Annotated in this window: 58 protein-coding genes (1 of these 58 cut by a window edge); 18 read left to right on the top strand and 40 right to left on the bottom strand. The window is 68.2% G+C overall.

What is annotated here, in order from left to right; genetic code table 11:
* The 3 genes from A5696_RS27425 to A5696_RS24655 all read right to left on the bottom strand — a co-directional run.
* Positions 1 to 149, bottom strand: partial view of a potassium channel family protein gene (locus A5696_RS27425; protein WP_082969128.1) — the 5' end (the start) only. It extends 829 nt beyond the left edge of the window; 149 of the gene's 978 nt are visible here — the first part of the coding sequence; it begins with the start codon at positions 147 to 149; the stop codon falls past the left edge of the window.
* A 387-nt stretch (positions 150 to 536) separates the two neighbouring features.
* Positions 537 to 701 carry a DUF3761 domain-containing protein gene (locus A5696_RS28570; RefSeq protein WP_231964587.1) on the bottom strand — a complete coding sequence of 55 codons (165 nt, stop codon included), beginning with the start codon at positions 699 to 701 and terminating at the stop codon, positions 537 to 539.
* A gap of 934 nt (positions 702 to 1,635) precedes the next feature.
* Positions 1,636 to 1,866: a deoxyribodipyrimidine photolyase gene (locus A5696_RS24655; protein WP_067883605.1), complete on the bottom strand. Its 231-nt coding sequence runs from the start codon at positions 1,864 to 1,866 to the stop codon at positions 1,636 to 1,638.
* 161 nt (positions 1,867 to 2,027) lie between these two features.
* Between A5696_RS24655 and A5696_RS24650 the strand changes: the two genes are divergently transcribed.
* A complete protein-coding gene (locus A5696_RS24650) occupies positions 2,028 to 2,825 on the top strand; it encodes a DUF4383 domain-containing protein (protein ID WP_082969127.1) in 798 nt (265 codons plus the stop codon).
* A gap of 328 nt (positions 2,826 to 3,153) precedes the next feature.
* Here the strand turns inward: A5696_RS24650 and A5696_RS24645 are convergent, their stop codons facing one another.
* From A5696_RS24645 to A5696_RS24590, 12 genes are all read right to left on the bottom strand, one after another.
* Entirely contained in the window at positions 3,154 to 3,915 is a 762-nt protein-coding gene (locus A5696_RS24645) for a DUF732 domain-containing protein (protein WP_067883603.1), read from the bottom strand.
* Positions 3,916 to 3,962: 47 nt separating this feature from the next.
* Entirely contained in the window at positions 3,963 to 4,949 is a 987-nt protein-coding gene (locus A5696_RS24640; protein WP_369803390.1) for an alpha/beta hydrolase, read from the bottom strand.
* Between the two features lie 30 nt (positions 4,950 to 4,979).
* The gene (locus tag A5696_RS24635; RefSeq protein WP_067883712.1) at positions 4,980 to 6,320 is read right to left on the bottom strand and encodes a PE domain-containing protein; all 1,341 of its coding nucleotides are present in this window, start codon (positions 6,318 to 6,320) and stop codon (positions 4,980 to 4,982) included.
* 141 nt (positions 6,321 to 6,461) lie between these two features.
* Complete coding sequence (locus A5696_RS24630; RefSeq protein WP_067883602.1) at positions 6,462 to 8,795, bottom strand: hypothetical protein; 2,334 nt, start codon at positions 8,793 to 8,795, stop codon at positions 6,462 to 6,464.
* Between the two features lie 154 nt (positions 8,796 to 8,949).
* The gene (locus A5696_RS24625) at positions 8,950 to 9,729 is read right to left on the bottom strand and encodes an enoyl-CoA hydratase (protein ID WP_067883601.1); all 780 of its coding nucleotides are present in this window, start codon (positions 9,727 to 9,729) and stop codon (positions 8,950 to 8,952) included.
* A gap of 93 nt (positions 9,730 to 9,822) precedes the next feature.
* Positions 9,823 to 10,728, bottom strand: a complete 906-nt coding sequence (locus A5696_RS28120; RefSeq protein WP_067883600.1) for an MAP_0585 family protein — start codon at positions 10,726 to 10,728, stop codon at positions 9,823 to 9,825.
* A 49-nt stretch (positions 10,729 to 10,777) separates the two neighbouring features.
* On the bottom strand, positions 10,778 to 11,248 hold the full coding sequence (locus A5696_RS24615) for a lipoprotein LpqH (protein WP_067883599.1): 471 nt from the start codon (positions 11,246 to 11,248) through the stop codon (positions 10,778 to 10,780).
* A gap of 132 nt (positions 11,249 to 11,380) precedes the next feature.
* Positions 11,381 to 12,022, bottom strand: coding sequence for a S1 family peptidase (locus A5696_RS24610; protein ID WP_067883598.1), 642 nt, complete (start codon positions 12,020 to 12,022; stop codon positions 11,381 to 11,383).
* A 152-nt stretch (positions 12,023 to 12,174) separates the two neighbouring features.
* On the bottom strand, positions 12,175 to 12,855 hold the full coding sequence (locus A5696_RS24605; protein WP_067883597.1) for a rhomboid family intramembrane serine protease: 681 nt from the start codon (positions 12,853 to 12,855) through the stop codon (positions 12,175 to 12,177).
* A 67-nt stretch (positions 12,856 to 12,922) separates the two neighbouring features.
* Positions 12,923 to 13,174 (bottom strand): hypothetical protein, encoded by a 252-nt coding sequence (locus tag A5696_RS24600; protein ID WP_067883596.1) that lies wholly within the window; start codon positions 13,172 to 13,174, stop codon positions 12,923 to 12,925.
* A 61-nt stretch (positions 13,175 to 13,235) separates the two neighbouring features.
* Complete coding sequence (locus A5696_RS24595) at positions 13,236 to 13,829, bottom strand: HdeD family acid-resistance protein (protein WP_067883595.1); 594 nt, start codon at positions 13,827 to 13,829, stop codon at positions 13,236 to 13,238.
* Positions 13,830 to 13,831: 2 nt separating this feature from the next.
* Positions 13,832 to 14,236, bottom strand: a complete 405-nt coding sequence (locus A5696_RS24590) for a hypothetical protein (RefSeq protein WP_067883594.1) — start codon at positions 14,234 to 14,236, stop codon at positions 13,832 to 13,834.
* 388 nt (positions 14,237 to 14,624) lie between these two features.
* Between A5696_RS24590 and A5696_RS24585 the strand changes: the two genes are divergently transcribed.
* On the top strand, positions 14,625 to 15,806 hold the full coding sequence (locus tag A5696_RS24585) for an AI-2E family transporter (RefSeq protein WP_067883593.1): 1,182 nt from the start codon (positions 14,625 to 14,627) through the stop codon (positions 15,804 to 15,806).
* Positions 15,807 to 15,843: 37 nt separating this feature from the next.
* Here the strand turns inward: A5696_RS24585 and dmpG are convergent, their stop codons facing one another.
* From dmpG to A5696_RS24565, 4 genes are read right to left on the bottom strand one after another with little or no spacing between them, the layout of a single operon-like run.
* A complete protein-coding gene (dmpG, locus tag A5696_RS24580; RefSeq protein WP_067883592.1) occupies positions 15,844 to 16,869 on the bottom strand; it encodes a 4-hydroxy-2-oxovalerate aldolase in 1,026 nt (341 codons plus the stop codon).
* A gap of 1 nt (position 16,870) precedes the next feature.
* Positions 16,871 to 17,818, bottom strand: coding sequence for an acetaldehyde dehydrogenase (acetylating) (locus tag A5696_RS24575; RefSeq protein WP_197517072.1), 948 nt, complete (start codon positions 17,816 to 17,818; stop codon positions 16,871 to 16,873).
* Between the two features lie 15 nt (positions 17,819 to 17,833).
* Positions 17,834 to 18,643 (bottom strand): 2-keto-4-pentenoate hydratase, encoded by an 810-nt coding sequence (locus A5696_RS24570; RefSeq protein WP_067883591.1) that lies wholly within the window; start codon positions 18,641 to 18,643, stop codon positions 17,834 to 17,836.
* On the bottom strand, positions 18,640 to 19,293 hold the full coding sequence (locus A5696_RS24565) for a TetR/AcrR family transcriptional regulator (RefSeq protein WP_231964581.1): 654 nt from the start codon (positions 19,291 to 19,293) through the stop codon (positions 18,640 to 18,642). The genes A5696_RS24570 and A5696_RS24565 overlap by 4 nt, the downstream gene beginning before the upstream one ends.
* Before the next feature lie 89 nt (positions 19,294 to 19,382).
* On the opposite strand from A5696_RS24565, the gene A5696_RS24560 reads away from it, so the two are divergent.
* The 4 genes from A5696_RS24560 to A5696_RS24545 all read left to right on the top strand — a co-directional run bounded on the left by A5696_RS24560 (position 19,383) and on the right by A5696_RS24545 (position 24,500).
* Entirely contained in the window at positions 19,383 to 20,930 is a 1,548-nt protein-coding gene (locus A5696_RS24560; protein ID WP_067883590.1) for a bifunctional 3-(3-hydroxy-phenyl)propionate/3-hydroxycinnamic acid hydroxylase, read from the top strand.
* Positions 20,931 to 20,941: 11 nt separating this feature from the next.
* Positions 20,942 to 21,787 carry an alpha/beta fold hydrolase gene (locus A5696_RS24555; RefSeq protein ID WP_067883589.1) on the top strand — a complete coding sequence of 282 codons (846 nt, stop codon included), beginning with the start codon at positions 20,942 to 20,944 and terminating at the stop codon, positions 21,785 to 21,787.
* A 27-nt stretch (positions 21,788 to 21,814) separates the two neighbouring features.
* Positions 21,815 to 22,828: a VOC family protein gene (locus A5696_RS24550; RefSeq protein ID WP_067883588.1), complete on the top strand. Its 1,014-nt coding sequence runs from the start codon at positions 21,815 to 21,817 to the stop codon at positions 22,826 to 22,828.
* A 121-nt stretch (positions 22,829 to 22,949) separates the two neighbouring features.
* Entirely contained in the window at positions 22,950 to 24,500 is a 1,551-nt protein-coding gene (locus tag A5696_RS24545; protein WP_082969126.1) for a bifunctional phosphatase PAP2/diacylglycerol kinase family protein, read from the top strand.
* On the opposite strand, the gene A5696_RS24540 is transcribed toward A5696_RS24545, so the two are convergent.
* The 4 genes from A5696_RS24540 to A5696_RS24535 all read right to left on the bottom strand — a co-directional run bounded on the left by A5696_RS24540 (position 24,465) and on the right by A5696_RS24535 (position 26,935).
* On the bottom strand, positions 24,465 to 25,340 hold the full coding sequence (locus A5696_RS24540; RefSeq protein ID WP_197517071.1) for an alpha/beta fold hydrolase: 876 nt from the start codon (positions 25,338 to 25,340) through the stop codon (positions 24,465 to 24,467). The genes A5696_RS24545 and A5696_RS24540 overlap by 36 nt on opposite strands.
* 49 nt (positions 25,341 to 25,389) lie before the next feature.
* On the bottom strand, positions 25,390 to 25,536 hold the full coding sequence (locus tag A5696_RS28115; RefSeq protein ID WP_197517070.1) for a hypothetical protein: 147 nt from the start codon (positions 25,534 to 25,536) through the stop codon (positions 25,390 to 25,392).
* Positions 25,537 to 25,553: 17 nt separating this feature from the next.
* Positions 25,554 to 25,694: a hypothetical protein gene (locus A5696_RS28110; protein ID WP_197517069.1), complete on the bottom strand. Its 141-nt coding sequence runs from the start codon at positions 25,692 to 25,694 to the stop codon at positions 25,554 to 25,556.
* Between the two features lie 95 nt (positions 25,695 to 25,789).
* Positions 25,790 to 26,935, bottom strand: coding sequence for a TDT family transporter (locus A5696_RS24535; protein ID WP_067883587.1), 1,146 nt, complete (start codon positions 26,933 to 26,935; stop codon positions 25,790 to 25,792).
* 95 nt (positions 26,936 to 27,030) lie between these two features.
* Here A5696_RS24535 and A5696_RS24530 point away from each other — a divergent pair, with 95 nt between their 5' ends.
* From A5696_RS24530 to A5696_RS24520, 3 genes are all read left to right on the top strand, one after another.
* A complete protein-coding gene (locus tag A5696_RS24530) occupies positions 27,031 to 27,273 on the top strand; it encodes a hypothetical protein (RefSeq protein ID WP_067883708.1) in 243 nt (80 codons plus the stop codon).
* A gap of 61 nt (positions 27,274 to 27,334) precedes the next feature.
* On the top strand, positions 27,335 to 27,664 hold the full coding sequence (locus A5696_RS24525; RefSeq protein WP_231964580.1) for an integrase: 330 nt from the start codon (positions 27,335 to 27,337) through the stop codon (positions 27,662 to 27,664).
* Between the two features lie 319 nt (positions 27,665 to 27,983).
* A complete protein-coding gene (locus A5696_RS24520) occupies positions 27,984 to 29,546 on the top strand; it encodes an LCP family protein (protein ID WP_082969125.1) in 1,563 nt (520 codons plus the stop codon).
* A 38-nt stretch (positions 29,547 to 29,584) separates the two neighbouring features.
* On the opposite strand, the gene A5696_RS24515 is transcribed toward A5696_RS24520, so the two are convergent.
* Complete coding sequence (locus A5696_RS24515; protein WP_067883585.1) at positions 29,585 to 30,376, bottom strand: SDR family NAD(P)-dependent oxidoreductase; 792 nt, start codon at positions 30,374 to 30,376, stop codon at positions 29,585 to 29,587.
* Positions 30,377 to 30,423: 47 nt separating this feature from the next.
* On the opposite strand from A5696_RS24515, the gene A5696_RS24510 reads away from it, so the two are divergent.
* Entirely contained in the window at positions 30,424 to 31,314 is an 891-nt protein-coding gene (locus A5696_RS24510) for an NAD(P)-dependent oxidoreductase (RefSeq protein WP_067883584.1), read from the top strand.
* Here the strand turns inward: A5696_RS24510 and A5696_RS24505 are convergent.
* From A5696_RS24505 to A5696_RS24490, 4 genes are all read right to left on the bottom strand, one after another.
* Positions 31,297 to 32,127, bottom strand: coding sequence for an SDR family oxidoreductase (locus A5696_RS24505; RefSeq protein WP_067883707.1), 831 nt, complete (start codon positions 32,125 to 32,127; stop codon positions 31,297 to 31,299). The two genes, A5696_RS24510 and A5696_RS24505, sit on opposite strands and share 18 nt — an antisense overlap.
* A gap of 74 nt (positions 32,128 to 32,201) precedes the next feature.
* Complete coding sequence (locus A5696_RS24500) at positions 32,202 to 33,125, bottom strand: enoyl-CoA hydratase (RefSeq protein ID WP_067883583.1); 924 nt, start codon at positions 33,123 to 33,125, stop codon at positions 32,202 to 32,204.
* 57 nt (positions 33,126 to 33,182) lie between these two features.
* A complete protein-coding gene (fetB, locus tag A5696_RS24495; RefSeq protein WP_067883582.1) occupies positions 33,183 to 34,001 on the bottom strand; it encodes an iron export ABC transporter permease subunit FetB in 819 nt (272 codons plus the stop codon).
* Positions 34,002 to 34,006: 5 nt separating this feature from the next.
* The gene (locus A5696_RS24490) at positions 34,007 to 34,666 is read right to left on the bottom strand and encodes a phosphate ABC transporter ATP-binding protein (RefSeq protein WP_067883706.1); all 660 of its coding nucleotides are present in this window, start codon (positions 34,664 to 34,666) and stop codon (positions 34,007 to 34,009) included.
* A 121-nt stretch (positions 34,667 to 34,787) separates the two neighbouring features.
* Here A5696_RS24490 and A5696_RS27850 point away from each other — a divergent pair, with 121 nt between their 5' ends.
* From A5696_RS27850 to A5696_RS24480, 3 genes are read left to right on the top strand one after another with little or no spacing between them, the layout of a single operon-like run.
* On the top strand, positions 34,788 to 34,952 hold the full coding sequence (locus A5696_RS27850; RefSeq protein ID WP_156738578.1) for a hypothetical protein: 165 nt from the start codon (positions 34,788 to 34,790) through the stop codon (positions 34,950 to 34,952).
* Positions 34,953 to 36,470 (top strand): trehalose-6-phosphate synthase, encoded by a 1,518-nt coding sequence (locus tag A5696_RS24485; protein ID WP_067883581.1) that lies wholly within the window; start codon positions 34,953 to 34,955, stop codon positions 36,468 to 36,470. It abuts the gene before it with no gap.
* Positions 36,471 to 36,500: 30 nt separating this feature from the next.
* Entirely contained in the window at positions 36,501 to 37,079 is a 579-nt protein-coding gene (locus A5696_RS24480; RefSeq protein WP_067883580.1) for a hypothetical protein, read from the top strand.
* A gap of 1 nt (position 37,080) precedes the next feature.
* Here A5696_RS24480 and A5696_RS24475 read toward each other — a convergent pair whose 3' ends face one another.
* The 12 genes from A5696_RS24475 to A5696_RS24420 all read right to left on the bottom strand — a co-directional run bounded on the left by A5696_RS24475 (position 37,081) and on the right by A5696_RS24420 (position 48,966).
* Positions 37,081 to 37,581, bottom strand: coding sequence for a mammalian cell entry protein (locus tag A5696_RS24475; protein ID WP_067883579.1), 501 nt, complete (start codon positions 37,579 to 37,581; stop codon positions 37,081 to 37,083).
* A complete protein-coding gene (locus A5696_RS24470; protein ID WP_067883578.1) occupies positions 37,581 to 38,309 on the bottom strand; it encodes a mammalian cell entry protein in 729 nt (242 codons plus the stop codon). The genes A5696_RS24475 and A5696_RS24470 overlap by 1 nt, the downstream gene beginning before the upstream one ends.
* An 11-nt stretch (positions 38,310 to 38,320) precedes the next feature.
* Complete coding sequence (locus A5696_RS24465) at positions 38,321 to 40,045, bottom strand: virulence factor Mce family protein (RefSeq protein ID WP_067883577.1); 1,725 nt, start codon at positions 40,043 to 40,045, stop codon at positions 38,321 to 38,323.
* Positions 40,046 to 40,054: 9 nt separating this feature from the next.
* Positions 40,055 to 41,221: a virulence factor Mce family protein gene (locus tag A5696_RS24460; RefSeq protein ID WP_067883576.1), complete on the bottom strand. Its 1,167-nt coding sequence runs from the start codon at positions 41,219 to 41,221 to the stop codon at positions 40,055 to 40,057.
* On the bottom strand, positions 41,218 to 42,663 hold the full coding sequence (locus A5696_RS24455; RefSeq protein ID WP_067883575.1) for a virulence factor Mce family protein: 1,446 nt from the start codon (positions 42,661 to 42,663) through the stop codon (positions 41,218 to 41,220). Before A5696_RS24455 ends, A5696_RS24460 begins: the two co-directional genes overlap by 4 nt.
* Positions 42,660 to 43,724 carry a virulence factor Mce family protein gene (locus A5696_RS24450; protein WP_067883574.1) on the bottom strand — a complete coding sequence of 355 codons (1,065 nt, stop codon included), beginning with the start codon at positions 43,722 to 43,724 and terminating at the stop codon, positions 42,660 to 42,662. Before A5696_RS24450 ends, A5696_RS24455 begins: the two co-directional genes overlap by 4 nt.
* A complete protein-coding gene (locus A5696_RS24445; RefSeq protein WP_067883573.1) occupies positions 43,714 to 44,766 on the bottom strand; it encodes an MCE family protein in 1,053 nt (350 codons plus the stop codon). Before A5696_RS24445 ends, A5696_RS24450 begins: the two co-directional genes overlap by 11 nt.
* Positions 44,766 to 45,968, bottom strand: a complete 1,203-nt coding sequence (locus A5696_RS24440; protein ID WP_067883572.1) for an MCE family protein — start codon at positions 45,966 to 45,968, stop codon at positions 44,766 to 44,768. The genes A5696_RS24445 and A5696_RS24440 overlap by 1 nt, the downstream gene beginning before the upstream one ends.
* A gap of 19 nt (positions 45,969 to 45,987) precedes the next feature.
* Entirely contained in the window at positions 45,988 to 46,830 is an 843-nt protein-coding gene (locus A5696_RS24435) for an ABC transporter permease (RefSeq protein WP_067883571.1), read from the bottom strand.
* Positions 46,831 to 46,846: 16 nt separating this feature from the next.
* The gene (locus A5696_RS24430; protein WP_067012245.1) at positions 46,847 to 47,611 is read right to left on the bottom strand and encodes an ABC transporter permease; all 765 of its coding nucleotides are present in this window, start codon (positions 47,609 to 47,611) and stop codon (positions 46,847 to 46,849) included.
* A gap of 238 nt (positions 47,612 to 47,849) precedes the next feature.
* The gene (locus A5696_RS24425) at positions 47,850 to 48,761 is read right to left on the bottom strand and encodes a 3-oxoacyl-ACP reductase (RefSeq protein ID WP_067883570.1); all 912 of its coding nucleotides are present in this window, start codon (positions 48,759 to 48,761) and stop codon (positions 47,850 to 47,852) included.
* 13 nt (positions 48,762 to 48,774) lie between these two features.
* Positions 48,775 to 48,966 carry a ferredoxin gene (locus A5696_RS24420; protein WP_067883705.1) on the bottom strand — a complete coding sequence of 64 codons (192 nt, stop codon included), beginning with the start codon at positions 48,964 to 48,966 and terminating at the stop codon, positions 48,775 to 48,777.
* Positions 48,967 to 49,202: 236 nt separating this feature from the next.
* Here A5696_RS24420 and A5696_RS24415 point away from each other — a divergent pair, with 236 nt between their 5' ends.
* From A5696_RS24415 to A5696_RS28750, 5 genes are all read left to right on the top strand, one after another.
* Complete coding sequence (locus A5696_RS24415; RefSeq protein WP_067883569.1) at positions 49,203 to 50,384, top strand: acyl-CoA dehydrogenase; 1,182 nt, start codon at positions 49,203 to 49,205, stop codon at positions 50,382 to 50,384.
* 49 nt (positions 50,385 to 50,433) lie between these two features.
* Positions 50,434 to 51,531 (top strand): acyl-CoA dehydrogenase family protein, encoded by a 1,098-nt coding sequence (locus A5696_RS24410; RefSeq protein WP_067883568.1) that lies wholly within the window; start codon positions 50,434 to 50,436, stop codon positions 51,529 to 51,531.
* A 4-nt stretch (positions 51,532 to 51,535) separates the two neighbouring features.
* Positions 51,536 to 53,053, top strand: coding sequence for a long-chain-fatty-acid--CoA ligase FadD17 (fadD17, locus tag A5696_RS24405; RefSeq protein ID WP_067883567.1), 1,518 nt, complete (start codon positions 51,536 to 51,538; stop codon positions 53,051 to 53,053).
* Positions 53,054 to 53,065: 12 nt separating this feature from the next.
* Positions 53,066 to 53,776 (top strand): serine hydrolase, encoded by a 711-nt coding sequence (locus A5696_RS24400; RefSeq protein ID WP_067883566.1) that lies wholly within the window; start codon positions 53,066 to 53,068, stop codon positions 53,774 to 53,776.
* 146 nt (positions 53,777 to 53,922) lie between these two features.
* The coding region (locus A5696_RS28750) for a PE family protein (protein ID WP_156738577.1) at positions 53,923 to 56,401 on the top strand (2,479 nt) is incomplete at its 3' end.

The following is a 56,401-nucleotide window of genomic DNA, read 5'->3' as shown; positions in this document are numbered from 1 at the left end:
AACATCAATAGCAGGAATATTGACACCCACACCCTAGGTCGCTGCTCGGCCCAACGCCACCCCTTATGCCCGCGTTCATTTAACGAACAGAAGATCACAAGCGCGATTGTGAAGACGATAAACACAATTGCCCAGTCAGTATCGGCCATACCCGGGAAACCCCCTTCGTTCTTGGCATGTCAACGCGCACCGTAGTGGCGATTATGTGCCCTAGGTTATTTTTGTGGAACTACTTACACTGTTCCGTTCGTCGCCGAGCGGCAAACAACGAGCGTTGAGGCTATCGGTGGCAACCCCATCATGTCCCGACGGGCACATCATGAATAGGTCCGAATGAGCCATCGGTGCTGTAGGTACCGAAAACCATAGCGCCACAGTGTTACCCAGCAGCATCGTCGCTACTGGGCTTGATCTTTATTGCTCCTGACCTCCAATCTTGCTGTGTTGCAAGCCTGTTGGCCCGACTCGAACACTCCCGAGAATGATTTAGGAAGCCGGATCCCGCTAACTCGGGGCGGCAACGGGCTGATCGGTCATCAGTTGTCTGGTGAGCGGTGGGCGCTCCTGCCGCCGCTCGAAATGAGGCTGGATTGACCAGCGGCGATATTGCACGGACACCACTGGGCCACGCCGTGGTGGCCAGAGCAGGTGCCGCTGTGCGTTTGACTGTGCGAGTAGGTGCCGTCGCGACACCGGGCCATCGCGCCCGAAGCGTTCGGGTCGGGCTTTTCGACGCAGCCGGGGCTTTCCCGATCCTGGTCTGGTGGGCACAGCGGGAAGGGCACCGGCGAACCCGCTATCCCGCTCAACGATGTGATGGACGGCTCAGCGGCAGGCGACGTCCAACCTACCGGCGCTGTAGTGATCGCTGCTGCAATGACGGCGGTACGGAACAACATGCTCCCCAACCTCCCTGTTGGGTGACCCTGGTGTCTGGTGACGTCGCCCGACTCGTCGAGGGGAGCATATGCGTCTGCGATGTTACTTACGTCGGGAATTGTGAAAATTGCCCGTAGAGGTTTTGGGACAAGTTCTTAGCGAACGGCGCCTGTCCACCAGCGCAACTTGCTTCCATAGCGAAAAGGACCAGTTTCAGGCCGGCAACGCCGGTTTTATCTTAGTGATATGTTCAGGCGATCGGTGACATTGCAGTGTCGTTGATTCTCCCAAGGCATGACGAGAAACAATTCCCACCTGCGGCGACTGGTTGGTCACCGCTGCGGGTCAGTGGTGTTGCGAACAACCGCCAACGCGTTGTCAAACACCCGCTCGGTGGAGATTACCTCTTTCCTGGTCAAAACCGCCTGTGCACAATCCGCCGTCGTGCCCTTCACCTCCACTTTGACGAGCCTCTTGGCCTTTCGCCGCGTGCACATCGTAGGACTCAATACTTTCACCGACTCGACTGCAGCGATTGCATCGCTCACGTCTGGAGACCTGTTGCTGCCGAGGCCGTGAGGTGGCTAGACCACAGCTCCTCCAAGTGGTCAGCCTGCTCATAGGGGATGAGCACTCCGCTGGCCTGCCAGTGGATCACGGGAAGCTTCCGCTTCAGTTCGTCTGTCACAAGGATGTCCTCGACCGGGAGGACACATTCCCACTCGATGCCGACGGCTGGGGGCTCCGAGCGTCCGGTCAAGACTTTTTCGATGGAATGACGATGACGACGATCAGCGTCAGGATCGAGAAGAACAGCCCGAGAATGCCCCAGCCGAGGGCGCTGCGGCCCTTCATGCCGGCGATGACGGCGCACACGATGGCGGCGATGATGCTGCCGATCGCGACGAAGATGCCCTTGATCCCCCTGAGAATGAGGCCCGCGGCCTCGGGTTGTTGCGCCGCTGCCAGGACAACGTTGTGCAACATGATGCCTCCTCGGTGAACGACACAGTCGCGGTGTGCGCCGGTGTGATCGCTTAGATACCCAAACTGGCAAACCGCCAAGCCACGCGCAAGCACCCTGTGCATAGTCCCGCCGCCAGCGGGTAGCCAATCCGCCACAGGGATGCTGGGCTGGAGGTTGCGCGATGCCGGTTACGGCGGGGCATGTTCCCGGGATGACGTCGGGCTTGCGCAGGGTCGCCATGGACCCGGGGCGATTCCACAGCGGACGCTGGTTCGTGCTGGCGGAGGGCGCGCTGGTGAGCGCGTTCGGCATCGTCGGCCTGGTGTCGGCGGCCCTGCATCCGCACGCCGGGCCCACCGGTGCACCCGTTTTCGGCCTGACGGCGACCCCCTGGTACAGCGGGATGCTGCTGGCGTTCGGCCTGGCGGCCATGGCGTGTTCTGCGAATCGCCGCGCCGCGATCAGCGTCACCGCGCTGAGCGCCGTCGCCTACACCCTCTTGCTGTTCATCAGCGCCGTCGCCACGGCGCGGGACAAACCGACGCCGTTGGGGTTTCACGCCGCCGAGGTTCTGCTGCACGGTGTGCTGGGGGTGGTCAACCTCGCGCTGCTGATGTGGATGATTCCCGACGAGTTGGGAGACGAGGTATGGGCGCCGCGCCGGCGCCGCCGCGATCGGCGAGATCCCCCGGCCCCCGAGGCGGCCACCGAGCCGGTGACTGCGCCGCGGCCGATGGTCTCGCCGGCGCCCCCGCACGCCGCTGCTCCCGGCCCGCCCCCACAAAACCCGGCCACCACGAACCCGGCCACGACAGCACCGCCGGCCCACTTCGTCGAGACGGCACCGGAGGCGAAGAACCCCGCCGCGCGGACGAGCGATCCGGTGCTGCGGCGCGGGGCGCTCGTGACCATGGCGGTGCCGGCGGCTGCCGCCGTCGGCATCGTCATCTGGCTTCGCCGTCGCCGAGACCCGATTTAACAGGAACTTTCAAGGTTCCACGGACGGGCATCCGCCTAGCATTGATCTTGGTTGGTCGTAGCACTCGCCGGGCCTCGGATGCGGACGTTAGCAACGGTATCGCTTGCCGTTGGGGCTTTGATCCTCAGCGGCATCGTTGCGCATGCCGACACGGAATCGCCGACGCCCAGACCGCCGCCGGGGGCGCCGAAGTGCCTCACTTTCGACGGGCAGCCCCCGCAGCTCAACTACCTGCCGTGCGGATGGACGACGGATGGCAAGCGATGGACTCCGCCGCCACCGCCGCCGCCCGCCCCGTGACGGAACCCCCTGCCGGGTGGCCCCGGAACTACGGCTGGCCGGGGAGGGCGGGCAGACCGTCTCGGATGTTTTTCAGGTCGCCCTGAACGCCCTGCAGGTCGCCCTGCACGGCTTGCAGGTCAGACAGAGTCTTCTCGAGGCCCGGCTGCAGCTCCCCCGGGCTTGCCTGTTCGTACTGAGGGCAGTACGAGACGACAGCGCCGGCCACGAAGTTCGCGCTTTGGTTGGCGTCCCATATCGTCGATCCCTGGACATAGCGGATGGCCTCTGCGAAATCAGGCTGGTGGCTTAGGAAGTCGCACACCGCGTGCCCATGGGAAGTCACGTATTCGGGGCTGGGAACCGGCAGGCCGTCGTGCTTCAACGCGCCGATGAACGCCCTGTCGGCGATGTCGAGCTGCGGAACGAGTGCCGCCGGCGCGGCCGGGCTGGGTCGCACACTCGACGGCGGCGGGACCGGAGCCTGCTCTGCCGCCGGCTCGGGGTTGTGGGCTCCCGACATCACCACCACCGCGGCGACACCGGCGATCAGGGACAGTGGCAAGGCCGCGAGGAGACCGAACCGGCGCAACACGCGCGCGCGGCTGAAAGGCGAGTTGGCCTGGGTTGTGCGCCGCGGCGTGGTGTCTGCGACAACCTCGGTCGGGGTGGCCTGCGGGCGGTGGCCCAGGCGCTCGTCCAGCAGGTCGTCGACCTCTCGGATCGACGGCCGACCGCCCCGCTCGCCCATCGACCGGCGCTCGAGGGCGATGCGCCGCAACTCTGAGTCGATCGTCTCGCGATCGCGCATATCAATCAGTCTGCTGCCGCCAGGGCGTTCTCACAAGCCGCGGCGGGTTACCGGGCCAGCGCCCGGCGCAGCACCGCGATCGCCTCGGCATGCTCACGCTGCGAGATCGCCGCATCCTGGATCAGGGCCGAACCGTGGAAAGTCCCCGGGAACAAATGCAATTCGACGGAGACGCCGGCGGCCAGCAAGGCCTGGGCGTAGGCGATGCCCTCGTCCCGCAGTGGGTCGAAGTGCATCACCGAGACGTAAGCGGGCGGCAAGCCCGCGAGATCGGTCGCGCGTGCCGGTGCGGCGTAAACGGGAACGTCGTCGGAGCCGGCCCGCCCGGCGCCGAGGTAACAGTCCCAACTGGCCACGGCCTTCCGGCGATCCCACAGCGGGGTGTCGATGAACGCGGTCATGCTTCCGGTGGCCAGCCGGTCGTCGAGTTCGGGGACTCCGAGGAACTGAAACGCGATGTGCGGGCCGCCGCGATCCCGGGCCAGCAGCGCCAAGCCGGCGCACAGCCCGCCCCCGGCGCTGGTGCCGTGGATCGCGATGCGGTTCGGATCCACGCCGAGCTCTTCGGCGTGCTCCGCCACCCACACCAGCCCCGCGTAGACGTCTTCAAGCGGACCGGGAAACGGTGTCTCCGGGGCAAGCCGGTAGTCGACGGCAACCACCACGACGCCGAGCTCGCGCGCCAGCCGGATGTTCCCGGCGTGCTCGGTCTCGAGGTCACCCGCGACGAACCCACCGCCGTGCACGCTGTAGACGGCCGCGGGCGCGCTGCGCTCGGCCGGCCGGTAGATCCGGATCGGAACCTCCGGATCGCCGGGCCCGCCGGGGATCCGGCGATCCTCGCACTCCACGCCGGTCAGGTCCGGGGCGGGTAGCTGGGCGATCATCGCCGACAGGGATTCCCGCATCGCCACCGGATCGGCGCCGTCGATGTCGGGGAGCAGCGGCAGCATTGCGGCGATCTCGGGGTCGAACGCGTATGTCACCTTGGCCTCCCTGTTGGCCGCGGGCTTGGCCCGGAGATTCGGTGTCAACGATGGTAGTCAGGACGCGTCGGTCTCGATCTAGATCAGGCCGGTCACTTCCGTCGACAGCCCGCTGACGCTGGTGTGGGTGACCGCGTGGACCAGGTCACGGGTCACCGCGAAGGGGAAGTGGACGGTGGCCGCGGCCACCTGATCGACACCGTTTTGAACCGCGTCCACGATCGTGGTCGGATCGCCGGTGCCCAGCGCCGCCCACCCGTTCCAGGCCGCGAATTGCGGTGCCGTGATCAGGTCGCGCACGTCGACGAACAGCTTGGTCGGCAAGGTCGGGGGTCCGACGGGTATGCCGTTCCAACTGGTCATCGTCCAGCCGCCCTGCGGACTGCCCTGCACCACGACGATGCCGGTGTTGGGCAGCGGATGGGTGAGCATCAGCAAGGGATCGGGATTGTTGACGTTCATCAGCGTCCCCACCTCGATCGCGAACTCGCTGGAGAACGCGACGTCGGTGACGTGGCCGTTCGCAGGGTTGACCACGGCGTTCGTCATGGCGGTGCCGTACATCGTCTGCATCGCGTTGGTGAACCCCTGATCGAAGACGACCCCGTTGATGTGGGCGGAGCCGGGCGCGAGCATCGGCACGATCGGGAATCCGAGCGTCCACGCGAGCGGGGCGACCAGGTACATGAGGCCCTGGGGACTGATGTCCGGTGCCCCGTCGAATACGCCGGCGCTGATCTCGTTGAGCCCGGGCAATATCGGCACGTTGGTCATGCCGGCGTAGAAGGCGGTCTGCTGCACCCTGGTCAGCTGCGACATGAAGACGCCCGCGAAGTTGCCTTGCCCCCCGAGCACGGTCCCGATTGCCGTCGCCTGTTGCTGGCCCAGCGCGGTGAGTGGCAGCCCGGGCACGCCCGTGTCGATCAGGTTGGCCGCGTTGCCGATTGACTGCCCGTGCCGCACGAACTCGATGACGATCGACTGCTGGTTACCGCCGGTGCCGCCGGTCGCCGCGTTGATGATCGGGGCGAGCGCCTGGCCGAGCGGGCTGTTGTCCCAGGCCTGTTCGATCGCGCGGACCGGACCGGCCAGGGGCGCGGCGGTGGCCGCGGCCAGCGGCCCCTGCATCGACGTTGCGATGCTCGCTTCGGTTGCCGCATAGGACGACGTCGCCGCGGTCAGGGCCCGCACGAATTGCTCGGAATACGCCGCCGCCCGCGCGGCCGCCGCCTGATACTCCTCGGCATGCGCGCCGAACAGCGCCGCGATGGCCTCCGACACTTCGTCCGCTCCCGCCGCCGCCAGCTCGGTCGTCGGAACGGCCGCGGCCAGATGACCGGCGGTCAGCGCCGAACCGATCTGCGTAACGTCCGCCGCGGCCGTCTCCAAGACGTCCGGCGCCACGACCAGAAATGACATCGCCCACCCCCCGGTGCTCATGCGTACCTGACATGATGAAGCTCAGCCCCCGGAAAAATACGCGTATCGACAAAAATCAGAACGAGCATCGCCGTTTGCGGTTCGGGCGGCGCGCCCAGCTCAGCGCGCGGTCACTTCGTCTCACTTCTTCCAGGGCTGCGGGTTGTGCACGATGTTGTTGTAGTACGTCGCGATGTCGTCGTCGACCCGCGTCACGGTGTCGTTGCCGAGCGTCCGGCTGAGCGCGCTCGAGAGGGCACCGTCATAGCTTTCGATGGGATTGGCATCCCGCCACGCCTGCGGCATTTCGGCGTAGGTGGCTATTCGCATGGGGCCGTTGGGATGCTGCGGATCGACGGGCCGGTAGAACTCCGGTCCCAGGCCGTTCAGGGGTTGCCCGGATGCCAGGAAGCCGTCGAGCACGAGCCGCGGCGGCATGGTGTGCGGCATGTCCGCGATCGACGGCGTGGTGGGTTGGGCGCCCACGATGTCGTGCTCCATGGCCGCACCGATGAGACCCGCTCCGCCGCCGACGATTCCGGCTCCGGGCACCGGAAGGGCACCCACTCCGAAGCTGCCGCCCTTGGTGAGAACCTCATAGGCCGATTTCTTCAGGTTGTACGCCGCCATGGCGTCGGAGTTCGACGCGTTCAACGTGCCGACGTCGACGAGACCTTTCAACCGGGCCGCGTACTTGAGACCTTCGTCGTGGTTGATCACGTCGGGAACGTGATTGCCCGCGTCGCGGGCGAATCGCCCGTCGGCTTCGATGATGTCGCGGTCGGCGGCGCCGTTGAAATAGTCCGAGGCCGTCTTGTCGGTGCTCAACACCGAGAAGATGCCCTTGGCCACCGGCCAGGTATCGTTCTCCTGGTTCTCGGCGGAATCGGGGGTGCCGAAGAATCGCGACAAGTCGTTGTGTTCGCCCGCGATGTTCGGGATGTACGGCGCCAGCCCGTGCGCGAAGGACTGCACGAGTTCCGGATTGGCCGCGCCCAAAGAGGTGGTGCCGAATCCGTTTGGCAACTCGAGCAGCTCGCCGGCGTGCCGGCCCAGATACGTCGCGTAGGAGTGCGCCGTCCTGCCCGCGATCTCCGCCTCCCCCGCGCTCGGATTCTCCGTCCAGCTGAACAACGAACCGACCGCCTTGCCGCCGTCGTCCCATCGGTTCTGCGTGACGTCGGACAAGAACTGATCGTGACCGCCACCGGTGATCAGGTCGGTCACCCGTAGGTGATCGCGCCCGGCGGAGCGGAACACGTCGCCCAGGACGGCGCGCTCGTCACCGTGCAGCAGGCTGTGGTCGACCAGCTGCCCGTGCGGAAGCTCCTCGTGCAGTTCCCGCGCGCCCCAGTCCAGCATCGCCTTGTCCAGTTCGGTTCCGTGCTGCAGCGCCGGGTTTCCGTCGCCGACGATCTTTGCGATCGACTCCATGTCGCCGGGGGACCAGCGCGACGACTCGTTGCCGGTGAGCGTGTCCTGCACGCTCTGCGGCAGCTGGGAAAACCCGCCTTTGCGCGTGTCCGACCCCTGTTTGGCTCCCACTTTCAACGGCGTCCCGGGAAAGGTGAGGCTTGGGTTGCTCATGAGCTGCAGGGAGTCGCCGACCATGTTCTTTTCGACTCCGAGGCGTTGTTCGGCGGTTTCTAGCTGGGGGACCGTCATTCCATGTTCCTGGGCCTGCAGCTGACTCAAAACCGCTGCCTGCTCAGGGTTTAACGGCGCATTCCCGGAAAGCTGCTCGGGGGTGAGGGTGGCCAGCACCCCGTTGACCCGGGCGGCCGCGCCCTTGTCTCCGCCGAGCGCGTTGTGGACGTCTCGTTCGGCCGTGTCGGGTGTCTCGGCCTCGTGGCCGTCGGCACCCCGAACGCGGGAGGGGTCGAATCCCTCCGTGGCCAGGTTGGACTGCCCGCTTCGCAGAATCTGCGAATAGCCGTCGCGGATCGAATGCATGCCTCCCACAGCCCTTTTGGTGACGTCTACCGCGCCGTTCTCACAGGAGTCGATGAATTCGTCCAGCGCTCGGCGGTCCTCGTCGGTCTTCACGTGTTGTTTCATGTCCACGGCTTGGGCGATCAAGTCGTCGAGCTCGTGCAACGAAGTTTCCAGCGCCGAGATCGTTGCCTTGCCGCCTTTTTGGGCCTCGGCGAGTGCCGCGGCGACCTCTTCGAGATGCGCCCCGATCTCGGGCAGCCGCTCGGACTGCGCCCCCAGGGCCTGCGCGGTGCGCTGCACCTCGGCGGAGTCGTTGATTGGATTGTCGCCATTTTCGTGGGTCCAGGCCGCCTCGAACCGGCGGCGCGCTTGCCCGAACGTCGCGTCGGCCTCGGCGGTGGATTTGCCCGCGCTGTGAAAGGCGCCGGCCAGCGCGGAGATCTGCGCCGGACGCCCAACTTGCAGGGTTTGATTGATCGCCCAGGGATCACCTCCCGCCGCGGCGACCAACCCGGGGATGCTTATGTACCGCAGCTGCATACCATTTGCGCCGGCGATCCTCGCGACATCGCCGCCCCCTTTCGAACTCGAGATCAGACTACTGCCGCGGAATTGCCGGTCAATTCATCCTGCGGCCGGCGCCGGCATGATCGGCGACGCCCGAATGCGAGGTGGACGGCCGTTTCGCCGCGATTCAGCTCTTGCCGGTCTTACGCGAGAGGAATGCCTGCATGTGTTGCTGCGGTTCTCCGGTCAGGAACGCCAGGCCGAACTGCTCGATGCTGTCCTCGATCGCGCCGTGCACGGTCATGTCGAACCAGCTGTTGAGTAGGCGCTTCTGTTGCCGGACCGCTTGCGGGCCGAATCCCCTGAGTTTCGCGGCGAGGTCGGCAATGTGCGCGTCCAGGGCGTCGGCCGCCACGACCTCATGGACCAAACCCCAGGAGGCGGCCGTGTCGGCGTCGATCGTCTCCCCGGTGAGCAACAGCCACGCCGCGTGCGAGGCCCCGATCAGCGCCGGCATCAACGCCGAATGGATCACCGACGGGATGCCGACCGCCACTTCGGGCATCCCGAATTTGGCGCCCGACTCGGCGATCCGTAGATCGCAGGACATCGCGACCTCCAGGCCGCCGCCCAGGCACCAGCCGGCGAGGCGGGCGATCACCGGGACCGGGCAATCGCGAATCGCTTCGCACAGGCCCGCGAGCCGGCGGATGAACACCTCTGCGCTGGACCGGTCGAGGGCGACCATCTCGTTGATGTCGGCGCCGCCGATGAACGCCTTGTCGCCGGCTCCGCGCAACACGACGACCCGCACGCCGCCGTCCTGCCCCACGTCGCCGAATGCCTCTGTCAATTCCCCGATCGCACCGGTGCCGACGATGTTCAGCGGTTTGGAGTTGACCAACTCGATGGTGACCGAACCGCCGTCGCGTCCGAGCCTGACAAACCGTCCATCCGTCGCGTTCATGAGCTACTTCTACGCCTACTCCGACCGCGGATGAAAGGCCGAAAACCGCCCCGGGGCATGCCCGGGGCGGTTTTCACAGCGGGTTGGTGGCCGTCAGTAGAGCGGAACCCAGACACCGAAGAACCAGTAACCCCATCCGCCGTACTGCCAGTTGAAGACCGGGAAAACGGTGAAGGTGTCGTAGTTGAACGGGCTGAAATCCCTACGGCCGTAGTCGATGTCGCGCGGGGGGCCGTCCCACGGGCGGTTCCAGCCGCCGGGAGGCGGCGGACCGTCCCAACCTCCGGGAGGCGGCGGCCCATACCAACCGGGCGGTGGGTGGTGCGGCGGCGGTCCGTCGTTCCAGCCCCAGCCGCGCTCCCGCGGCGGCGGCGGCGCGCCACGGCCCACGATGCTGAATTGGACGTCGCCGCCCGGGCCGCCGATCTCCGCGCTGGCGGTGACCACGTCCCGGCGCGGGATGTAAGCGGGATGGGGAGGCTGGGTGCTCGGCGGATTCAGCGCCGGACGCTCGTCCGGCCGGGGCGACGGGTTGTTCGGTTGTTGCGCCGGGGCGGTGGTCTGTCCGCCCGGGGACGGGGTCTGCCCGCCGGGTTGGGTGGTTTCATTCCTGGGCGGCTCGTTGCCCCGCGTCCACGACGGTTGCGGATTCTGGCTGGCCGGCGGCTCGTTGCCGCCGTGCGTCGCCGGCGGCTGGGTCTGGGTGGCCGGCGGCGCGGTTTGCGTGGCCGGCGGCGCGGTTTGCGTGGCCGGCGGCGCGGTTTGCGTGGCCGGCGGCTCGTTGTGCGGGCTCGGCGCTTGAGTCTGTGGCGGGTTCTGCGGAGCCGGCGGCGCGCCGCCGGGGTTGCCGCCACCACCGCCGCCGCCACCACCGCCGTGGCAGTTCGGGCACGGCGGCGGCGGGTCCAGCGGCGCGGCGTTGGCCAACACCGGGTTCAGCGTCATCGCTGAGAAGCCCAGACCCGCGGCCACCGCCGCCGCGCTGACGGCGCGTTTCACAGAGTTAGCTGACATAGCTGCGTCCCCTCTCGGGTATCGGTCGCCTCCGCTACGGGCAGGTGACGTCCATCTCGAATGGCTTGGTCACCTGCTGCGGCTGGTTCGGGTTGCTCATATCGGTGCCCGTCGCAGTTCCCTTGATCGCGTAGGACTTGCCGTTGACCGCGGCCCCGGCGTTGCTGGCCTGGTTGGGGGCGGCGTCGGAAAAACCGAGCGCGATGCCGTTGACGCTGCCCAGCCCGACGGAATGGACGATGGGCGGATTGTCGGTGCTGAGCACCGCCCCGAGCCCGGCGGTCGGGTCGCCGACGCCGATGGTTAGGACGCCGTTGGCCGTGTTACAGGTGACCTGGCCGGTGACATTCTGATTCTGACCGTCCACGATCACCTGGGTGCCAGTCGGCGCCGGCGTGGAAGTCGACGATGACGCTCCCGTGCTGGACTTGTTGCTGGAACAGCCGGCACACGCCGCGACCGCCACGGCCACGCCCGCGATGCCGACCACGATCCCACGCTTCACTACCGCTCTCCTTCGTGTCGCTGGTTCGCTAGCTTTCGACTACCGGCTCCCCATGGAGGCACATTCACGACGCCGGAACGGCGGATACCCGTTCCCGCCGTTCACAAACAACGGTTCTCGCGCGGTGGGCGCTCAGGGCAGGACGTGCAGGCCCCACCTGCCGAGCAGCGGGTTCACCAGCGCGAAGTACGTCGTGTAATCGTCACCGTCGGGTGACGACATCAACAGGCCCACGGCGCTGACGGTGCCGTCCGGGTTCTTCACGAAGCCGGGACTGCCGCTGTCGCCGTTGAGGCTGTACACGCTGGCCTCGACGACGTCGTTGGCCACGTCCTTGACGGCGCCACACGTCTCACCGGTGACAGCACCGATCTTGCAGAACGGCATGCCCACCTGAATCTGCGTGGCACTCAACACATCCCGGACCACATACTTGCCGCCGACGTGGCCGGTGGGCGCGCCGACGCTCGGGTCAAGACGGATGATCGCGGCGTCCCGGGTGTCGCCGTCGTGCTCGCTGGCGGTGATCCTCCCGAGCGGGGCCTCACCCCCGTGGGTCCATGTCGAGCCGTCGTGTTGGTCGCAATGCCCACTGGTCATCAGGTAATAGCTGCCGTCGTCGCCTTGCGCTGCGAATCCCGCTGTGCACGAGCTGTTTTCATCCTCGACCTTGATGCCCGGCGCAACGCCCGGATCGGCCAGCACGGGGTTCGCCACCGCGGTCGCGGCAATGACCGCGGCGCCGACCAGCCCCAACCCTCGCAACCAAGGCATGGTTACGCCGCCTCTCTTCTTGTGTAGGGCAGCATGCTAACAGCGCGACCATTTACCGGCATGTCGACGTCATCTGCCGTATGCCTATCCGATTCGGCGGTGGTCCCTCCGGCCGGGAGCGACGGCGATCGCGCCATCCACCGCCGCAGATGTCACGTCAACGCCCTGACCCGCCCGGCCCCCAGGAAAACCCTGCCGACCAGCGCGCCGAAGACGAAGCCACCCACATGCGCGAAGAACGCGACACCGCTGCCACCCGTCTTCGCGGACACCAGCGCGTAATTGCCCTCGAAGAACTGCAGCAAGAACCAACCGCCGAGGTAGATCCACGCCGGGACGCTGATCGGGAACCACAGCACGTAGGTGAGGACACGCGAGTCGGGAAAGAAGACGAAATATGCGCCCAGTACGGCGGCGATCGCGCCGCTGGCGCCCAACGTTGGCACGCGCGCGTCGGACGCCGCGCCGAAAAGCAGGGTCATTGCGGTCTGTGCCATCGTCGCCGCGAATCCGCCGGCGAAGTAGAACACCAGGTAGCCGAGCCGTCCGAGAGCGTTCTCGACGTTTTTGCCGAAGATCGCCAGGAAGAGCATGTTGCCGAGAATGTGATCCCAGCCGGCGTGCAAGAACATCGCGGTGATCCAGCTGAAGCCCCATGGTTCGGCTGTGGGGCAGGCGTTTTCGACGCTGCACGGATAGAACGCCGCGCGCAGGACCGCTGGGTCGCCGTTCGGCAACTCGTAGAACAAGAAGACCGCGAAGTTCGCGACAATCAGTAGGACGTTGACGATCGGAAACCGGCTGGCCCGGATGTTGTCGCCCAGGGGAATCATGCGACCCGCTTCCCTAGCGGCCGGTCACGATGCCAGGCCTACCGGCTTGCCGAGCCGCAAAAGCCGACTAGCATTGCGCGCCTTCCATCTTCGTCAGCTCCCAGTCGAGCCACGCCGTCGCATAGCGAATCCGCTTCTTTGCGCCGTCGACGGCTTCGGGCTTGAGCCCCAGCCGATCGAGGATCTGCTCGGCGACATGCCCGGAATGGTCGGACAACCCGTCCGCTCCGCAGCTGCATGACTCCTGCAAGGCACCGGAACGCCGAACAGCGCGGTGGCCCTCGATGATCTCGCGCAGCGGTCCGGTCAGATCGGGCACGGCATATCTCCATCCGGGAAAGCTACTGAGAAAAATCCCTACGGCGCAACACCTTCGGCGATCAGTGGGCACCCGCCAAGCGCCCGACCACTTGCGCGGTCTGCCCGACGGTCCTGCGCGCCTGCAACGCCCAGACGATCTGGCAGATCCCGATGACGACCAGCCACGCCCCGGCGACGATCGCCAGCATGGCTATGCTGTCGAACGGCCAGGCGAGCACGATCATCCCGGCGATCGCCGTGAGGACGCCCAAGAAGATGTGCCACCCTCGGCTCGGCAGCTCAGGGTGGCTTATCGCCAGCGCGGCTTCGGCCACGCCCTGGAAGATGAAGCCCACACCTATCCAGATCGCCAACAACAGCACGGCGTAGCCGCCACCGAAGTGGCGGAAGGCCAGCACGCCCAGCACCACCGACAGCGCCCCGCTGATGAACATCAGCACACGGCTGCTGACCGAAACACCGAGCGTCAGTGCGAAAGCGACCTGTGCGATGCCCGACACCACCAGGTATGCGCCGAACAAAACCGCCGCGACCAGGATCGACTTTCCGGGCCAGATCAAGATCACGACGCCAAGGACCAAGGCCATCAAGCCGGACGCGAGGACGGTCTTCCAGAGGTCGCGGAACAATTCGGGTGCTTGCAAGGTGGTCATGTTCAGCTCCTCACGGATTGTTTTTCGGCTTCGGCGCGAGCCAGTTCCGCTCGCACGGCGGCCCACTCGGCCGCGTCTACGCAGTAGCTCGCCAGGTTGGCGGCCACCGCCGCGTCCTCCTCGGCACTGGCCGCGGCCCGTTCGGCGTTCTTGTGTTCGAAATCGGCTTTGCGCTTCTCGAAGTCGGCACGCATCGCGGCGATCTGCCGTTCGATGGCGCCCTTGGTGTCCGACCACCAGCCCCGTGCGGCGTCTTCCGCCTCACCCGTGGTCTTCTTGAGCTCCTCGACCTCATGCTCGATGGCGGTTTCGAGCTCCCGGCGGCGCTGCACCAATGCGGCCTCGTTCCGCTCCTTGACGGCAACGGCGGAATCCTCGAGCCTTTTGACCCGGGCAGCGAGGTCCATCAGAGACTCAGACAGTGGTTTCATATCGAGACGCTCCTCTGTGCGGCTCTGTTATCCCGACACGAGAAAGCGTGCGCTCCCGCCGACCGCGGACCTAGGGCACAAAGTCCCCTGATCCGCCGAGAACGGGGCTCACGCCTCACCCGACGGTCGAGGGCGGGGACCATCGGGGACGGCGCCGAAGCATCTCTGCCGCAAGCACTTTGATCGGCCGGACGGGTGGCCTCACGAGCAGGCAGGCGGTCGGATCTGTCGGCGCAGGGGCTGGGCCGCCGCCACCTGCCCCGCCGGAAATCGCGTGTTTTGCCACCGCATGCCCGGCGCGCACGTCACCCTGTAAAGACGCCGGGCAAAAGAGCCCGGCCGGGTCGAGGAATGGGGCACGCACGTGGTCGACGACGCAGCGCCACACCACCACCTCCCCGATCGTGGCCATCATCCCCTGGTAGGGCAACCGCACGGCGACGATGAAGGGCCGATCGCCGACGCCGAGCGGCGGGCCGCGAAACTGCGGTCCGACGAGCATCACCTCGGCCGACGAGGGCAACCGTTCAACCGGCGTTCCCCGTTCATGGTGGGGTTGACGGCCTCGGCCGGCGTGGCCGTGACGTACGGCGTGGTGCTCGTGCTGGGGTCCATGTCGTCCGTACTGGTGTTGATCGGTGTGGCGATGTTTTTCGCGCTGGGCCTCGAGACCGCGGTGTCATGGCTGGTCAACCACAGGTTGCCCCGCTGGGCGGCGGTCACGATCGTGGTGACGGTGGTGTTCGCGCTCGTCGCCGGGACGCTCGCCGCAACCATTCCTCCGCTGGTGCAGGAGGCTCGCCAGCTCGTCGAGCAGCTGCCGCATTACGTGCAGCACGCCCAGGACCGCTCGTCGCTCATCGGCAGGATCAACGAGCGCGTCCACCTGCAACAGCGGATCACCGATCTGGTCAGCGGGTCCGGCCGCTTCACCGCCGCGGGGATCGTGCGGACCGGCTCGCAGGTGTTCGGCGTCGTGTCCCACGTCGGCGTCGTGGCCATGCTCACCATCTACTTCCTCGCCGACATGCGCCGCATCCGCGCCGGTTTCTACCGGCTGATGCCCAGTTCCCGGCGGCCCCGCGCCATCCTGATCGGCGACGAGGTGGTGGCAAAGTTCGGTGCCTACCTGATCGGGAACGTGCTGACTTCCGTCATCGCCGGGCTGGCCACCTTCGTCTGGTGCGCCCTGCTGCACGTCCCGTACGCGGTCCTGCTCGGTGTCGTGGTGGCCGTGTTGGACCTGTTCCCCTACGGTTCCACCGTCGGCGGATTCATCGTGGCCGCGGTTTCGCTCAGCGTTTCGATCGCCGTCGCCGTCGCGACGGTCGTCTTCTACATGGGGTTCCGGCTGGGCGAGGATTATCTGCTGACGCCCAGGATCATCGGCCGGGCGGTGCGGGTGCCGGCCGGCGTCACGGTGGTCGCTGTGCTCCTCGGTGCCGCGTGGTTGGGCGTGGTCGGGGCGCTGGTGGCGATCCCGCTCGCGGCGGCCGTGCAGCTGCTCATGCAGGAACTGCTGTTCCCGGTGCTGGACGAGGCGTGAACCGTGCGAAAGCCGTTGCGCGCGTTGGGGTGGTGAATTACGCCCGCGCTGCCTCGCGGCCGCCGGTGAGGTCAAGAGCGATGTCGACGAGCATGTCCTCCTGCCCGCCCACCATGCCGCGACGTCCCGCCTCGACGAGCAGCGTGCGCGCGTCGACGCCGAACCGCTCGGCCGCCGCCTCCGCGTGGCGCAGGAAGCTCGAGTACACGCCGGCGTAGCCGAGCGTCAGCGTTTCGCGATCGACACGCACCGGACGCTCCTGTAGCGGGCGGACGAGGTCGTCGGCGGCGTCCTCGAGGGCGTTGAGATCGCAGCCGTGCTTCCAGCCCATCCGGGTGGCGGCCGCGACGAAGACCTCCAGCGGGGCGTTGCCGGCACCGGCGCCCATGCCGGCCAGCGACGCGTCGACCCGCCGACACCCGTGCTCGACCGCGACCATCGAGTTGGCCACCCCAAGCGAGAGATTGTGGTGCGCGTGGATGCCGACTTCGGTTTCCGGAGAAAGCTTTTGGCGCACCGCGTCGACGCGCTCGGCGACGTCGCGCATGGTCATCGCGCCGCCGGAGTCGACGACGTAGACGCACCCGGCTCCATATCCCTCCATCAACCTGGCCTGGTCGGCTAGGCCCTGCGGAGTGGTCATGTGGCTCATCATCAGGAAGCCGACGGTGTCCATGCCCAGCTCGCGGGCGGCGGCGATGTGGTGCGCGGAGATGTCGGCCTCCGTGCAGTGGGTGGCTACCCGCACCACGCCGGCCCCCGCCCGATGGGCCGCGGTGAGGTCTCGGATCGTGCCGATTCCCGGCAGGATCAGCGTCGCGATCTTGGCACGGCGGATGACGCCGGCGACCGCCTCGATCCACTCCAGGTCGGTATGGCCGCCGAAGCCGTAGACGCAGCTGGAGCCGCCCAGCCCGTCGCCGTGGGCGACCTCGATGGAGTCGACCCCAGCGGCGTCCAGCGCCGCGGCGATGTCGGCTGCCTGCCGCAGGGTGTACTGGTGGCGCACCGCGTGCATCCCGTCACGCAAGGTGACGTCGCTGATGTAGAGCTGCTCGGTCATGTCATACTCCTGCGTTCGTCATCGAATGTGCGGCAATGCTTTTGGCGGTGGTCAGCGCCGCGGAGGTCATGATGTCGAGGTTTCCGGCGTAGGCGGGCAGGTAGTCCGCGGCGCCGGTCACCTGCAGCAGGGTGGTGACCCTGGTGCCGATGAATTTCCCGGTCTCGGGGATGTGCAGCGGGTTGTCGGGACCGAAGATCTCGAACTGCACCGGCTGCTTGAGCCGGTACCCGGGTACGTAGCCCTGGACTCGCTCGATCATCGCCGCGATGGACGCGTGGATCGCGGCGTGGTCGCAGTCGCCTTCCACGAGGCAGTAGACGGTGTTGCGCATCAGGATCGGGGGATCGGCCGGGTTGAGAACGATCACGGCCTTGCCCCGCTGCGCCCCGCCGACGACCCTCAGTGCTGTGGCGGTGGTCTCGGTGAACTCGTCGATATTGGCGCGGGTGCCCGGGCCGGCGGACTTCGACGACATCGACGCCACGATCTCGGCATAGGACACCGGCGCCACCCGATTCACCGCGGCCACGATCGGCACGGTGGCCTGCCCGCCACAGGTGACCATGTTGAGGTTGGGCGCGTCGATGTGTTCCTCCAGGTTCACCACCGGCACGCAGAACGGGCCGATGGCCGCCGGGGTGAGGTCGAGGACGCGTACACCGGTGTGGCGCAACGCCTCCCAGTGCTTGACGTGGGCCTCGGCGGACGTGGCGTCGAACACCAGGCGGATCTGGTCGAGGCCCGGCATGGCCAGCAGCCCGGCGACGCCCTCCGACGACGTCGGCACGCCGAGGCTCTTCGCGCGGGCCAGGCCGTCGGACTTCGGGTCGATGCCGATCATCGCGGCCATCGTCAGCGGTCCACCGTTGCGCAGGATCTTGAGCATCAGGTCGGTGCCGATGTTGCCCGACCCGATGATCGCCACGGGGAATTGTTGACTGGTCATGGGTTTCCTTTCGGTTTACTCGAAGCTCAGGCCGACCGCGCCGAGGCCGGTGATGGTGGCAGCCGCGCGGTCGCCGGCACCGACGAACGCGGCCGTGGTGTAGGAGCCGGACATCACGAACTGCCCGGCCTCGATCTCGGTGCCGTACTCGGCCAGGGCGTTGGCCAGCCAGGCGACGGCCGCGGCCGGATCACCCATCACGGCCGTACCCTGCCCGGTCTCGACGAGCGTGTCGTTGAGGTAGAGCGCCGCGGTGGTGTCGGGCAGTTGCGGCGCGTCCGAGATCGGCACCCACTCGCCCAGCACCACCGCACCGGAGCTGGCGTTGTCGGCGACGGTGTCCGCCAACGTGATTCGCCAGTCGGCGATGCGGCTGTCCACGATCTCCAGCGCCGCGGCCACCGCTTCGGTGGCCGCCATCACCTCGGCGACGGTCACCCCGGGCCCGCGCAGCGGCGCGCGCAGCAGGAAAGCCACCTCGGGTTCCACCCGCGGGGCACAGAACGCGGCGCGCGGCGCCGTCGTCCCGTCGCCCAGCACCATGCTGTCCAGGACGTAGCCGAAGTCGGGCTCGTCGACGCCCAGCAGCTTTTGCATCGGCGCGGAGGTCAGCCCGATCTTGTGGCCACGCAGCCGGGCGCCCGCGGCGAGGCGGCGCGCGAGGTTGCGGCGCTGCACCGAATATGCTTGGGCTACGTCGAGATTCGGGTAGGTCTCGGTCAGCGGCGGGATGGGTGTGCTGCTCGCCTGCGCCGCGTACAAGCGCTGCGCTGCTTCGGTCAGCCGCGGGTTGAGTTGCGGCTCTTGGGCGCCCACGTCGATCATGCGATTTCTCCGGATTCCAGTAACTCGGTCGCCGCCTGGAACACCAGGCGGACGTGCAGGTCGAACAGCTTGAGCAGATCCACCGAGTCGCCGCTCGTCTCCTTGGCGATGAAGAGTCCGTCGGCGCCGGCTATCGCATAGGTGGTCAGCAACCGCACGCTCTCCTCATTCAGCCCCGGCGCGATGTCGCGCACGATCGCCTCGAACCGGTGGAAGGCCCTGTCACGCACCTCCAGGAACATCTCCCGCGCCCGGGGTTCGACCGGGCGGTGCTCGAGCGCCAGCATCAGGCCCAGCCGCAGGAAGTCGGGCGCGTCCACGAGCGCCTTGGCCACCTGAGCCCCGAGCTCGGTCACCCGGTCGGCGGACATCGCGCCCCCGGGCAGGTCCAGCACTTCCAGCCACCGGGCGAAACTGCGCTCGATGACGGCGGCGATCAGGTCGTCCTTGTCGGCAAAGTGCCAGTAGATGGAGGTCGGCGGCAGGCCGCTCTTCTTGCTGACCAGCGAAATCGTGGTGCCGTCGTAGCCGCGTTCGGTGGCGACCTCGGTCGCGGCGTCGAGGATCCGCTCCCGCGACTGCTCACCGTTGGCCCGGGTGCGCCTGCGCCCGCGGGGTGCGGCGGAGCCCACGTTGTCGGTGTCTGCCACGGTGCCTCCTTTTTGGGTGTTGACGGTCACGCTACAAAAGCTTACTGTATGGATCACTACATTAACAAGCCGTGGCGGAAGGGCCAAAAATGAGTGACCAGAAAACCTATGACGTGGCGATCGTCGGCTATGGCCCGGTCGGCTGCACCGCGGCGAACCTGTTGGGCCAGATGGGCCTCAGCGTCGTCGTGGTGGAACGTGACCCCGACATCTATGCGCGGGCCCGGGCCATCTCGACCGACGAGGAGGTCGTCCGCATCTGGCAGCAGGTGGGCTTGGCCGACCGGCTCAACGCCGACATGCAGCCCGGGCGTGGGGCGAACTTCGTCGACGCCAACGGCGTGCCGTTCGTGAAGCTGCTGCCCACCCCGCGAGGCAACGGGCACCCGCCGCAGCAGTTCATCTACCAGCCCGCGCTGGAGAAGGTGCTGCGCGAAGGCGTCGACCGCTTCCCGAACGTGACCGTTCTGCTCAAGCACGAATGCCTGCGGCTGGTGCAGAAGGACGACTTCGTCGAGTTGATGCTCGCCGACCTCGAGGCCGACGAGTTCCGGCGGATCAAGGCCTCCTACGTGATCGCCGCCGACGGCGGGTCGAGCGCGACCCGCGCCCAGCTGGGCGTCGGCTTCGGCGGCCGCACGTATGGCGAGCGCTGGATCGTGATCGACACCAAGGTGCTCAACGAATGGCCCGGCCACGACCGGCTCCGGTTTCACTGCAATCCCGAGCGGCCCACCGTCGACTGCCCCACCCCGCTGGGGCACCACCGCTGGGAGTTCCCGGTGCGCGACGAGGAGGACGAGAAAGACCTGCTGCACGAGGACGCGATCTGGAAGGTGCTGCGCGGCCAGGGAATATCGCCGGAGAACGTGAAGATCCTCGGCTTCGCCTGCTACAGCCACCACGTCCGCTTCGCCGACCGGTGGCGGGTGGGCCGGGTCTTCCTGGCCGGCGACGCCGCGCACGCGATGCCGCCATGGATCGGACAGGGCATGTGTGCGGGCGTGCGCGACGTGGCGAACCTGTGCTGGAAGCTGAACGCCGTGCTGAACGGCGCGCTGCCGGAGTCGGTGCTCGACACCTATCAAGCGGAGCGGCTGCCGCACGTCAAAGAGGTGACCAACCGCGCGGTCAAGACCGGCAAGCTCATCATCCAGCGCAACAAGTTCCGCGCGGCGGCCCGCAACCACATCTTCCGCGCGGCGAGCAAGGTGCCCTACTTCCTCACCTGGCTGCGTGACCACCGCTGGATACCCGACGCGCACTACACCGAGGGCCTGCTGGCACGCAACGGCAACGGGGCCGTCGGCTGGCTGATCCCGCAGCCGAGGGTCCTCGACGAGAAGGGCGACTCGGTGCGTCTGGACGATGTGATCGGCAACCGGTGGACCGTGCTGCAGACCGGGCGCGCGTCCGAACACCCGGACTGGCGGGCCGCGGGCGTACCCGTCATGGAGGTCGCGCAGGCGGGAAGCACTCCGCGCGCCGACACCATCGTCGACAGTGAGGGAACCCTCAACGCCTGGCTGACCACGAAGGGCGCCTCGGCGGTGGTCGTTCGACCCGACGGCTTCGTCTACGCCGGCGCCGCCGACGGCCAACCGCTCCCGCCGCCGCCGGCCGGCTTCAAGTCGTAAGGAAAGAATCAGTGACCACGAACACGATCACCGAACGCACCGTCAGCGTCAGAGGAAAAGACATCTTCGTCGCCGAGACCGGCACCGGCCCGGCCGTGGTGTTGCTGCACGGCGGCGGGCCGGGCGCGTCGGGCGTCTCGAACTACTCCCGCAACATCGAGCCGCTCGCCGAGAACTTCCGGGTCATCGTCCCGGACATGCCCGGCTACGGCCGCTCCGCCAAGGGCGTCGATCGTCGAGATCCGTTCGGCTATCTCGCCGATCACATCCGGGGCATGCTCGACGAGCTCGGCGTCGACAGCGCGCACCTGGTCGGCAACTCCTATGGCGGGTCGTGCGCGTTGCGGCTGGCCCTCGACACCCCAAACCGGGTGGACAAGCTCGTGTTGATGGGTCCCGGCGGCGTCGGGACCAGCCGCGGCCTGCCCAGCGAGGGTCTTCGGAGTCTGCTGGGGTACTACGGCGGCGACGGGCCGAGCCTGGACAAGCTGCGCACATTCATCCGCTCGTACCTGGTATACGACGAGGACACCGTCCCCGAGTCGCTCATCGAGGCTCGATATCGGGCGTCGATCGATCCCGAAGTCGTCGCCAATCCGCCCCTGCAGCGCCCGGCTGGGCTGGGCACGCTGTGGCGGATGGACTTCACCCGCGACCGCAGGCTGCGGACTCTGACAACGCCGACCCTGGTCATCTGGGGAAGAGACGACAAGGTCAACAAGCCACGCGGCGCGGCCATGCTGGCCGAGCGGATGCCCAACGCGGACGTCCTGATTACCGCCAACACCGGCCACTGGGTCCAGTGGGAGCGAGCCGACCTGTTCAATGCGGTGACCACCGCATTTCTGAAAAAGTAACCACCACAAGAGATTACGAGGACCACGATGTCTACCACCACCAAACCCTCGGTGTTCGGCAATGTGCACCTGGGTTATGTCGTCGTCGAAAGCGACAAAATCGGCGATTGGAAGCGCTTCGGGCGCGACGCCATCGGCATGCACCTCGACGACATGGCGCCCGACACCGTTCGATTCCGCCTCGACGACAACGAGTGCCGTGTGCTGCTTCGGCGCGGCCCCGCCGAGGACGTCGTCGCGTTGGGCTGGCAGCTCGACGACCATGCGACGTTCGACGAGATCAGTCGTCGCGTCAGCGACCATGGGGTTCCCGCCGTCGAGGGTGCCGACGAAGAGGCGAAGTTGCGCGGTGTCGAGCGTTTCCTGCGGTTTCCCGGGCCCAATGGGCTCACCCAGGAGATCTACACGGCCGCCCGCACCGCGCCGCTCGCCCTGGACATACCTGGCAGCGGATTCCTCACGGGCGCAGGCGGAATGGGACATGTCGCCGTCACGACGAAGAATCCCCAGTTGGTCCGCGGTTACTACAACCACGTCTTCGACGCCCGCCTGTCGGACTACATCGACGAGACCATCAACGGCCTCAAGCTCAAAATCCGGTTCCTCCGAGTGAACGAGCGTCATCACACCATGGCGATCGCATCGACGAAGCTCCTGCCGGTCAATCCGATTCGCACCCGGGTGCAGCACGTCAACGTCCAGGTCGCCACGCTCGACGACATGGTCGCCTCCTATCAGCGGGTCAAAGAGCTCGGATTCCACATTGCGCTTTCGGTCGGCCAGCACACCAACGACAAAGAGCTGTCCTTCTACGCGATGACCCCGTCCGGCTTCGAATGGGAGGTGGGCTGGAACCCGATCGTCGTCGACGAAGCCACTTGGAGCCCCACCACCCACCAGGGGATCAGCATCTGGGGCCACAAACCGGAAGGGCAGACCGTCATCACCAAACTCAGCCAGTTCGCGGCGGCTGCCCGCTCCCTGCGGCGCCGGGAAGACACCGTGGCGGCACTCAGTTCGCCCGGGATCGCCGACGACTAGCGGCGATCGCAAGCGCGGCGTAGCCGGGCGCGGCGGGTCGCCGCCATCGGTCTAGCGGCGCACCGAACATCGATGACTTTGGACTCTACGCAGCGCACTCCACGCGCCGCGACGATGACGCATGACCACTTCGCGCGGCGTGCGCGAAATCACCCGGGGCTTGGGCACTCTCGACGCTGAGGTGTTAGCGGCGATCGCGCGCACGCGAAACCCGCTGCTGGACAAGGCAATGCCGGCGCTGACACGCGCCGCCGACCACTCCAAGCTGTGGCTCGCGATCGCGGCGGCGATGACGCTGTCCGGCAATCGGTCCACTCGGCACAGCGCGGGCCGCGGCGTCGCCAGCTTGGCGGTGACGAGTCTGGTCACCAACCAGTTGGCCAAGCGGGCGTGGCGGCGCCGCCGGCCCCCGCACGACCGCGTCCCGATCGTGCGACGGCTGCGCAAATACCCGAGGTCGCACTCGCTGCCGTCCGGTCATGCCGCCAGCGCCGCCGCCTTCGCCGTCGGCGTCGGGCTCCAAAGTCCGTTGTCGGGGCTGGGTTTGGCGCTGCTCGCCGGGCTGGTCGGCTTGTCGCGCGTGGCGACCGGCGCCCACTATCCCAGCGACGTGTTGGCCGGCTTCGGGATCGGGGCCTCGATCGCCGTACTGGGCGGCCGGCTCGTCCCGCCGATCGTCGAGCACAACCTCCCGCCCGCCGACCCGCTGTGCCTCGAGGTGACGCCCCGACCCGACGGAGCCGGCCTGATCCTCGTCGTCAACCCGGCGTCGGGCAGCGGAACGGGGCGACGCGTCATCGGCGAGGTCCGAAGGAAATTGCCCGAAGCCGGCATCGTCGAACTGGCGCCCGGCGACGACCTGACACGGGTGCTCCGCGCGGCGGCCGAGCAGGCCGAGGTGCTCGGAATCGGCGGCGGCGACGGAACCGTGGCGTGCGCCGCCGCCGTCGCGGCGGACCTCGACCGCCCGCTCGCGGTGTTCCCGGCCGGTACCTTCAACCACTTCGCCAAGGACATCGGTTGTGATCGCGCGCACCAGACCATCCGCGCCCTCGCCGACGGCACCGCGTCGCGCGTCGACCTGGTGTGCTTCAACGACGAACGGATGGTCGTCAACACCGCGAGCATCGGCGCCTATCCGCGATTCGTGCGGACACGGGAACGGTTCGAGCACAAGATCGGCAAGCCGATGGCGGCCGCCTACGCGATGTTTCGCACCCTGCGCCGCGACGCTCCGGTGCGCATCCGCTACGACGGCAAGACCCTGCAGACATCGCTGTTCTTCCTGGGCAACTCGACCTACGTGCCGTCCGGGTTCGCACCGGCGCAGCGCAACCGGATGGACACCGGCCTGCTCGACGTGCGCATCCTCGAGACGGGCCGCCGGTTGAGCAGGCTGCGGATCATGACGGCGCTCATGCTCGGCCGCCTGGAACGCAGCCGCCTCTACCACGAGCATCACGTCCCCGAGTTCAGCTTCACAGCCGTCGACGGGCCGACGGCCGTCGCCCTCGACGGGGAGGTGCAGGGCAACCACGAGCAGGCCACCTTCCGCGCCCGCTACCGGGTTCTTCAAGTGTTCTGCCCGCCGCCGGGGAATCACGCGCACCGGGCTCCCGAGGCACTTTCGCGCGCGTCAGCCGGCGTCGACGTGCCGGGCCAGAAAAGTTAGGACGGCATCGGCGAAGACGTCGTTGCGGTCGCCCGCGACCATGTGCCCCGCGCCGTGCACATCGGTGAACTCGACCTGCGGGAACTGTGCGAGGAACTCGTCGGCGCGCTCCTGGCTGACCAGGTCGCTCACCTGACCGCGAATCAGGAGCATCGGCACCCCGTTGCGCAGCATCGCGTCGACGGCGGCGTGCATGCGGTCGGCGTCGGTGACCTCGAACGGGGGAAACGGCGCCGTGCCGCTGATGAACTGCGGATCCCAGTGCCAGTACCAGCGGTCGCCGCGGCGGCGCAGGTTGGTGGTCAGGCCGTCGAGATCGGTGGGGCGGGGCCGGTGCGGGTTGTACTCGGCGATCGCGTCCGCCACCTCTTCGAGTGAGCCGAACCCGGACTCCACGCGGTCGGACATGAAGTTGTGGATGCGGGTCGCCCCGGACTGCTCCATGTTGGGCACGATGTCGACCAGAACGACGGCGGCTGCGGTGCCCGGCGACAGCTCGCCCTCCAGGAGCATCGAGGTGAATCCGCCCAGGGACGCACCCACCAGCACCGGCCGCGGCGGCAACGTGCGCAGCACCTCCTGCACGTCGGCGGCGAAGCTGACCACGCGATAGTCGCCCTCGCTCGACCAGTCGGACTCCCCGTGCCCGCGCAGGTCGATCGTGACGGCCTGCCACCCGCGTTTGGCGACGGCCGCCGCCGCCTTGGCCCAGGAGCGGCGGGTCTGCCCGCCGCCGTGCAGAAACACCACGGCGCGCGCTTGCGGGTCGCCCAAGCGGTCGGCGACGATGCGAACACCGCCGCTCCCCCGGGTCGAGAACGTTTCAGGTGCGCTCGTCACCAGGAGATAGTAAGACCAGCTCGGGATTGTCCGGCGCGTCCCTACGGCGCTAGCCGGCCCCGAAGAATCTGGCGACCCGCCGGACGAACCTGCCGACGGGGTTTCCGGTGCGTTGCGAGTCCTTGATCCGGCCGAGCGTCTGCTTGCCCTCGACGGCGTAATCCCGGACCGTTTCGTCGCCTTCTTCTGCGCGCATGCCTTACCTCCTGCCTGTCATGTCGATGCCGGTCGCTCCGGCGGATCCGAGGGCGTGAGCCGCTCCGGCGGTTCGGCCGGCGTCAGTCGCTCGGGCGGTTCGGCCGGAGTGAGGCGCTCGGGGGTCTCTCCGGGAGTGCCCGGTTCGGTGTCGAACATGATCGGTCCTCCAATCAGCTCACAACTGCCTACCCGCCGCTTCCGGATATCAAAACGGTGCGGGACGGGCCTTTCCCGGCGGTGCCGACCAGTTCCTAGGAGAGGCGCTGCTTGCTGGCCTTGATGGGTGCGCTGCTGGGCGCCGCGTTGAGCAGATTGCCGCGCAGACTGCCCCGCGCGGTGCGGGCGGCCACCAGAAGCCAGGTGAACAGCAAACCGGCGTAGGCGATGGCCGCGGTCACCTTGAACGCGGGCAGATGCGTATGCGCGGCGAGCTGCGCGGTGCCCGTGACGAAGGTGCCCACCGGAAAGGTCAGACTCCACCAGGTGAGGGCGAACGGCATGCCCCGCCGCAGCGTGCGCACCGTCAGTGAGGTGGCCAGCGCGATCCACAGCATCGCGAATCCCCACACCGGAACCCCGTAGAGGATCGCGAACGCGTCCATGTCCTCTGCGACTTCCGGCTTGACGGCAAGCGCCGCCGCTGCCCCGAGAAGCCCTGCGGCAGTGATGGATTGGCCGAGCGGACCGAGCACGATCCATAGTGTGGGCACTCGGGCGGTGCCGGAGGTGCCGTACAGCACCAGCCGGGACCAGATCATCGCGATGATGTTCAGCGAGGCGACGAGCGACAGCCCGAACATCGCATAGCCGCCGTACAGCATGGTCTCTCGCCCGGTGCCCGCCGCCATGTGCGGGAGCAGCAATGCGCCCGTCGCGGCCGACACCATGGGCGGAACTACCGGCATCAGCCATCCGCCGAACGCCGCGTCCGGCTCCACGTCGTGTTGGGTGAACATCAGGAACGGGATGCTGACCGCGGTGAACAGCCCGCCGACCGTGCCGGCCGCCCACAGCGCCCAGTCGAGGTCGACGGCGACGCGTTCACCGATCAAATCGGCGCCGACGAGCACCGCTCCCCCGCCGACCGTCAGCAGCGCCATGGGAGCCGCACCGTAGAAGTGGGCCATCTGCGGATTACGCGCATGAGTGCGCGCGACGGTGGGGTGGCGCAACCAGTGACCGCCCACCAGGACGATCAGCACCGTCAGCAACGCCGCGGCGATCACCCAGACCACTTGGGCGAACGCTCGCAGGCCCACGATGTGGACGGGCAGGGTGGCCCCCGCGGTGGCAACGATGCCGGTGCCCATCACAGCGGCGAACCAGTTGGGCCCGATGTTGCCCAGCACCTCGACCCGGGTGTGCGGCGACGGTGCGTCCGCGTTGACACTGGCCATAGCAAGGAGACACTAGTGCGGCGCGTGGCGCGGCGCGTCGGTTCGTGGCCCCCTACACTCCCAACGTGACCAATCCCGTGCAGACTCGTCGCGGATTGGGCGGCGCGCCGCCGGCGGTGGTGATCGCCGTCGTGTTGTCCATCGCGGTCCTTGCCCTGCCGGTGAAACAAAGGTGTGGCGCGCCGGGCCTTTCGTGCGCGACTGCCGTGGATCCGCAGGGCAACGTCCATTACTACTACGAGGTCGAACCCGTGGGCGTGTACCTCGCTGAAATCGTCGCCGGCTCGAACATCCGCCTCTATTACACGTCCGGCGAGGACCTCGAAAAAGCCCGATAGAAATCCGGAGGCCACCATGTGGGTACAGGCGGTAGCGGGACTGCTCGTCACGGTTGCGTCGATGTCCGGCGCACCCGGTAGCGACGTGATCCTCCCCGCGGGGCGCCAAAGCTTCTGCGGCACAGCGGCTTTGTGCCCGAGCGACCCGCCGCCCGATGCCGGCGATCAGGCGACCGCCGAGCAGAGGATCACCGACGGCTACATCACGAAGCAGATCAATTGCACCCCGGATCTGCCACCCAACCCGCAATCCATCACCTGGGATCCGCCCGGGTTCGCCCCATATGTCGGGGGTTCCGGTGTCATCCGCGATGCGAATCCGCAACTGGGCGGCCAGTATCGCGCCGACTACGTCAACGGCCGATGGCACATCGAATACCCTTATTGCTGAATAGCATTCCGGACCACGCGCCCAAGGTGTCGACCATTGGCCCACAAAGCTCGAATCAGAGCGACGAGTCGGCACCGAATGCCAAGTTTGTAACGAGTTGGGCTCGTTGCGGGCACGGTCACCATCAAAACCGCTGGTAGCGGCATGGTCGCCCCGCGAAAATGCGCTGATTTCGGCGGGTGAGCCTCATTACATCGACCTGCTTGATTGGGGGGTTCGCAGCCAGCTAACGCATACTTGATGGCATGTTGCAAGCGACATCACCGCAGACCGCTATTGCGGTGACCGGTGGTGCGCTGGTATTAGGACGAGGTTTTTGATGGCACGCTCCGGCGGTGCCCGTCATCGCCATCGCGCCACGACTCGACCGTCGCGCCTACGCAAGGCCTTGACGCGTGGGTTGATGACACTGGTGTCGGTAGGGGCCGTGCTGATGACCGGGGCCGGGTACTACGTGGCGCACGGCGCGCTGGGCGGCATCACGGTCTCCGACGCGCTGTCGCCCGAGGACCCGCGTTCCAGCGGCGACAACATGAACATCTTGCTCATCGGCCTGGACTCGCGCAAAGACCAGGACGGCAACGACCTGCCCTGGTCGATTCTGAAGCACTTGCACGCCGGCGATTCCGACGACGGCGGCTACAACACCAACACACTGATCCTGGTGCACATCGGGGCGGACAACAAGGTCGTCGCCTTCTCGATCCCCCGCGACGACTGGGTGGCGTTCAACGGCGTTCCCGGATACAACCACATCAAAATCAAAGAGGCGTACGGGCTTACCAAGCAGTACGTCGCGAACAAGCTCGCCAATCAGGGCACCAGTAGCCAGAAGGAACTCGAGACCAAAGGCCGCGAAGCGGGCAGAGCGGCGACCCTGCGCGCGGTGCGCAGCCTCACCGGCGTTCCCATCGATTATTTCGCCGAGGTCAACCTCGCCGGTTTCTACGACTTGGCCCAAACCCTGGGCGGGGTGGACGTCTGCCTGAATCACGCTGTCTACGACTCGTATTCCGGCGCCGACTTCCCGGCCGGGCGGCAACGGCTCGATGCGTCCCAGGCGCTCGCGTTCGTCCGGCAGCGACACGAGCTGGAAAACGGTGACCTGGACCGCACCCACCGGCAGCAGGCGTTCATCTCGTCGGTCATGCAGGAACTTCAGGCCTCGGGCACGTTCACCAACATCGACAAGCTCAAGAACCTGATGGCGGTGGCGCGCAAGGACGTCGTGTTGTCCTCCGGCTGGGACGAGGACCTGATCCAACGCCTGGGCACGCTGTTCTCCAGCGGTAACGTCGAATTCCGGACGCTGCCCGTGGTGCGCTACGACAACATCGACGGCCAGGACGTGAACATCATCGACCCGGCCGCGATCAAGTCGGAGGTGGCCGCGGCGATCGGCGCACCACCGCCGTCGAGCACGCCCGCCACCACCGCCGCCAAACCCAGCCCGTCAACCGTCGTCGACGTGATCAACGCCGGCAGCATGAGCGGTATGGCCACCGAGGTGTCCCGCGCCCTGAAGAAGCACGGCTACACCGCGGGCCAAGTGCGCGACCGCAATTCGGGTGAGCCGACGGCCACCACGATCGAGTACGGCGCGGGTGAGGACACCGACGCACGCAACGTGGCAACCCTGCTCGGGCTCGACGCGCCCAAGCAGCCGAGCGCCGCCGTGCAGCCCGGCCACATCCGGGTGACGGTGGACACCAACTTCTCGATGCCGGCCCAGGACGACACCACGATGGACGACGCCTCGACCACCACGACCACGACGACCAGCAAGTCCAACACTTATTACTACAACGGCACCACCACGACCTATCCGACGCCGGATCAAGGAAAACCGATCGGCGGCGGCGGGGTGCCGTGCGTCAATTAGGCGCGCAAGCGCGCGGTCAATTAGGCGCGCAAGCGCGCCTACGCGTGCGTGCCGCCGTCGATGCGGATCTCGGTGCCGGTGATCCAGGCGCCGTCGTCGGACACCAGCATCGCGATGACTCCGGCGATGGCACTGGGCTCGGCCATCCCGGCCCCGCTGGATTCGACGGTCGTGGGCAGGATGGGCATCAGCCTGGGGAACAGTGACCAGTCGGCGTCTTTGGGGATGTATCCCCCGGTGGCATCGGTGATTCCGGACTTGATGCTGCCCGGCGCCACGCACGCCGCGCGCAGACCGTCCTTGGCGTATTCGAGTGCCAACGAATGCGTGAAGGCCTGGATTCCGCCCTTGCTCGCCGCGTAGGCCGCCATGTACGGATGGGCGAACGAGGCCGACGTCGAGCTGAAGTTCACGATCGCGCTACGCGGATTCGCCAAGAGCGCCGGAAGCGCCTCGCGGACCACCAGGAAGGTCCCGGTCAGGTTGATGCCGACAATCCGATTCCACAGTTCGAGGCTGGTCTCGTGCGTGTGCGCGGCGCGCAGGATGCCGGCCGCGTTGACCAGCGAATCCAGCCCGTCGAGCGTTTGGACGGCCCAGCACACACCGTCGATGACCGAATCCTCGTCGCCGACGTCCATCGGCATGGTGGTGAGGCGGTCCGCGGTTCCGGCCTCGACCGCCTCGGCCTGCGTCCGCGACAGGCCGTCCTCGGCGACGTCGGAACCCACCACGGTGGCGCCCTCGTCGAGCAACCGCAGCGCGGTGGCCTGGCCGATTCCCGACGCGGCGCCGGTCACCAGGATCCGCTTGCCCTCGAGTCGCTTCATCCTGCCGCTCCCGTCGTCCGGCCCGCCCTATAGGGCAGGGTAGATGCATGGACATCGGATTCATCGGCCTGGGGAACATGGGCCAGGGCATGGCCGCGAACCTGATCAAGGCGGGCCACCGGCTCACCGTCTACAACCGCTCCCCCGACAAGGCGGAGCCCCTCGTGCGGCAGGGCGCGACCGCGGCGCGCACCGTCGCCGAGGCGAGCCACGCCGAGGTCGTTTTCACCATGCTGTCCGATGACCGGGCGGTGGAAGCCGTCGCGCTGGGCCCCGAGGGAATCGTGGCTTCGCTGCCTGCGGGCGCCACGCACGTGTCGTCGAGCACCATCAGCGTCGCACTGTCGGAGCGGCTGGCCACCGCGCACGCCGAGGCCGGCCAGCATTACGCGGCCGCGCCGGTGTTCGGCAGGCCCGAAGCCGCCTCCGCCGCAAAGCTTTTCGTGATCGCGGCGGGCGACCCCGAGGTGCTGCGGCCGTTGTCCGCGCTGTTCGACGCGATCGGCCAGCGCACCTTCGTGGTCGCCGAGCAGCCACCGACCGCCAACCTGGTGAAGCTCAGCGGGAACTTCCTGATCGCGTCAGTCATCGAGACCGTCGGCGAGGCCGTCGCGCTGGTGCACAAGGCCGGCGTCGACAAGCAGCAGTACGTCGACATCCTCACCTCGACGTTGTTCGGCGCGCCGGCCTACCAGACCTACGGCGGGCTGATCGCGCGGGGCCAATTCGAACCCGCCGGGTTCGCGGCGGCCCTCGGCCTCAAGGATGTCCGGCTCGTGCTCGCCGCCGGCGAGCAGCTGGAGGTGCCGCTGCCGGTGGCCAGCCTGCTGCGCGATCGCTTCCTCACCCTGGTGGCAACCGGTGGCGGGCAGTTGGACTGGTCGGCGCTCGCCACGCTCGCCGCCCGGGACGCCGGAAGCTCAGACGACTCCGCGTAGCCCCTCGGCGCCGAACACGGGTTCCAGCATCGCGGAGAAGTCGGGGCCGCGCCGCAGGATGTGGCCGCCGTCGACGTTGATGCACTGCCCGGTGATCCAGCTGGCCGCGTCGGACAGCAAGAACATCGCCAGGTTCGCGACATCCTCGACCTCACCCACCCGCGGCAGCGGCGTGCAGTTCCGGTAGTCCGTGCTCAGCTCCGGTGATTCCGTAATGGGCGCAACAAGATCCGTGCGGATCAGGCCCGGGCGGACGCTGTTGACGCGCACCCACGACGGGCCGAGCTCGTCGGCGGCCAGCTGCATCATGTGGTCGACGGCCGACTTGGTGACGCCGTAGGCGCCGAACCAGCGGTGGGTGTTGCTGGCCGCGATCGACGAGATCCCGACGAACGAGCCGCCGCCGCCGCGCACCAGCTCGCGGGCCGAGTGCTTGAGCACGTACATGGTGCCGTTGACGTTGAGGTCCACCGTGCGCCGCCAGGCGTCGGAGTCGATCTGGGTGATCGGCCCGATCGTCTCCGACCCGCCCGCGCAATGCACCACCCCGTGGAGCCGGCCGTGCCACGCCGTCGCCGCGTCGACCGCGCGGGCGGCCTCGTCCTCGACGGTGATGTCGGCGGGCTCGTAGCGGATCGAGCCGTCGGCCTTGAGCACCTCGATGTCCTGGACGGCGGCCGCCAGCCGATCGGGATTGCGCCCGACGATCATGACGGAGGCGCCGGATGCCACCAGCCCGGCCGCGACCCCCTTGCCGATCCCGCTGCCACCGCCGGTCACCAGGTACGTCCGGTTGTCGAAAGTAAGCTGCACGCCGCGCCCCTTCACGCCGAAACTGAAACGGGTTCTAGCATAGGCGAGCGGTCACAGCCGTCACACGGGTCACGCTATGGCGTATCGCGGCGGGCGATCTGTGTGGGCTTGGCGCCGCGCCAGTCCTCCACGTCGGGCGGCAGGCCGACGGCGTACCTGTTCTCGTTGTGGGCGGCCCAGTGCGCGTGGCCCAGTTCGTGAATGTGGAACGCGTGCCGCAGCGCCTCGGTGAATCCCATCGCGTCGGAGGCCGCGTTGACCGAGTCCTTGACGAGGAGCGCCGCCATGGTGGGCCGGTCTGCGATGCGCCGGGCGAATTCCAGCGTCTTGTCCGCCAACTCGTCGACCGGAAACACCTTCGACACCATGCCCAGTCGGTAGGCCTCGTCGGCGTCCAGCGCATCGCCGGTCAGCAGCAGCTCCTTGGCCTTGCGGGGGCCGAATTCCCAAGGGTGGGCGTAGTATTCGACGCCCGGCATCCCCAAGCGCACGGCGACCACGTCGCTGAACTTCGCGTTGTCAGCCGCGACGATCAGGTCGCACGCCCAGATCAGCATCAGGCCGGCCGAAATCGCGTTGCCCTGCACCTGTGCGATGGTGATCTTGCGCAAATCCCGCCAGCGGCAGGTGTTCTGGAAGAAGTAGTGCCACTCCTGCAGGTAGATCTTCTCCGCGATCGGATCGCGGGTGCCGCCGTTGATGCGGAAGCTCGGAAGCTGCTGCCGCTCGGCGATCGCCAGCTCCGAGCCCAGGTCGTGCCCGGCGGAGAAGTTCTTACCGCGCGCCGCCAGGATCACCACGCGCACGGCGTCGTCGGCCTCCGCGCGCAGGAACGCCTCGTCGAGCTGGACCAGCAGGCCGCGGCTTTGCGCGTTGTGGGCCTCGGGCCGATTGAGCCAGATCCGGGCGATGCGGCCGTCGTCGAGCGTTTCATAGGTCACCAGCTCATTGGCCGCCTGGGCGCCCGCTTGTGCGCCCGCCTGGTCGGAGAGTGTCATTCCGCCCGCCTTCTGTCAGGTCCAGTGTTTACACATTACGTCCAGTGTGTAAGCGGTTCACCGCGGGGTGGTGGCCGCTCGGCGACGGGTAGCGGCGTCTTCGGATCGCCGGCCGAGCGGCAGCAGCCGGTGGTCTCGAGTGAACACGAGCCGGACCAGGCCGAGGGCGACGACGACGGTCGTGGTGGCAACCGAGCCGAGGATCAGGAACATCACCACGGCCTGCACCAACACGGCCTGCAGCGGGTGCACGCCGGCGAGAATGAGTCCGGTCATGGCGCCCGGCAGGAACACCAGGCCCGTCGCCTTCGTGGTTTCGATCTGCGGGGAGATCGCCGACCGCAACGCGATCCGCAGGTACGGGGCCGCGGCCTGGCGGGAGGGTTGCCCGAGGGCCAGTCTGGCTTCGACCTCATCGCGTTTGTCGCGCAGCTCGTCGACCAGCCGCCGGGCCACCAGCACCGTGGCGGTCATGGAGTTGCCGACCATCATTCCCGCGATCGGGACCAGGGTGCGGGCCTGCAACGGGAACACCCGCAGCCCGAAGATCACGCTCAGGGTGATCACCGCCGCGGCCGAGAAGGCCGCGATGGTCAGCGGGGCGAGCCGGGGCACCTCCGGCGCCCGCCGGCGCGCGACGTCTCCGGCGTAGGCGACCATGCCGGCGGTCCACGCCCACGACCACCACAACGAACGGCCCGGCGCGAAGAGCAGCGTGAGCGCGCCGCCCACGAGCAGCAACTGGGCCAGCGCGCGGGCCGCCGCCCACACGAGCTGGCGCTCCAGTCCCAACCGCTGCCACAGCGAAACGGCCGCCGCGAACGCGACCAGAATCAGCGACGTCGCCAGCCCCAGCCAGCCGACCTGACCGTTCATCCCGGTCACCGCCCCTCTTCCCTCGATGCCACCGGGCCGAGCCCCAGGCTGACACCTCGCTCGATGCGTAGGACCCGGTCGGCGGCCCGCTCGACCTGCGCGGCGTCGTGGGTCACCCAAAGGGCGGGAATCCCGTCGGCGGCCAGCTCGCGCACCGCGTCCTCGATCACGGCGGCCGCCTCGGCATCGACGGCCGAGGTGGGTTCGTCGAGGAGCAGCACCTGCGGTCGCGCCATCAGCGTGCGGGCCAGGCACATGCGCTGCGCCTCCCCGCCCGACAGGGCGGTCGCCTCGCGGTCCAGCCACGATCCGGCCAGCGCGACACGCTCCAGCGTTTCGGCCATCCGCGCCTCGGACGCCCCCGGGTCTGCGACGCGCAGGTTGTCGGCGACCGTTCGCGCGAACGGCGTCGGCCGCTGAAAGCACATGCCCACCCGGCGCCGCAACCACAACGGGTCCACGCCGGCAATGTCCTCGCCCCGGAAGGACACCCGCCCACTCGTCGGCACCTCCAGCCGGTTGCACACGCGAAGCAGGGTCGACTTGCCCGACCCCGACGGTCCGAATATTGCCGTCACGCCCCGCCCCGGAACGGCGGCGGTGAAGCCGTTCAGGGCCCGCACACCGTCCCGCTCGACGACAACGTCGACGAAGTCGAACACCATGTCCGCGTCCACCGCGCCTCCTCCCCGCCAGCGACATGTGTACCCGCCAGGCGGGCCGTCCGGCACCAGTTGCTGGTGAGACCGCGCGGAGCCCGGTCACACGTCGCCTACAGTTGTGTTCATGGCTACGAAATCTGATCCCGGCGAAATCGGCGATGTGGAGCCCCTGGCCGACAGCACCGCGAGCCAGGCGAGGCGGGTCGTCGCCGCGTATGCGAACGACGCCGACGAGTGCCGCGTGTTCTTGTCCATGCTCGGTATTGGACCGGCCAAGCTCGACACCTAAATGGCTCCCAGGGGCGGCAGGTCTTCGGAGAACGCGCCGGGCGCCGAGCGCTTCGGCAATTCCGACTTCGTCGTGGTTGCCAACCGGCTACCGGTCGACCTCGAGCGGCTTCCCGATGGCACCACGGCCTGGAAACGCAGCCCGGGCGGACTGGTCACGGCCTTGGAGCCGTTGCTGCGGCGCCGGCGCGGTGCGTGGGTCGGCTGGCCGGGGGTCGCCGATGACGACGACGAGCTGGATTACCAGCCCATCGTGCAGGACGACCTGCACCTGCATCCGTTGCGGCTGACCAGCGACGACGTCGCCGAGTACTACGAGGGATTCTCCAACGCCACCCTGTGGCCGCTCTACCACGACGTCATCGTCAAGCCTATCTACCACCGCGAATGGTGGGACCGCTACGTCGACGTCAACCGCCGCTTCGCCGAAGCCACGTCGCATGCGGCGGCCCGGGCCGCGACGGTGTGGGTGCAGGATTACCAGCTGCAGCTTGTCCCCAAGATGCTGCGCGAGCTGCGGCCCGACCTGACCATCGGATTCTTCCTGCACATCCCGTTCCCGCCGGTGGAGCTGTTCAGGCAGCTCCCGTGGCGCACCGAGATCGTCGAGGGCCTGCTCGGCGCGGATCTGGTGGGCTTTCATCTGCCCGGCGGCGCGCAGAACTTCCTGGTCCTGTGCCGGCAGTTGATCGGCGTCGAAACCTCCCGGGGGTCGGTGGGGGTGCGGGCGCGGTTCGGCGAGGTGCAGCTGGAGTCGCGGACGGTGCGGGTGGGCGCCTTTCCCATCTCCATCGACTCCACCGCGCTCGACCAGGCGGCCCGCGACCGCGACATCAGGCGCCGCGCGCGGGAGATCCGCGCCGAGTTGGGCAACCCCCGCAAGATCCTGCTGGGCGTCGACCGGCTCGACTACACCAAGGGCATCGACGTCCGCCTGAAGGCCTTCACCGAGCTGCTGGCCGAGGGCCGCGCCAAACGCGACGACACCGTGCTCGTTCAGCTCGCGACGCCGAGCCGCGAACGCGTGGAGAGCTATCAAATCCTGCGCAACGACATCGAACGCCAGGTCGGCCACATCAACGGCGAATACGCCGAGGTCGGTCATCCGGTGGTGCACTATCTGCATCGCCCGGTGCCTCGCGACGAACTGATCGCGTTCTTCGTGGCCAGCGACGTCATGCTGGTCACCCCGCTGCGCGACGGGATGAACCTGGTGGCCAAGGAGTACGTCGCCTGCCGCAGCGACCTGGGCGGCGCGCTGGTCCTGTCCGAATTCACCGGCGCCGCAGCGGAACTGCGGCAGGCGTACCTGGTGAACCCGCACGACCTCGAAGGGGTCAAGGACGTGATCGAGGCGGCGCTCAACCAGACGCCCGAGGAGGGCCGGCGGCGGATGCGCACGATGCGCCGCCAGGTGCTCGCCCACGACGTGGACCGCTGGGCGCGGTCATTCCTCGACGCCCTCGCGGAGTCGCATCCGCACGACGCCGGCCATGGTGTCGCGGCCGAAACGCTGTGATACTCGATGCAGCGTGAAGGGAGGGGCACTATGAAACTTCGCCGCGGGCTGGCGGCCGGCGCCGGCATCTGCTCGGCCGTAGCACTGGGGGTCGCGTTGGTGTCCGGCGACCCGGCGAGCGCCATCGGACCACCGGCGGACGGCACCTACACCTTCAACGAGGCCGGCGTATCGGGGGTTTCCTGGACGATTTCCGCGCTGTGCGATCAGCCGTCCGGAACCCGGAACATGAACGACTATTCGGACCCGATCGTCTTCGCGATGAACTGCGCCCTGAACATCGTGAGTTCGACGCCCGAACGGATCAGCGCCGCGGACAAGTTGCAGAACTTCAGCGGCAGGGCCCGCATGTCCAGCATGCTGTGGACCTTCAAGGTGGACAAGTCCGATGGCGTGTCATGCCCGGGCGGCGGCACCGCGCCGACCACCGAAACCTACGCGTTCAGCGACGAGACCATGACCGGCACCCACACGATCCTGCACGGTCCGGTCTGCGGGCTGCAGTCCGACATGAAGAAGCAACCGTTTTCGCTGACGCTGGCCGGGCCGCCGCCCAGCCCTGTCGAGCGTTATCCGTTGCGCTGCAACAACATTGCGATGTGCTTCTGAGCTAGATCGGCGTGATGTAGGCGATCAGCCATTGCTTGCCGATCTTGGTGAAGTCGACCCGCAACCGGCTGCCGTCGTAGAGCGGCTGCCGTGACTTGTCGGTCACGGTGCGATTCATGTACACCATCACCGACGCCGAGTCGCGCTTTGCCGACATGACGCCCACGCCAACGACGTTGGCCTGGACGACCACCTCACGCTTCTTCGCCTCGGGGATGATCTGCGTGTTGACGCTCTTCTGGAACTCCTGGCGATAGGCCGGGGTGAGCAACGGGTACGCGGCCGACAGGCTGCGTTCGACGGTCTGGTAGTCGTAGGCGAAGACCTCGGGTATCTCCTTGGCGGCCAGCCCCGGCAGCACCGCCCGGGCCGCCGCCTCGCCGCGCGTCTGCACCCTTTCCCAATAGAACCAGCCGCCCGCCGCGGACAGGCCGACGATAGCCGCCACCAGGACCGAGCCCGCCACGGCGATCAGCCACCTCTGGACGCGGGGTGACGGCATCAGTTACCCCCGTCGGGGTACTTCAGGTCGTAACCGGTCATCTTTCCCTGCTCGTCCTCGTGCACGATGACCCGCAGGCGATACGGCATGGACGGCTTGTTGGTCCCGTCGATGTCGGCGACCGTGACCCGCACCGACACCAGCACCGACGCGTTGTCGGTGACCGCGTCGATGCCCTCCAGCGCGGCGCCGTTGACCACGGCTTCCGAGGTGGCGTTGGTGGAGCGGAACAGGCCCTTGAGGTTGTCGATGTTGTTGTTGGCGCCGAGCATTCCACGCAGTGGGCCGCTGGTGCCGTTGTAGAACCGGTTCACGCTTTCGTCGATGTTGTCCTGCTTGTAGCTGAACATGTTGACCACGGTCTGCGTCGCGGTGTCGACGAAGCGCTGGTCGCGCGCCTGCTGCGCCTCGGCGTGTCGCTGCTGGATGATCAGCGCGGCCAGGCCGCCGGCCAGCGCCCCGACCGCCAGCAGCGCCGCGGCGAACGAGGTGCAGAGAACCAGGGTCCGGCGCGGCCGGCGCCGTGGCGGCGGCCTGACCGGCTGGAGGGTCTTCGCCTTCTTGGCGGCGGGCTGCAGCGAGGGTTCCGCCGTCGGCGCATCAGCGAGAACCGCGGCGGGGCCGCCGGACTCGCTCTTGGCGGGGCCCGCGGCGCGCGAGGCCCGCCGACGGACGCGCCGCGTCGTCGCTTGTCCTGCCGTCGCTGCGGAGTCCACTGAGGGGTCCATCAAGGGGTCCGTCAAAGAGGCCTCGGATCACGCATCAGGTCCACCCAGTTCTCGGCGCTGGACGCGCCGCTCGTGCCGGGCGCGAAGATACCAGTGCCGCCCGCCGGGTCCACGAAGGCTCCGGTGTGCTGGTCATAGGTCGTGTACGCGGGGCCGCTGGCCTGCGGCTGCGGTCCGGGCGGCGGCCCCCACGGCTTCTCCGGTCCCGGGCCGGCCGGCGGGGGACTGATCCCCTCCGGAGGCGCCGGCGGGGGGAGCCACTTCGGGTACGGGAGTATCGGCGGCACCGGCGGCACCCCGGGCGGGTGCCACGACGGGTTACCCGGCGGCGGACCGCTGTCGTTGGGGGGCGGCGGATCCCATGCCGGCTGGTGGTTGGGCAGCGGGCCGGGCCCGGGCACCACGCCGGGGGGCGGCGGCCCGACGATGGGGGTGCCCGGATCCGGTTCGGCATCCGGCGGGATGTACGGGAACTTGTTGGGCGGCAATACGTTCAGCCCGTTAGTCACCGGGGTGTCGTACGGTACCGGCGGGCCGCGCCAGGGGTTGCGGCCGACGGGAACGTAGCCTTTCGGGTCGCGGCAGAGCTGGATCGTCGGCGCGCGTTTGCCGGGGAACTCCTGGCACGGGTAGTTGCGGGCGCCGCGCACGGTGCTGGGATCGTTCTGGGCCGCCTTGCAGTACATGTCCTTTGGCAGCTCGCGCAGCGTCTCGTCGGCCGGCGTGCGCATCAGCGGCGGGGGCAGGAAGCCGACGGCGCACGGCGGCGGGTCGTTGAGGTCGAGCTTGAAGTCCAGCTTGGCGCCCTCGTCCTGCGGCGCGCCGCCGGCGGCCGTGGTGATCGCCGCGAACAGCGCCGGCAACACCACCAACAGCTGCTCGATCGACTTGTGGTAGATGACCCCGACGCGCCCGAGGTTGGCCAGGCTGGCGGCCAGCGCCGGGAATGACGGCCGGATGCCGGAGAACGCGGTGCTGGCCTCGTCGGTGGCGCCCGGGGCGGTGGCCAGCGTGTCGCGCAGCTGCGGGTCGGCCCGGCGCACCTCGGAAGTGAACCGCGCCAACCCGTCGGACAGCGACTTGATGTCGGCGCCGGCACGGATCTGGGCCTGCAGGAACGGGCCGGCCTGATCGATCAGCTGCGATACCTGCGGGTAGCTGGCGTTGGCCTCGTCCACCAACAGTCGGGCCGACTCGATCAGGCGAGCCAGCTCGGGACCCGACCCGTTGGCCGCCATGAAGGTCTCGTGCAGGAGCTCGCGCAACCGGGTGTCGCCGAGGCTGTTGACCAGCGACTCCGCCCGCTTCAACAGGTCGGCGACGTCCTGGCCGATCCGGGTGTTCTGCCGGTCGATCCGGGATCCGTTGTGCAGCTTCGTCGATGACGGCTCGCCCCGCGGCACGAGGTCGATGTACTGCTCACCCACCGCCGAGACGCTCTTCACGGTGGCGGTGACGTTCGACGGAATGGGAGTGCCGCTGTTCAGCCGCATTTCGGCGGTGACGCCGCTGGGGTTCAGGCCCACCGACTCCACCCGCCCGACCGCGACTCCGCGGTAGGTGACGTTGGCGTTGTTGTACAGCCCGCCACCGGCGACGAAATCGGCGCTGACGACGTACGTCCCGATCCCGAAGGTGGCGGGCAGACGCAGGTAGAAGACGGCCATCACGCTCAGCGTGATGGCGGTGATCACCGCGAAGATGCCGAGTTGGATCTTGGTGAGTTTGTCGATCATCCGCCGCCCCTACTGACCCTCGGCACCCGGAGCCGTGCCGGGCGGAATCTTGAACGGGTCGGCCGCCTGCCCGGACAGGTTGGCCAATTCACCGGTGAGGAAATCGGGCGGGTTGAGGACCTCGCTCATGTGCATCATGTTCGGGTCAAGCGCATACGAGGTGGTGAAGAACGTCTCTCCGATCCGCCGCAGGGTGAGGTCGAAGGTGGTGAACACGTTGAGGTAGTCGCCGCGCACCGACTGTTTGATGCCGAAGTTGGGGAACGGGAAGGTCAGCAGGATCTGCAGCGAGGTGACGAAGTTCTTGCGGTTGTCGCTGAGGGCCTTGACGACGGAGTACAGGCCCTTGAGGTCTTCGGCGAAGTCCACCTTGGTTTTTGCCAGGATGTGGGAGGTCACCTGCGCCAGCTTCTTGAGCGCGCCGAATGCCTCGACGATGTGGTCCCGGTTCTTGTTGAGCACCCGGAGGGCCTCGGGCAGCGTGTCCAGCGCCCGGCCCAGGTTGTCCTTGTCGCGCGCCAGGGTCGCGGAGAATCGGTTCAGGCCGTCGACCGCGTCGATGATGTCGTTGGTCTGCCGGTTGAGCCCCGCCGTCAGCTCGGCGAGGCGCGGGATCAGGTCGACGAACTGGTCCTGGCGACCGGCGACGGCTTGATAGGTCTCGTCGGTAATGTCTTCCAGCGCACCGAGATTGCCCTTGTTGACGACGACGCCCAACGCAGAGAACACCTCTTCGGTGGTCGGGTAGCGGCCCGTGTTGGCCTCGGTGATCGTGGAGCCGTCCTTGAGCCGGCCGGTCGCCGGCTTGTCCTTGGGACGCGCCAGGTCGATGTGCATCGAACCCAGCAACGACGTCTGGGCCACCGTCGCCGTGGCGTTGGCCGGCAGCACGACGTTCTTGTTCAGCGCCAGTTTCACCGCGGCGTAGAAGGATCCGTCGGCCCGCTGCTCGGCCGATATGCCCGAGACGCTGCCGACGGTGACGTCGTCGACCATGACCGGCGAGTTCTGCGGCAGCGTCGCCACGTCGGGCATCTCGACGGTGATCGAGTACGCGCCGCTGCCGTGGCCGGCGGTGCCGGGCATCGCCAGCGAGTTGAGCCCATTGAACTGACAGCCGGCCAGCAGCGCACTGCCGGCAGCTAACACGCCGCCGCGCAACCAGATTCGCTTCATCCGCCACCGCCCAGGTTGGCCGCCGGCCCGCCCGGCGCCTGGCTGGGCGGGGGGCCGGGCAGCGGACCGAACGCGTTGCCCGGTCCGGGGCCCGGTGCCGGCGCGGGGTTGGCGCCGGCGGGCGGCGGCCCCGGAGGGTTGCCGGTCTGCGGGGCGGTGGGAACCAGCAGGGCCTGCAGATCGGACGGATTCTGGGCCGGCGGCGCCGGGTGCGAACCCGGAGCGGGTATCCAGGTCAGCTGGGGTTCCGGGGTGGCGGCCTTGGCCTGGGTCTCCGGGGTGTCGTAGATGATCTGGCCCTTGTACGCGGTGATCGTGTTGAGCGGGTGGAACATCACCGGCGGGAAATTCACCGCGAGCCGGCGCAACACCGGGCCCAGCCGCTCACGACAGATCTCGGCGCGCCGGAAGTAGTCCGGCGCCCTCGGCCCGGCGGCGGTCTCGAAGGAGCCACCGCAGATGAACTGAACGGGGTTGGCGAATTCGGGTATCGACAACAGACCGTTCAGGGTGCCCTGCGCCGGGTCGTAGATGTTGTAGAAGTTCGCGATACCCGGGCCGGCCACATGCAACACCTGCTCGATGTTGTCGCTCTGGTCGCTCAACGTCTGGGCGAAGTCGTTGAGGTTGTTGACCGTATCGATGATCGTCGAGTTGTTCTCGTGCAGGAACCCCCGGATGTCGGAGAGCGCCTGGTTGAGCGTGCCCAGGGTGTTGTCCAGATGGCGCGAGCTGTCGGCCAGCACCTGCGACACCGAAGCGACGTTGCCGGCGAACTGCACGATCTGCTCGTTGCTCGCCGACAGCGCGTCGACCAGAACCTGCAGGTTTTTCACGGTGCCGAAGATGTCGTTGCGCGAATCCCCCAGCCGCCCGGCGACTTGCGAGAGTTCGCGTAACGCGTTGTGGAACGACTCGCCGTTGCCGTCGAGCGTGTCGGCGGCCTGGTTGATCGCCCTGCCCAGTGGCCCCTGCATCGATCCCGTCGTCGGGCCCAGCTGAACGGCCAGCTGGGTCAGGGATTCCTTGACCTCGTCCCATTCCACCGGCACCCCGGTGCGGTTCAGGTCGATGCTGCCGCCGTCGGGCAGGAGCGCCCCGCCGGTGTACACCGGGGTGAGCTGAATGAACCTCGCGGACACCAGGTTCGGCGAGATGATGATGGCCCGCGCATCCTTGGGGATCTTCACGTCCTTGGCCACCGACATGGTGATCTTGACGTCGGAGGGCCGCGGCTCGATCGTGTCGATCGAACCGACCGGCACGCCCAGGATGCGCACCTGGTCGCCGGGATACAGACCGACGGCCGAGGTGAAATAGCCGATGACGGTCCGGTTATTGCCTTGCGACGACAGCACATACACGCCGCCCACCAACATCGCGACCAGTGCGATGATGGTGCCGTAGCGCAGCGCCCTGCTGCCGGCGATCCAATTCGTCATGGCGACTTCGGCCTGATGATCCAGCGTTCCTGAATCAGCCCGCGCAGGTAGTCGGCGAGGCTGGCCGGCAGCTTGCCCGGCTGGTAGATGAAGTCGAACACCATCGCCACCATCGGCGCCGGCAACACGCTGAACACGTTCACGTTGAACCCGGGCCCGGAACCGACCACCTCACCCAACTCGGTGGCGTAGGTCGGCAGCCGCTTGAGCGCCTCGGTGATGTAGTCGCGGCGCTCGTTGAGGTTGGCCAGCACCTTGTTCAGCTTGCTCAGCGCCGGGCCGAACTCCTTGCGGTTGTCGGCGACGAAGCCGGAAATCTGCTGCGAGAGGCCGCCGATGCCGGAGATCAATTCGCCGATCGCGGCCCGCCGCTCGTCCAGCGCGGCGAACAACTCGTTGCCGTCGTCGACCAGCTTGTTGACCTGGTTGGCGCGCTGCGACAGCACCGCCGTCACCGACTTCGCATGCGCCAGCAGGCTTTGCAGCGCCTCGTCGCGGCGGTTGAGCGTGCGGGACAGCGACGTCACCCCGTCCAGCGCGCCGCGCAATTCGGGGGTGGCGTCGTGCAGCGTGTCGGTGAGCACGTTGAGGGCCTGTTCGAACTGGGGCTTGTTCAGGTTGTTGGCGTTGTTGCCCAGGTCCTCCAGCGCGCCGGCCAGCGTGTACGGCGTGGTCGTGCGGCTCAGCGGAATGGTGGTCGACCTGCCGGTGCCCGCCGGGGTCACCGCGATGGAACGCTCGCCGAGGATGGTGTCGGTGCGGATCGCGGCGAGCGACTGGTCGCCGACGACGATGTGCCGATCGACGCTGAAGGTCACCTTGGCGCTGTCGCCGGCCAGGCCGACGGACGACACCTTGCCGACCTTGAAGCCCGACACGTAGACGGAGTTGCCGGGGTTGATGCCGCCGGCGTCGGCGAAGTAGGCGTCGTAGATCTTGCCCTGCGGCCAGAACGGCAGGCCCGCGTACCCGAATGCGATGAGCACGACGCAGACCACCAGCACAACACCGAAGATGCCGGTGCGCAACGGGTCACGTTCGCGCCTTGCGTTACTTGACAAAAGCGCACCTCCCCTTGCTGGGATCGACCTGGCCACCGAGGGGCAGCAGGATGTCGCTGCCGGCCGGGCCGTTGATCTTGATGGTCACCGAGCAGAAGTAGATGTTGAAGAACGACCCGTAGGCGCCGAGCGCGGCCAGCCGCAGGTAGTCCTCGCCGAGTTGCTCGACGTCGTTGTCCACCTCGGCCTTGCGGTTGTCGATCTCGGTGGCCAGCGGCCGGGTGTTCTCCAGGATGCCCTGCAGCGGCCGGCGTGAATTCTTCAGCAGCTCAGTCAGGTCCGTGGTCGTCGAAGCCAGCGGCGGAATGGCCCCGGCGATCGTGTCCTTGTTCTTGGCCAGCCCGGTGATCAGTTGCTGCAGCTGGTCGACGCTGGCCGAGAACTGCGCGCTCTTCTGGTCCACGGTCCCCAGCACGGTGTTGAGGTTGGTGATCGCGTCGCCGATGAGCTGGTCGCGTTGGCCCAGCGCCGACGAGAACGCGCTCGTGTCGGCCAGCACGTCGGACAACGCCCCGCCCTGGCCCTGCAACAATTGGATGACCGCGCTGCTGATGGTGTTGACCTTGTCGGCGTCCAGGCCCTTGACCAGCGGCCGCAGCCCGCCCAGCAGCGCGTCGAGATCCAGTGCGGGCTGGGTGTGTTCGGAGTTGATCGTGGAACCGGCCGGCAGCTTACGCAGCTCCCCGGGGCCCGACGTGATCTCCAGATAACGGTCGCCGACCAGGTTTTCGTACCGGATCACCGCGCGCGTCGACGAATACAGCGTGTAGCGGCTGTCCACCCCGAACTTCACGTCGATCGTGTTGTCGGGGTTGAGCTTCACGCCCGACACCGCGCCGACCGGCACGCCGGCGATGCGAACCTTCTGGCCGGGCTTCAGCTTCGACACATCGGTAAACGTTGCGTGGTAGGTGCTTTCGGGCCCGAACCGGAAGTCGCCGAAGACGATCACCAGCGACGCGCTCACCAGCACCATGGCCGCCGCGAAGATGCCTACCTTGATCAGCATCGACCGGTGCGACGGCATCCCCGCGGCCGCCATCAGAAGTCGTCCCGTTCCGCGAAGGCGCCGTGGAACAGGAACTGCAGTGTGGAGGGCGCGTCGAACTGCAGCTCGGTGAACGGCTCGTACGGGATGTTGGCGTTGTCGGTCACCAGGAAGGGCGACCGGTAGAACGACCCGCCGGTCTGCTTCGTCGGAATGTCGGGCAGCCCGCGGCAGTTCGGACCCCCGGATGCGTTGACGATCGGCAGCGACTCCGGGTACGTGTACGAGGGCGCGCCCAACACGAAGCTCGAGGACGTGAACAGGCCGGCCTTGCGGACCCCGAGCAGCGGGGCGAATTCCTTGATGCCGCGTTCGACACCGGCGAAAAAGCAGCCGAATTCCGGCGAGTAGTCGTGGGCCACCTTGATCGGGGCACGCAGCCTGTTGATGGCGTCGATGAAGTTCTGCTCGGCGGGTTCCAACGTGTCGTAGGCGTTGTTGGCCAGGCCGATCGTCGCCAGCAGCGTGTCGTTGAGATTCTTCTGTTGGTCGACCACCGTCCGGTTGATCGTCGGCAGGTTGTCGAAGACGGTGTTCAGGTCGGGGGCCGCATCGGCGTAGGTGTTGGTGACGATCCCGGCCCTGCGGAAGTCCTCCTGCAGGGCCGGCAGCTTCGGGTTAGCCTGGCGCGCCAGCGTGTTCAGCCCCGACAGCAGCGAGCCGAAGTCGTCGCCGTGGCCGCGCAGCCCCTCCGACAGGGCGCTCAGCGTCCCGTTCAGCTCCACCGGGTCGACCTTGTGCAGCAGGTCGATGAGCGACTGGAACAGGGTGTTGACCTCCAGCTGCACGGCGGAGGCCTCCACATGGGCGTCCGGGCGCAACGACGTCGACGAAGGCGCTTGGGGCGGAAGGAATTCCACCGACTTGGCGCCGAAGATGGTGTTGCCCGCGATGTGCACCGTCGCGTTGGAGGGGACGAAGTGCATCTGGTCGCTGCTGATGGCCAGCGTCAGCCGCGCCTGGTCACCGGAGTAGTCGATGGCGGTGACCTTGCCGATCTGGATGCCCCGGTACTTGACCTTGGCGCCCTTGTCCATCACCAGGCCCGCCCGCGGCGCCGAGACGGTGACGGTGTCGGTCGAGGCGAACGCCGCGGTGTAGGAGAGGTAGGTGACGGCGGCAAAGGCCACGATCAAACTGGCCAGCAGCGCCGCTGCCAGCCGAACGGATGTGCGTCCCGGTCCGCCGTCTGCCATGTTTGTTTGCCGCTCCCCCTTAGCCGGAGAGGTTGAAGTTACCCGACGCGCCGTAGACGGCCAGCGAGATGAACAAGGTGATGACGACCACGACGATCAGCGAGGTGCGCACGGCCTGCCCGACGGCGACGCCGACGCCGACGGGCCCGCCGCTGGCGTTGTATCCGTAATAGGTGTGGACCAGCATGACCGCGATGGCCATCACGATGGCCTGCAGGAAGGACCACAACAGGTCCGAGGGGATGAGGAACGTATTGAAGTAGTGGTCGTAAAGGCCTTTCGACTGCCCGTTGATGTACACCGTGGTGAAGCGGGCGGCGAAGAACGCCGCCAGCACGGACAGCGAATACAGCGGGATGATCGCGATCAGGCCCGCGATCAGCCGGGTCGACACCAGGTAGGACACCGACTGCACCGCCATGCATTCGACGGCGTCGATCTCCTCGGACACCCGCATGGCGCCCAACTGGGCGGTGGCACCCGCGCCGATCGTGGCCGCCAGCGCGATGCCCGCGATCACCGGGGCGACGACTCGGACGTTGAGGAACGCCGACAGGAAGCCCGTCAGCGCCTCGATGCCGATGTTGCCCAGCGACGAATACCCCTGCACGGCGATGACGCCGCCGGAGGCCAGGGTCAGGAAGGCCGCGACACCAACCGTGCCGCCGATCATGACGAGAGCCCCTGCGCCCATGGTCATTTCGGCGACGTTCCGGATCGTCTCCTTGCGGTATTGGGTGATCGCCTGCGGAACGTAGCGCACGGTTTTGCCGTAGAACAGCGCCTGTTCGCCGAAGTCGTCGATGGGTCCCTGCAGCCGCGACATGAAGCGGCGAAACCGGAGGGTGGCGTCGTAGCTCATCGGGTGTTCACTCGCCTCACTTGGCCGAAATCCGCACGCCGATGGCGGTCATGACCACGTTGATGACGAACAGGCAGATGAACGCGTAGACGACGGTTTCGTTGACGGCGTTCCCGACGCCCTTGGGACCCCCCTTGACGGTCAGGCCGCGGTAGCACCCGACCAGCCCGGCCATCACGCCGAACAGCAGCGCCTTGACTTCGGCGAGCACCAACTCGCGCAGCCCGGTGAGCACGGTCAGGCCGTTGATGAACGCGCCCGGGTTGACGCCCTGGAGAAAGACGGAAAAGACGTAGCCGCCCGACAGGCCGATGGCGCACACCAGGCCGTTGAGCAACAGCGCCACCACCGTGGACGCCAGCACCCGCGGCACCACCAGCCGGTGGACGGGGTCGATGCCCAGCACCCGCATCGCGTCGATCTCTTCGCGGATGGTGCGGGCACCCAGGTCGGCGCAGATCGCGGTGGCGCCGGCGCCGGCCACGACGAGCACCGTGACCACCGGGCCCAACTGGGTGACGGTGCCGAAAGCGGTTCCCGCGCCGGACAAGTCGGCCGCGCCGATTTCGCGCAACAGGATGTTGAGGGTGAACGCCACCAGCACCGTGAACGGGATGGAGACGAGCAGCGTCGGAACCAGCGAGACCCGGGCGATCATCCACGTCTGTTCGAGGAACTCGCCAAATTGAAACGGCCGCCGAAAAGTCTCGCGGCCGGTGTCGATCATCATCTCGAAGAACCCGCCGACGGCGCGGGCGGGGACGGCAAGTTGTTCTCTCAGCCTGGCCACCCCCCTCTGCTGGTCGCGGCGAAGCCTGTGAATCGCCTTTGCATTGTCTTCGATCGCTCGCGGCCCGGTGTGAGCCGGATCATATTAACTCAGAAGAAGTACGCGGTGTCAATGAACAGCATTTCCGTATCCGAACCGTTAATTTGTCCAGGTCAGAGGTATTGACAAAACTCCAATCTGACACATGTTCTACTCGCGCGCATTCCCCCATAAAGTGCGTTTTACACGGCTATTGCTCCATCAGGCCGACGGCGGAAAAGTTCCGCTCCGGATCGCGGCCAGCAAAGTATTTTTCGAGCTCGCCGCTGAGTTGGCCGGGGTCCCATGCCGGCCCGTCCGCGGCGAACCTGTGCTCCGCGGTCGGCGCGGCAACCAGCGTCACCTGCGGGCCGTAGACGATGAACACCTGGCCGTTGACTTCGGCGGCGGCCGGCGATGCCAAGAACGTGACCAGGCTGACCACGTGCTCCGGCGACAGCGGGTCGATGCCGCCTTCGTTTTCGGGTGCCGCCCCGAAGACGTCGGCCGTCATCGCGGTGCGGGCGCGCGGGCAGATCGCGTTGGCGCACACGCCGTAACGGCCCAGCGCCCGGGCGGCGGTGAGGGTCAGCGAGATGATCCCTGCCTTGGCCGCGCCGTAGTTGGCCTGCCCCACCGGCCCCACCAGGCCGGCCTCCGAGGCGGTGTTGACGATGCGGCCGAAGACCTTCCCGCCCGCATCCTTGGCCTTGGCACGCCAGTAGGTGGCCGCGTTGCGCGTCAGCAGGAAATGTCCGCGCAGGTGCACCGCGATGACGAGATCCCATTCCTCGTCGGACATGTTGAACAGCATCCGGTCGCGGGTGATCCCGGCGTTGTTCACGACGATGTCCAGCCCGCCGAGCCCGTCGGCGGTGGCCACCAACTCGTCGGCCGTCGCGCGCTGACTGATGTCACCGGCCACTGCGACAGCCTTGACGCCGGCGGCGGTGATCTCGTCGATCACGTCGGAGGCGTCCAGCGCCGCGGCGATGTCGTTGACGACGACGTTGGCGCCGAGCCGGGCCAGGCCGAGCGCCTCGGCGCGACCCAGTCCCGCGGCGGCACCGGTCACCACCGCGACCTTTCCGGACAGATCGGCCGCGTTTGTGCTGCTAGTCAATTTATGAATACCTCTAGTCTTGGCGCACCAGCGCGGCGCGGGGGCACTCGGCGATGGCCTGTTCGGCCAGCTGCTCTCGGTCGGCGGGAATCGGGTCGACCTTCACGACCGCGTAGTCCTCGTCGTCCAGGTCGAACAGGTCGGGTGCGATTCCCATGCACACCGCGTTCCCTTCGCACCGGTCACGATCCACGATCACCCGCACGGCACCCTCCTTGAACCTGGCCTTCAACGTGAGCACTCGCCCCGTCGGTATGTAGGTCCACCTTAGGGCCCCGGTGCCTCAGGGGAAACGGTCGCTGGATTCCAAGACTAGAACGTGTTACAACCGGGGAGGCGAACGGGTAGCCGTTGGTCGGGCTGCATAGCGTGACGCGGCATTCGATCGCAATTGACGCTCAACGACGCTCAACGACGCTTAAACGACAAGGACGGCCTGCAATGCGCATCAGTTACACCCCTGAACAGGAGGAGCTGCGTCGCGAGCTGCGGTCGTACTTCACCACGCTCATGACGCCGGAGCGCCGCGAGGCCCTCAGCTCGACACAGGGCGAGATCGGGACCGGCAACGCCTACCGCGAGGTCGTCTCCCAGATGGGTAAGGACGGGTGGCTGACCCTGAGCTGGCCCGAGGAATACGGCGGGCAGGACCGTTCGCCGATGGACTCGCTGATCTTCACCGACGAGGCGGCCATCGCGGGCGCGCCGGTGCCGTTCCTGACGATCAACAGCGTGGCGCCGACCATCATGGCCTTCGGCACCGACGAACAGAAGAAGTTCTTCCTGCCCAAGATCGCGGCCGGTGACCTGCATTTCTCGATCGGCTATTCCGAGCCCGGCGCCGGCACGGACCTGGCCAACCTGCGCACCACCGCGGTGCGCGACGGCGACGACTACGTGATCAACGGCCAGAAGATGTGGACCAGCCTGATCCAGTACGCCGACTGGGTGTGGCTGGCGGTGCGCACCAACCCGGAGGCCAAGAAGCACCGCGGGATCTCGATGCTGGTGGTGCCGACCACCGCGGAGGGCTTCTCCTGGACGCCGGTGCACACGATGGCGGGCCCCGACACCAGCGCCACCTACTACACCGACGTGCGGGTGCCGGTGACCAACCTGATCGGCGAGGAGAACGGCGGGTGGAAGCTGGTGACCAACCAGCTCAACCACGAGCGGGTCGCCCTGGTGTCGGCGCAACCGATCATCGTGGCGCTGCGCGAGGTCCGGGAGTGGGCGCAAAACACCAAGGACGCCGGCGGGGCCCGGCTGATCGATTCGGAGTGGGTGCAGCTCAACCTCGCGCGCGTGCACGCCAAGGCCGAGGTTCTCAAGCTGATCAACTGGGAGCTGGCCTCGGCGCACACCGACTCCCTGGGACCCGCCGATGCCTCGGCGGCCAAGGTGTTCGGCACCGAGCTGGCGACCGAGGCGTACCGCCTGCTGATGGAGGTGCTGGGGACCGCGGCGACGGTGCGCCCGGATTCGCCGGGCGCGTTGCTGCGCGGCCGGGTCGAGCGGATGCACAGGGCATGCCTGATCCTGACCTTCGGGGGCGGCACCAACGAGGTGCAGCGCGACATCATCGGCATGGTCGCGCTGGGACTGCCCCGGGCCAACCGCTAGCGCTTCCTCAATATTCCTCATATATAGGGACTTGTAAGGACGAGAATTCATGGACTTCACCACGACAGAAGCCGCACAGGACCTCGGCGGTTTGGTCGACACCATCGTCGACGCGGTGTGCACGCCCGAACACCAGCGTGAGCTCGACAACCTCGAGCAACGATTCGACCAGCAGCTGTGGCGCAAGCTCGTCGAAGCCGACATCTTGACCAGTGCGTCGCCGACGTCGCTGGGCGGCGACGGCTTCGGCGTTCTCGAGCAGGTGGCCATCCTGGTCGCGCTGGGCCACCAGCTGGCGGCCGTGCCCTACCTGGAGTCGGTGGTGCTGGCCGCCGGGGCGCTGGCACGCTTCGGCTCCGAGGAATTGCAGCAGGGCTGGGGCGCGCCGGCCGTGCGGGGCGAGAAGATCCTCACCGTCGCGCTCGACGGCGAAATGGGTGAGGGGCCGGTGCAGGCCACCCGCTCCGGTGACGGCTTCCGCTTGACTGGGACGCGCACCCAGGTCGGGTTCGGCCCCGTCGCCGACGCCTTCCTGGTCCCGGCCGAAACCGATTCCGGCGCCGCGGTTTTCCTGGTCGCCGCGGACGATCCGGGGGTCACGGTGACGGCGCTGCAGACCACCGGCCTGGGCAGCGTCGGGCACCTCAGACTGGACGGGACGGCGGTCGACGCGGGACGCCGGGTCGGCGACGCGGTCGTCGCCGCCTGGCTCGACACGCTCATCACCTTGGGACGCAGCGCGTTCCAGCTCGGCGTGCTCGAACGCGGTCTGCAGCTGACCGCCGAATACGCCCGCACGCGTGAGCAATTCGACCGTCCGATCGGCAGCTTCCAGGCGGTGGCGCAGCGGCTCGCCGACGGTTACATCGACGTCAAGGGCTTGCGGCTGACGCTGACCCAGGCGGCCTGGCGCGTGTCGGAGGACATCCCCGCCGAGATCGACGTGGCCAGCGCGGCGTTCTGGGCCGCCGACGCCGGACACCGCGTGGCGCACACCGTGGTGCACGTGCACGGCGGCGTGGGCGTCGACACCGACCACCCCGTGCACCGGTACTTCCTGGCCGCCAAGGAGATCGAGTTCGCGCTGCGCGGCGCCACCGGGCAGCTGCGCCGGATCGGCCGCGAACTGGCGGATACCCCTGCCTAGCTTCGTGCTTCCCCCCGACCCGACGGTCACCAAACTGCTGGTGCCGCTGGCCGAGATCGACGACCGCGGCGTGTATTTCGAAGACTCGTTCACCAGCTGGGGCGATCACCTCCGGCACGCTGCCGCGATCGCGGCGGCGCTGCGCGAACGCCTCGACCCGGCGAAGCCGCCGCACGTCGGTGTGCTGCTGGAGAACACGCCCTTCTTCTCGGCGATGCTGGTGGCCGCGGGGATGTCCGGGATCGTGCCGGTGGGGCTCAACCCGGTGCGCCGCGGCGACGCGCTGGCCCGGGACATCGCGCACGCCGACTGCCAGGTGGTGCTGGCCGATTCGAATTCCGCTGCGCCGCTGGGCGGTATCGATCACGTGAATGTCGATTCCGACACGTGGGCGGACGAGGTGGCCGAGCACCTCCCCTCGGGGAGTGTCGAGCTCGAATTCCAGTCCGCGTCGCCCGGGGACCTGTTCATGCTGATCTTCACGTCGGGCACCAGCGGCGAGCCGAAGGCGGTGAAGTGCAACCACGGCAAGGTCGCGATCGCCGGCGTCACGATGGCGCAGCGCTTCGACCTCGGCCGAGATGACGTTTGCTATGTGTCCATGCCGTTGTTCCACTCCAACGCCGTGCTGGTCGGCTGGGCCGTGGCCGCCGCATGCCGGGGTTCAATGGCGTTGCGGCGCAAGTTCTCGGCATCGGGGTTTCTGCCCGATGTCCGCCGCTACGGTGCCACCTACGCCAACTACGTGGGCAAGCCGTTGTCGTACGTGCTCGCCACACCCGAGCGGCCCGACGATGCGGACAACCCGCTGCGGGCCGTCTACGGCAACGAAGGCGTGCCCGCCGACATCGAGCGGTTCGCCCGCAGGTTCGGGTGCGTCGTGCAGGACGGGTTCGGTTCGACCGAGGGCGGGGTGGCCATCGCCCGCACCCCCGACACGCCGCCGGGCGCGTTGGGTCCGCTGCCGGAGGGTGTTGCAATCGTCGACCCCGACACCGGCGAGCCGTGCCCGGCGGGCGTCGTCGGGGAGATCGTGAACACAGCCGGGGCGGGCCGTTTCGAGGGTTACTACAATGACGAGGCCGCCGAGGCCGAGCGAATGGCCGGCGGCATGTACCACAGCGGCGACCTCGCCTATCGGGATGAGGGTGGCTACGCGTATTTTGCTGGGCGGCTTGGTGATTGGATGCGGGTCGACGGCGAGAACCTGGGGGCCGCACCGATCGAGCGCGTGCTGCTGCGCTATCCCGACGCCGTCGAGGTCGCGGTGTACGCGGTGCCCGACCCGGTCGTCGGCGACCAGGTGATGGCGGCGCTCGTGCTCGCTCCCGGTGCGGAGTTCGATCCGGAGAAGTTCCGGGCCTTCCTGGCCGACCAGCCCGACCTCGGGCCCAAACAATGGCCGTCCTACGTCCGGATCAGCGGGGAGCTACCGCGGACGGTGACCTTCAAGGTGCTCAAGCGGCAGTTGTCGGCGCAGGGTGTCGACTGCGGTGATCCCGTGTGGCCGGTCCGCCGGTAGCGCCGGCACGACATGACATCCCCACTGCACCAAGTGGAATCGAGCTTCGGCGAGCTTGCGGCCACCGTCCCGGCGACCATCGGCATCGCGGTTGCCCGTCCGGGCCTTGCCGAGGTTATCTCGTTGGGCCGCTGGCAATCCGGGGTCGCCTGGTCGACGATCAAGGTGCCGTTGGCCGTCGCGGCCCTGCGTGCCGACCGGGCAGGCGCCCGGGACCTCGTCGTCAAAGCCATCACGGAATCCGACAATCACGCGTCGGAGCAGTTGTGGTCTCGACTGGGCGACCCGGCGGAGGCCGCCCGCCTGGTGCAGGCCGTCGTCAACGAGTGCGGTGACACGGCCACGGTGGTCGAATCGCGACGACGCCGCCCGGGTTTCACGGCCTTCGGCCAGACGCCATGGCCGCTCGATCGCCAGGCGCGATTCGCCGCCGGGCTGCCCGGCGTCGGTGACGCGGCTGACGTCATCGAGCTGATGCAGCAGCTCACCCGCGGCCAGCGCTGGGGACTGGCCGCCAAAGGCATTGCGGCCAAAGGCGGTTGGGGTCCGGGATTGACCGGCGACACCTACCTGGTTCGGCAATTCGGCATCGTCCCAACAGAATCCGCTCACGTGGGCGTGGCGTTGGCGGCCGACGCAAAGTCATTCGAGGCCGCGGTCGACGTCCTCAACACGATGACGGACTGGCTCGTCGGCCGGCTTCCCGCGATAACCGAGCAGTGACACCCGGGAGCCTCCCGGAATCTGGACGAGATCCATTGTGGCGAACGATGAATTCCGTAGCGTCCGTATCGCGATACGCTTCCCAGTGGTTGCCCTGATGATTGCCGGCGATTGCCGGCTCGTCTAGAGGTACGGCGAGGTGCTCGATGACGTATGTGCTTGTCTCACCGGAGCTCGCGGGTTCGCTGGCCGCGGACATCGAGAGCATCGGAGCGGCCCTTGCCGACGTCAACGCGGCCGCGACCGGCCCGACCACGGGCGTGGCGCGCGCGGCCGCCGACGAGGTGTCGACGGCCATCGCGGCGCTGTTTTCCCAACAGGCCGTCGAGTACCAGAAGCTGGCCGCGCAGGCGGCCGCGTTCCACGGTCAGTTCGCGCGCTCCCTACTCACCGGCGCGGCGTCGTACGCCGCCACCGAGGCGGCGAACACGTCGCCATTGCAGACCATCGAGCAGGACGCACTCCGCCTTATCAACGCGCCAACCGAGCTGCTGCTGGGGCGCCCCCTGGTCGGCAACGGCGCAAACGGGGCACCGGGGACCGGGCAGGCCGGCGGTCCCGGCGGAATCCTGCTCGGCAACGGCGGCAATGGCGGGTCCGGCGTGCCCGGGGCGCCCGGCATGCCCGGGGGACCCGGCGGCCGGGGCGGTGACGCCGGGCTGTTCGGCAATGGCGGCGGCGGCGGGGCCGGCGGTGTCGGCGGGACCGGCGCGGCCGGAGTGGGCGGCAGCGGCCAAGCGGGCGCGATGGGAGGGACGGGCGGGGCCGGCGGTAACGGCGGTTTACTCGGCGGATCAGGGGGCGTCGGCGGTGCTGGCGGGATCGGTGGCACCGGTGGGGCCGGCGGTGCCGGCGTGGCCGGAATCGGCAGCCCCTTCATCGGCGGTGACGGCGGCGCCGGTGGTGCGGGCGGTCAAGGGGGCCATGGCAACTTCGGCGGCTCCGGATCCGGCGGTGCCGGCGGCCAAGGCGGCACCGGCGGCCAAGGCGGCACCGGCGGCCAAGGTGTGGCCGGTGGCGGTCAGGGCGGTCAGGGCGCAGAGGGCGGAGCCGGCGGCGTGGGCGGCACCGGCGGGGCAGCCGGGCCGGGTGGCGGCGGCCAACAAGGTGCGGGCGGCCAGGGCGGCACCGGTGGCACGGGCGGATCGGGCGGCCAGGGCGGCACCGGCACCGACGGAGCCCAGGGTGTGGCCGGCGGGACGGGCGGGATCGGCGGTACCGGCGGCAGCGGCGGGCCGGCCGGCACCGGCGGTGCGGGCTCCACCCAAGGCGCCTCGGGCATCGCCGGTAACGGCGGGACCGGTGGCCAAGGCGGAACCGGCGGGCAAGGCGGGTCCGGCAGCCAAGGTTCGGCCGGTGGCGGCCACGGCGGTCAGGGCGCAGACGGCGGGTCCGGTGGCGTGGGCGGCACCGGCGGGGCGCCCGGTGCCGGTGGCGGCGGCCAGCAAGGTGCCGGAGGCCAAGGCGGCACCGGCGGCCAGGGCGGCCTGGGCGGCAACGGCGGCGACGGCACGAGCGCGGGCAACGGCGGGGGTGCCGGCAACGGCGGCAACGGGGGCACCGGCGGCACCGGCGGCGCGGCCGTCGGCAATGGCAGCGGCGGCAACGGCGGCACCGGCGGCGATGCGGGCGCGGGCGGCACCGGCGGCAATCCGGGCATCGGCGGCACCGCCGGCGGTAGCGGCGGCAACGGCGGCGACGGCGGCGCCGGCGGCCAAGGCGCTACCGGAAGCGCGGGTATCAACGGCAGCGGCGCCGCCGGGGGCAGCGGCGGCAACGGCGGCGACGGCGGCGCAGGGGGCGAACCAGGCCAAAGCGCCAGCCTGCAAGCCGCCGAAAGCAACAACGTCTTCTTCGGCAGCGGCGGCAACGGCGGCCCCGGCGGCAGCGGCGGCAACGGCGGCACCGGCGACCAGGGCTCCAGTGGTCCCAACTCCGGTTTCGCCGGGGGTAACGGCGGCGCGGGCGGCCAGGGCGGTCACGGCGGCGCGGCCAGCCAACGGCTCACATCGACCTCGCCACAGCACGGCTTCTTCGGATCCAACGGCAACGGGGGTCCGGGCGGCGATGGCGGGACCGGCGGCAGCGGAGGCAACGGAGGCACCGGCAGCGCCAGCGTCGGCGGCGCAGGCGGGACGGGCGGCAACGGCGGGGCGGCCGGCGCGGGTGGCGCGCCCGGCAACGGCTTCCAAGCGGCAAACGGGAGCGAACGGCTGCCCGTCGGCACCGGGGGGAACGGCGGCATGGGCGGCGCCGCCGGCTTCGGCGGCCACGGCGGCCTCGGCGACACCGGCTTCAACGGCGGCCAGGGCGGCAACGGCGGCCAAGGTGGTGCCGGCGGCGCGGGCGGCGACGGCAGCGGCAGCTTCAACGGCCAAGGCGACAACGGCGGCAACGGCGGTCAGGGCGGCACCGGCGGCGGCGGCGGCACCGGTGGCACGGGCGGTGTCGGCGCCAACGGCGGCACCGGAGGCAACGCCGGCCGGGGCGGCGACGGCGCAAATGCCGGCAACGGCGGCACGGCCACCTTGGTCGGCACCGGCGTCAACGGCGGCCAGGGCGGCACCGGCGGCAACGGCGGCACCGCGGGTGCGGCCGGCGCCTGGGGCTGGGCCCGCTCCGGCG

It is taken from the genome of Mycobacterium sp. E2699 (assembly GCF_001666745.1).
GTDB lineage: Bacteria > Actinomycetota > Actinomycetes > Mycobacteriales > Mycobacteriaceae > Mycobacterium.
Note: the sequence above shows the minus strand (reverse complement) of the source record. Positions and strands in the feature narration are given on the sequence as shown.

Coding starts and splice junctions, on each gene's coding strand:
- A5696_RS24465 (WP_067883577.1), bottom strand. CDS start 40,045: ATGATCGACAAACTCACCAAGATCCAACTCGGCATCTTCGCGGTGATC.
- A5696_RS24570 (WP_067883591.1), bottom strand. CDS start 18,643: ATGATCGACGTGGGCGCCCAAGAGCCGCAACTCAACCCGCGGCTGACC.
- A5696_RS24630 (WP_067883602.1), bottom strand. CDS start 8,795: ATGCAGCTGCGGTACATAAGCATCCCCGGGTTGGTCGCCGCGGCGGGA.
- A5696_RS24645 (WP_067883603.1), bottom strand. CDS start 3,915: ATGCGCGATCGCGAGACGATCGACTCAGAGTTGCGGCGCATCGCCCTC.
- A5696_RS24445 (WP_067883573.1), bottom strand. CDS start 44,766: ATGGCGGCCGCGGGGATGCCGTCGCACCGGTCGATGCTGATCAAGGTA.
- A5696_RS24440 (WP_067883572.1), bottom strand. CDS start 45,968: ATGGCAGACGGCGGACCGGGACGCACATCCGTTCGGCTGGCAGCGGCG.
- A5696_RS28115 (WP_197517070.1), bottom strand. CDS start 25,536: ATGCGCGCAGAAGAAGGCGACGAAACGGTCCGGGATTACGCCGTCGAG.
- A5696_RS24610 (WP_067883598.1), bottom strand. CDS start 12,022: ATGCCTTGGTTGCGAGGGTTGGGGCTGGTCGGCGCCGCGGTCATTGCC.
- A5696_RS24485 (WP_067883581.1), top strand. CDS start 34,953: ATGGCTCCCAGGGGCGGCAGGTCTTCGGAGAACGCGCCGGGCGCCGAG.
- A5696_RS24435 (WP_067883571.1), bottom strand. CDS start 46,830: ATGAGCTACGACGCCACCCTCCGGTTTCGCCGCTTCATGTCGCGGCTG.
- A5696_RS24655 (WP_067883605.1), bottom strand. CDS start 1,866: ATGTTGCACAACGTTGTCCTGGCAGCGGCGCAACAACCCGAGGCCGCG.
- A5696_RS24490 (WP_067883706.1), bottom strand. CDS start 34,666: ATGGTGTTCGACTTCGTCGACGTTGTCGTCGAGCGGGACGGTGTGCGG.
- A5696_RS24595 (WP_067883595.1), bottom strand. CDS start 13,829: ATGACCACCTTGCAAGCACCCGAATTGTTCCGCGACCTCTGGAAGACC.
- A5696_RS24525 (WP_231964580.1), top strand. CDS start 27,335: ATGTCCGGCGCACCCGGTAGCGACGTGATCCTCCCCGCGGGGCGCCAA.
- A5696_RS24605 (WP_067883597.1), bottom strand. CDS start 12,855: ATGATTCCCCTGGGCGACAACATCCGGGCCAGCCGGTTTCCGATCGTC.
- A5696_RS24510 (WP_067883584.1), top strand. CDS start 30,424: ATGGACATCGGATTCATCGGCCTGGGGAACATGGGCCAGGGCATGGCC.
- A5696_RS24480 (WP_067883580.1), top strand. CDS start 36,501: ATGAAACTTCGCCGCGGGCTGGCGGCCGGCGCCGGCATCTGCTCGGCC.
- A5696_RS24625 (WP_067883601.1), bottom strand. CDS start 9,729: ATGAACGCGACGGATGGACGGTTTGTCAGGCTCGGACGCGACGGCGGT.
- A5696_RS24400 (WP_067883566.1), top strand. CDS start 53,066: ATGACATCCCCACTGCACCAAGTGGAATCGAGCTTCGGCGAGCTTGCG.
- A5696_RS24635 (WP_067883712.1), bottom strand. CDS start 6,320: ATGTCATTTCTGGTCGTGGCGCCGGACGTCTTGGAGACGGCCGCGGCG.
- A5696_RS24515 (WP_067883585.1), bottom strand. CDS start 30,376: ATGAAGCGACTCGAGGGCAAGCGGATCCTGGTGACCGGCGCCGCGTCG.
- A5696_RS24535 (WP_067883587.1), bottom strand. CDS start 26,935: ATGGCCAGTGTCAACGCGGACGCACCGTCGCCGCACACCCGGGTCGAG.
- A5696_RS24470 (WP_067883578.1), bottom strand. CDS start 38,309: ATGGACCCCTCAGTGGACTCCGCAGCGACGGCAGGACAAGCGACGACG.
- A5696_RS24475 (WP_067883579.1), bottom strand. CDS start 37,581: ATGCCGTCACCCCGCGTCCAGAGGTGGCTGATCGCCGTGGCGGGCTCG.
- A5696_RS24590 (WP_067883594.1), bottom strand. CDS start 14,236: ATGGACCTCGCTGCCCGGGTCAAAAGGCTCGAGGATTCCGCCGTTGCC.
- A5696_RS24410 (WP_067883568.1), top strand. CDS start 50,434: ATGGACTTCACCACGACAGAAGCCGCACAGGACCTCGGCGGTTTGGTC.
- A5696_RS24650 (WP_082969127.1), top strand. CDS start 2,028: ATGCCGGTTACGGCGGGGCATGTTCCCGGGATGACGTCGGGCTTGCGC.
- A5696_RS24415 (WP_067883569.1), top strand. CDS start 49,203: ATGCGCATCAGTTACACCCCTGAACAGGAGGAGCTGCGTCGCGAGCTG.
- A5696_RS24520 (WP_082969125.1), top strand. CDS start 27,984: ATGGCACGCTCCGGCGGTGCCCGTCATCGCCATCGCGCCACGACTCGA.
- dmpG (WP_067883592.1), bottom strand. CDS start 16,869: ATGACCGAGCAGCTCTACATCAGCGACGTCACCTTGCGTGACGGGATG.
- A5696_RS27850 (WP_156738578.1), top strand. CDS start 34,788: ATGGCTACGAAATCTGATCCCGGCGAAATCGGCGATGTGGAGCCCCTG.
- A5696_RS24455 (WP_067883575.1), bottom strand. CDS start 42,663: ATGACGAATTGGATCGCCGGCAGCAGGGCGCTGCGCTACGGCACCATC.
- A5696_RS24460 (WP_067883576.1), bottom strand. CDS start 41,221: ATGAAGCGAATCTGGTTGCGCGGCGGCGTGTTAGCTGCCGGCAGTGCG.
- A5696_RS24545 (WP_082969126.1), top strand. CDS start 22,950: ATGACCACTTCGCGCGGCGTGCGCGAAATCACCCGGGGCTTGGGCACT.
- fetB (WP_067883582.1), bottom strand. CDS start 34,001: ATGAACGGTCAGGTCGGCTGGCTGGGGCTGGCGACGTCGCTGATTCTG.
- A5696_RS24550 (WP_067883588.1), top strand. CDS start 21,815: ATGTCTACCACCACCAAACCCTCGGTGTTCGGCAATGTGCACCTGGGT.
- A5696_RS24500 (WP_067883583.1), bottom strand. CDS start 33,125: ATGACACTCTCCGACCAGGCGGGCGCACAAGCGGGCGCCCAGGCGGCC.
- A5696_RS28570 (WP_231964587.1), bottom strand. CDS start 701: ATGGCCCGGTGTCGCGACGGCACCTACTCGCACAGTCAAACGCACAGC.
- A5696_RS28110 (WP_197517069.1), bottom strand. CDS start 25,694: ATGTTCGACACCGAACCGGGCACTCCCGGAGAGACCCCCGAGCGCCTC.
- A5696_RS24560 (WP_067883590.1), top strand. CDS start 19,383: ATGAGTGACCAGAAAACCTATGACGTGGCGATCGTCGGCTATGGCCCG.
- A5696_RS24575 (WP_197517072.1), bottom strand. CDS start 17,818: ATGACCAGTCAACAATTCCCCGTGGCGATCATCGGGTCGGGCAACATC.